The sequence below is a fragment of the Sphingomonas mucosissima genome (assembly GCF_002197665.1).
Classification (GTDB): domain Bacteria; phylum Pseudomonadota; class Alphaproteobacteria; order Sphingomonadales; family Sphingomonadaceae; genus Sphingomonas; species Sphingomonas mucosissima.
In genome coordinates, this window is the sequence record NZ_NBBJ01000003.1 from 110,397 (window position 1) to 165,691 (window position 55,295).

The 55,295-nt window shown below is 66.5% G+C and carries 56 protein-coding genes and 1 pseudogene (2 of these 57 cut by a window edge); 30 read left to right on the forward strand and 27 right to left on the reverse strand.

The annotated features are described in order from the left end of the window. The 3 genes in view from SPMU_RS10295 to SPMU_RS10305 are tightly spaced (each overlapping or abutting the next) and all read left to right on the forward strand, a layout consistent with a single transcriptional unit that may run on beyond the window. Nucleotides 1-242 carry the 3' portion of a BolA family protein gene (locus SPMU_RS10295; RefSeq protein WP_211275764.1) on the forward strand. 49 nt of this gene lie to the left of the window's left edge, so the window shows 242 of its 291 coding nt (coding positions 50-291); its start codon lies beyond the left edge, outside the window; it ends in the stop codon at nucleotides 240-242. Beyond that, nucleotides 239-709 carry an NUDIX hydrolase gene (locus tag SPMU_RS10300; RefSeq protein ID WP_088333804.1) on the forward strand — a complete coding sequence of 157 codons (471 nt, stop codon included), beginning with the start codon at nucleotides 239-241 and terminating at the stop codon, nucleotides 707-709. The genes SPMU_RS10295 and SPMU_RS10300 overlap by 4 nt, the downstream gene beginning before the upstream one ends. Beyond that, entirely contained in the window at nucleotides 699-1,601 is a 903-nt protein-coding gene (locus SPMU_RS10305; RefSeq protein WP_088333805.1) for a pirin family protein, read from the forward strand. The genes SPMU_RS10300 and SPMU_RS10305 overlap by 11 nt, the downstream gene beginning before the upstream one ends. Before the next feature lie 10 nt (nucleotides 1,602-1,611). On the opposite strand, the gene SPMU_RS10310 is transcribed toward SPMU_RS10305, so the two are convergent. Further along, on the reverse strand, nucleotides 1,612-2,778 hold the full coding sequence (locus SPMU_RS10310) for a DUF2332 domain-containing protein (protein ID WP_245833071.1): 1,167 nt from the start codon (nucleotides 2,776-2,778) through the stop codon (nucleotides 1,612-1,614). Between SPMU_RS10310 and hisG the strand changes: the two genes are divergently transcribed. From hisG to SPMU_RS10330, 4 genes are all read left to right on the forward strand, one after another. Continuing rightward, nucleotides 2,759-3,424: an ATP phosphoribosyltransferase gene (gene hisG, locus SPMU_RS10315; RefSeq protein ID WP_088333806.1), complete on the forward strand. Its 666-nt coding sequence runs from the start codon at nucleotides 2,759-2,761 to the stop codon at nucleotides 3,422-3,424. The genes SPMU_RS10310 and hisG overlap by 20 nt on opposite strands. Next, on the forward strand, nucleotides 3,421-4,707 hold the full coding sequence (hisD, locus tag SPMU_RS10320) for a histidinol dehydrogenase (RefSeq protein ID WP_088333807.1): 1,287 nt from the start codon (nucleotides 3,421-3,423) through the stop codon (nucleotides 4,705-4,707). Before hisG ends, hisD begins: the two co-directional genes overlap by 4 nt. 225 nt (nucleotides 4,708-4,932) lie before the next feature. Next, nucleotides 4,933-5,388: a transcription antitermination factor NusB gene (gene nusB, locus SPMU_RS10325; RefSeq protein WP_088333808.1), complete on the forward strand. Its 456-nt coding sequence runs from the start codon at nucleotides 4,933-4,935 to the stop codon at nucleotides 5,386-5,388. A gap of 1 nt (nucleotide 5,389) precedes the next feature. Then, entirely contained in the window at nucleotides 5,390-5,566 is a 177-nt protein-coding gene (locus SPMU_RS10330) for a DUF4169 family protein (RefSeq protein ID WP_088333809.1), read from the forward strand. Between the two features lie 63 nt (nucleotides 5,567-5,629). Here the strand turns inward: SPMU_RS10330 and SPMU_RS10335 are convergent, their stop codons facing one another. Next, a complete protein-coding gene (locus tag SPMU_RS10335) occupies nucleotides 5,630-6,067 on the reverse strand; it encodes an MAPEG family protein (protein WP_088334104.1) in 438 nt (145 codons plus the stop codon). Nucleotides 6,068-6,260: 193 nt separating this feature from the next. Between SPMU_RS10335 and rpmF the strand changes: the two genes are divergently transcribed. From rpmF to SPMU_RS10360, 5 genes are all read left to right on the forward strand, one after another. Further along, nucleotides 6,261-6,440: a 50S ribosomal protein L32 gene (rpmF, locus tag SPMU_RS10340; RefSeq protein ID WP_088333810.1), complete on the forward strand. Its 180-nt coding sequence runs from the start codon at nucleotides 6,261-6,263 to the stop codon at nucleotides 6,438-6,440. A gap of 79 nt (nucleotides 6,441-6,519) precedes the next feature. Beyond that, nucleotides 6,520-7,551, forward strand: a complete 1,032-nt coding sequence (plsX, locus tag SPMU_RS10345) for a phosphate acyltransferase PlsX (RefSeq protein ID WP_088333811.1) — start codon at nucleotides 6,520-6,522, stop codon at nucleotides 7,549-7,551. Next, nucleotides 7,548-8,516, forward strand: coding sequence for a beta-ketoacyl-ACP synthase III (locus SPMU_RS10350; protein ID WP_088333812.1), 969 nt, complete (start codon nucleotides 7,548-7,550; stop codon nucleotides 8,514-8,516). Before plsX ends, SPMU_RS10350 begins: the two co-directional genes overlap by 4 nt. An 85-nt stretch (nucleotides 8,517-8,601) precedes the next feature. Further along, complete coding sequence (locus SPMU_RS10355) at nucleotides 8,602-8,904, forward strand: integration host factor subunit alpha (protein ID WP_088333813.1); 303 nt, start codon at nucleotides 8,602-8,604, stop codon at nucleotides 8,902-8,904. After that, nucleotides 8,901-9,308, forward strand: coding sequence for a MerR family transcriptional regulator (locus SPMU_RS10360; RefSeq protein WP_088333814.1), 408 nt, complete (start codon nucleotides 8,901-8,903; stop codon nucleotides 9,306-9,308). Before SPMU_RS10355 ends, SPMU_RS10360 begins: the two co-directional genes overlap by 4 nt. Nucleotides 9,309-9,328: 20 nt before the next feature. Here SPMU_RS10360 and thiD read toward each other — a convergent pair whose 3' ends face one another. The 5 genes from thiD to SPMU_RS10385 form a co-directional block, all read right to left on the reverse strand. Beyond that, nucleotides 9,329-10,546 carry a bifunctional hydroxymethylpyrimidine kinase/phosphomethylpyrimidine kinase gene (gene thiD / locus SPMU_RS10365; RefSeq protein ID WP_088333815.1) on the reverse strand — a complete coding sequence of 406 codons (1,218 nt, stop codon included), beginning with the start codon at nucleotides 10,544-10,546 and terminating at the stop codon, nucleotides 9,329-9,331. 225 nt (nucleotides 10,547-10,771) lie between these two features. After that, a complete protein-coding gene (locus SPMU_RS10370; RefSeq protein WP_088333816.1) occupies nucleotides 10,772-10,996 on the reverse strand; it encodes a DUF1272 domain-containing protein in 225 nt (74 codons plus the stop codon). 10 nt (nucleotides 10,997-11,006) lie between these two features. Then, nucleotides 11,007-11,450 (reverse strand): acyl-CoA thioesterase, encoded by a 444-nt coding sequence (locus tag SPMU_RS10375; RefSeq protein WP_088333817.1) that lies wholly within the window; start codon nucleotides 11,448-11,450, stop codon nucleotides 11,007-11,009. A gap of 54 nt (nucleotides 11,451-11,504) precedes the next feature. Then, entirely contained in the window at nucleotides 11,505-12,284 is a 780-nt protein-coding gene (locus SPMU_RS10380; RefSeq protein ID WP_088333818.1) for a sulfite exporter TauE/SafE family protein, read from the reverse strand. Nucleotides 12,285-12,312: 28 nt separating this feature from the next. After that, nucleotides 12,313-13,521: an LL-diaminopimelate aminotransferase gene (locus SPMU_RS10385; protein WP_088333819.1), complete on the reverse strand. Its 1,209-nt coding sequence runs from the start codon at nucleotides 13,519-13,521 to the stop codon at nucleotides 12,313-12,315. A gap of 94 nt (nucleotides 13,522-13,615) precedes the next feature. On the opposite strand from SPMU_RS10385, the gene SPMU_RS10390 reads away from it, so the two are divergent. Both SPMU_RS10390 and SPMU_RS10395 read left to right on the forward strand, forming a co-directional pair. Beyond that, the gene (locus SPMU_RS10390; RefSeq protein ID WP_088334105.1) at nucleotides 13,616-15,346 is read left to right on the forward strand and encodes a PHA/PHB synthase family protein; all 1,731 of its coding nucleotides are present in this window, start codon (nucleotides 13,616-13,618) and stop codon (nucleotides 15,344-15,346) included. A gap of 160 nt (nucleotides 15,347-15,506) precedes the next feature. Then, entirely contained in the window at nucleotides 15,507-15,944 is a 438-nt protein-coding gene (locus tag SPMU_RS10395) for a phasin family protein (RefSeq protein WP_088333820.1), read from the forward strand. A gap of 370 nt (nucleotides 15,945-16,314) precedes the next feature. On the opposite strand, the gene pnp is transcribed toward SPMU_RS10395, so the two are convergent. From pnp to SPMU_RS10420, 5 genes are all read right to left on the reverse strand, one after another. Further along, nucleotides 16,315-18,681: a polyribonucleotide nucleotidyltransferase gene (gene pnp, locus SPMU_RS10400; protein WP_088333821.1), complete on the reverse strand. Its 2,367-nt coding sequence runs from the start codon at nucleotides 18,679-18,681 to the stop codon at nucleotides 16,315-16,317. A 159-nt stretch (nucleotides 18,682-18,840) separates the two neighbouring features. Further along, on the reverse strand, nucleotides 18,841-19,110 hold the full coding sequence (rpsO, locus tag SPMU_RS10405; RefSeq protein ID WP_088333822.1) for a 30S ribosomal protein S15: 270 nt from the start codon (nucleotides 19,108-19,110) through the stop codon (nucleotides 18,841-18,843). Between the two features lie 19 nt (nucleotides 19,111-19,129). Next, on the reverse strand, nucleotides 19,130-20,029 hold the full coding sequence (gene truB / locus SPMU_RS10410) for a tRNA pseudouridine(55) synthase TruB (RefSeq protein WP_088333823.1): 900 nt from the start codon (nucleotides 20,027-20,029) through the stop codon (nucleotides 19,130-19,132). Between the two features lie 10 nt (nucleotides 20,030-20,039). Beyond that, on the reverse strand, nucleotides 20,040-20,726 hold the full coding sequence (locus SPMU_RS10415; protein WP_088333824.1) for a site-2 protease family protein: 687 nt from the start codon (nucleotides 20,724-20,726) through the stop codon (nucleotides 20,040-20,042). Between the two features lie 527 nt (nucleotides 20,727-21,253). Further along, nucleotides 21,254-21,844, reverse strand: coding sequence for a thymidine kinase (locus tag SPMU_RS10420; RefSeq protein ID WP_088333825.1), 591 nt, complete (start codon nucleotides 21,842-21,844; stop codon nucleotides 21,254-21,256). Between the two features lie 106 nt (nucleotides 21,845-21,950). Here SPMU_RS10420 and SPMU_RS10425 point away from each other — a divergent pair, with 106 nt between their 5' ends. Together SPMU_RS10425 and SPMU_RS10430 are read left to right on the forward strand one after the other, a co-directional pair. Further along, nucleotides 21,951-22,388 (forward strand): hypothetical protein, encoded by a 438-nt coding sequence (locus tag SPMU_RS10425; protein WP_088333826.1) that lies wholly within the window; start codon nucleotides 21,951-21,953, stop codon nucleotides 22,386-22,388. A gap of 74 nt (nucleotides 22,389-22,462) precedes the next feature. Then, a complete protein-coding gene (locus tag SPMU_RS10430; RefSeq protein WP_088333827.1) occupies nucleotides 22,463-22,927 on the forward strand; it encodes a DUF4126 family protein in 465 nt (154 codons plus the stop codon). Between the two features lie 119 nt (nucleotides 22,928-23,046). Here the strand turns inward: SPMU_RS10430 and rbfA are convergent, their stop codons facing one another. The 3 genes from rbfA to SPMU_RS10445 all read right to left on the reverse strand — a co-directional run bounded on the left by rbfA (nucleotide 23,047) and on the right by SPMU_RS10445 (nucleotide 27,381). Next, nucleotides 23,047-23,439 carry a 30S ribosome-binding factor RbfA gene (gene rbfA, locus SPMU_RS10435; RefSeq protein ID WP_088334106.1) on the reverse strand — a complete coding sequence of 131 codons (393 nt, stop codon included), beginning with the start codon at nucleotides 23,437-23,439 and terminating at the stop codon, nucleotides 23,047-23,049. Between the two features lie 331 nt (nucleotides 23,440-23,770). Next, the gene (gene infB, locus SPMU_RS10440; RefSeq protein WP_088333828.1) at nucleotides 23,771-26,638 is read right to left on the reverse strand and encodes a translation initiation factor IF-2; all 2,868 of its coding nucleotides are present in this window, start codon (nucleotides 26,636-26,638) and stop codon (nucleotides 23,771-23,773) included. After that, the gene (locus SPMU_RS10445) at nucleotides 26,635-27,381 is read right to left on the reverse strand and encodes a DUF448 domain-containing protein (protein WP_088333829.1); all 747 of its coding nucleotides are present in this window, start codon (nucleotides 27,379-27,381) and stop codon (nucleotides 26,635-26,637) included. The genes infB and SPMU_RS10445 overlap by 4 nt, the downstream gene beginning before the upstream one ends. A gap of 167 nt (nucleotides 27,382-27,548) precedes the next feature. Here SPMU_RS10445 and SPMU_RS10450 point away from each other — a divergent pair, with 167 nt between their 5' ends. Beyond that, nucleotides 27,549-27,854 (forward strand): GIY-YIG nuclease family protein, encoded by a 306-nt coding sequence (locus tag SPMU_RS10450; protein ID WP_088334107.1) that lies wholly within the window; start codon nucleotides 27,549-27,551, stop codon nucleotides 27,852-27,854. Between the two features lie 181 nt (nucleotides 27,855-28,035). On the opposite strand, the gene SPMU_RS10455 is transcribed toward SPMU_RS10450, so the two are convergent. From SPMU_RS10455 to rimP, 3 genes are read right to left on the reverse strand one after another with little or no spacing between them, the layout of a single operon-like run. Further along, entirely contained in the window at nucleotides 28,036-28,275 is a 240-nt protein-coding gene (locus SPMU_RS10455) for a tautomerase family protein (RefSeq protein WP_088333830.1), read from the reverse strand. Continuing rightward, complete coding sequence (nusA, locus tag SPMU_RS10460) at nucleotides 28,275-29,888, reverse strand: transcription termination factor NusA (protein WP_088333831.1); 1,614 nt, start codon at nucleotides 29,886-29,888, stop codon at nucleotides 28,275-28,277. The genes SPMU_RS10455 and nusA overlap by 1 nt, the downstream gene beginning before the upstream one ends. Then, nucleotides 29,888-30,439, reverse strand: coding sequence for a ribosome maturation protein RimP (gene rimP, locus SPMU_RS10465; protein WP_088333832.1), 552 nt, complete (start codon nucleotides 30,437-30,439; stop codon nucleotides 29,888-29,890). Before rimP ends, nusA begins: the two co-directional genes overlap by 1 nt. A 261-nt stretch (nucleotides 30,440-30,700) precedes the next feature. On the opposite strand from rimP, the gene SPMU_RS16685 reads away from it, so the two are divergent. Next, nucleotides 30,701-30,844 (forward strand): lmo0937 family membrane protein, encoded by a 144-nt coding sequence (locus SPMU_RS16685; protein ID WP_140418448.1) that lies wholly within the window; start codon nucleotides 30,701-30,703, stop codon nucleotides 30,842-30,844. Between the two features lie 28 nt (nucleotides 30,845-30,872). Here the strand turns inward: SPMU_RS16685 and SPMU_RS10470 are convergent, their stop codons facing one another. From SPMU_RS10470 to SPMU_RS10485, 4 genes are all read right to left on the reverse strand, one after another. After that, nucleotides 30,873-31,271, reverse strand: a complete 399-nt coding sequence (locus SPMU_RS10470; protein WP_088333833.1) for an SRPBCC family protein — start codon at nucleotides 31,269-31,271, stop codon at nucleotides 30,873-30,875. Between the two features lie 13 nt (nucleotides 31,272-31,284). Further along, nucleotides 31,285-32,604, reverse strand: coding sequence for a dihydrolipoamide acetyltransferase family protein (locus SPMU_RS10475; protein WP_088333834.1), 1,320 nt, complete (start codon nucleotides 32,602-32,604; stop codon nucleotides 31,285-31,287). 104 nt (nucleotides 32,605-32,708) lie between these two features. After that, on the reverse strand, nucleotides 32,709-33,713 hold the full coding sequence (locus SPMU_RS10480; RefSeq protein ID WP_088334108.1) for an alpha-ketoacid dehydrogenase subunit beta: 1,005 nt from the start codon (nucleotides 33,711-33,713) through the stop codon (nucleotides 32,709-32,711). A gap of 217 nt (nucleotides 33,714-33,930) precedes the next feature. Beyond that, a complete protein-coding gene (locus SPMU_RS10485; protein ID WP_211275765.1) occupies nucleotides 33,931-35,214 on the reverse strand; it encodes a 3-methyl-2-oxobutanoate dehydrogenase (2-methylpropanoyl-transferring) subunit alpha in 1,284 nt (427 codons plus the stop codon). 266 nt (nucleotides 35,215-35,480) lie between these two features. Between SPMU_RS10485 and SPMU_RS10490 the strand changes: the two genes are divergently transcribed. From SPMU_RS10490 to SPMU_RS10510, 6 genes and pseudogenes are all read left to right on the forward strand, one after another. Further along, the gene (locus SPMU_RS10490; RefSeq protein WP_211275766.1) at nucleotides 35,481-36,233 is read left to right on the forward strand and encodes an ImuA family protein; all 753 of its coding nucleotides are present in this window, start codon (nucleotides 35,481-35,483) and stop codon (nucleotides 36,231-36,233) included. Next, nucleotides 36,145-38,577, forward strand: coding sequence for a Y-family DNA polymerase (locus SPMU_RS17240; protein ID WP_245833082.1), 2,433 nt, complete (start codon nucleotides 36,145-36,147; stop codon nucleotides 38,575-38,577). Before SPMU_RS10490 ends, SPMU_RS17240 begins: the two co-directional genes overlap by 89 nt. A 15-nt stretch (nucleotides 38,578-38,592) precedes the next feature. After that, complete coding sequence (locus SPMU_RS10500) at nucleotides 38,593-41,967, forward strand: error-prone DNA polymerase (RefSeq protein ID WP_088333837.1); 3,375 nt, start codon at nucleotides 38,593-38,595, stop codon at nucleotides 41,965-41,967. 713 nt (nucleotides 41,968-42,680) lie between these two features. Further along, a pseudogene (locus SPMU_RS17545) lies at nucleotides 42,681-43,085 on the forward strand (cytochrome P450); the annotation flags it as partial. 128 nt (nucleotides 43,086-43,213) lie between these two features. Then, on the forward strand, nucleotides 43,214-43,348 hold the full coding sequence (locus SPMU_RS17550; protein ID WP_425442171.1) for a hypothetical protein: 135 nt from the start codon (nucleotides 43,214-43,216) through the stop codon (nucleotides 43,346-43,348). Then, nucleotides 43,345-44,214, forward strand: a complete 870-nt coding sequence (locus tag SPMU_RS10510) for a PaaI family thioesterase (protein WP_088333838.1) — start codon at nucleotides 43,345-43,347, stop codon at nucleotides 44,212-44,214. The genes SPMU_RS17550 and SPMU_RS10510 overlap by 4 nt, the downstream gene beginning before the upstream one ends. Nucleotides 44,215-44,252: 38 nt before the next feature. On the opposite strand, the gene SPMU_RS10515 is transcribed toward SPMU_RS10510, so the two are convergent. Both SPMU_RS10515 and SPMU_RS10520 read right to left on the reverse strand, forming a co-directional pair. Next, entirely contained in the window at nucleotides 44,253-45,257 is a 1,005-nt protein-coding gene (locus tag SPMU_RS10515) for a fumarylacetoacetate hydrolase family protein (RefSeq protein WP_088333839.1), read from the reverse strand. A gap of 61 nt (nucleotides 45,258-45,318) precedes the next feature. Then, entirely contained in the window at nucleotides 45,319-46,791 is a 1,473-nt protein-coding gene (locus tag SPMU_RS10520) for an energy transducer TonB (protein ID WP_211275768.1), read from the reverse strand. On the opposite strand from SPMU_RS10520, the gene SPMU_RS17090 reads away from it, so the two are divergent. Together SPMU_RS17090 and SPMU_RS10525 are read left to right on the forward strand one after the other, a co-directional pair. Continuing rightward, nucleotides 46,780-47,742 (forward strand): TlpA family protein disulfide reductase, encoded by a 963-nt coding sequence (locus tag SPMU_RS17090; protein WP_211275769.1) that lies wholly within the window; start codon nucleotides 46,780-46,782, stop codon nucleotides 47,740-47,742. The two genes, SPMU_RS10520 and SPMU_RS17090, sit on opposite strands and share 12 nt — an antisense overlap. 91 nt (nucleotides 47,743-47,833) lie before the next feature. Continuing rightward, nucleotides 47,834-48,988: an acyl-CoA dehydrogenase family protein gene (locus SPMU_RS10525; RefSeq protein ID WP_088333841.1), complete on the forward strand. Its 1,155-nt coding sequence runs from the start codon at nucleotides 47,834-47,836 to the stop codon at nucleotides 48,986-48,988. 114 nt (nucleotides 48,989-49,102) lie between these two features. On the opposite strand, the gene SPMU_RS10530 is transcribed toward SPMU_RS10525, so the two are convergent. Next, complete coding sequence (locus SPMU_RS10530) at nucleotides 49,103-50,638, reverse strand: methyl-accepting chemotaxis protein (RefSeq protein ID WP_140418450.1); 1,536 nt, start codon at nucleotides 50,636-50,638, stop codon at nucleotides 49,103-49,105. After that, nucleotides 50,638-51,045, reverse strand: a complete 408-nt coding sequence (locus SPMU_RS10535; RefSeq protein ID WP_088333843.1) for a hypothetical protein — start codon at nucleotides 51,043-51,045, stop codon at nucleotides 50,638-50,640. Before SPMU_RS10535 ends, SPMU_RS10530 begins: the two co-directional genes overlap by 1 nt. Nucleotides 51,046-51,200: 155 nt before the next feature. On the opposite strand from SPMU_RS10535, the gene SPMU_RS10540 reads away from it, so the two are divergent. Both SPMU_RS10540 and SPMU_RS10545 read left to right on the forward strand, forming a co-directional pair. Then, on the forward strand, nucleotides 51,201-52,595 hold the full coding sequence (locus tag SPMU_RS10540) for a DEAD/DEAH box helicase (RefSeq protein WP_088333844.1): 1,395 nt from the start codon (nucleotides 51,201-51,203) through the stop codon (nucleotides 52,593-52,595). A gap of 74 nt (nucleotides 52,596-52,669) precedes the next feature. Further along, nucleotides 52,670-52,930 (forward strand): hypothetical protein, encoded by a 261-nt coding sequence (locus tag SPMU_RS10545; protein ID WP_088333845.1) that lies wholly within the window; start codon nucleotides 52,670-52,672, stop codon nucleotides 52,928-52,930. Nucleotides 52,931-52,985: 55 nt separating this feature from the next. On the opposite strand, the gene SPMU_RS10550 is transcribed toward SPMU_RS10545, so the two are convergent. After that, on the reverse strand, nucleotides 52,986-53,651 hold the full coding sequence (locus SPMU_RS10550; protein WP_088333846.1) for a nitroreductase: 666 nt from the start codon (nucleotides 53,649-53,651) through the stop codon (nucleotides 52,986-52,988). A gap of 81 nt (nucleotides 53,652-53,732) precedes the next feature. Here SPMU_RS10550 and SPMU_RS10555 point away from each other — a divergent pair, with 81 nt between their 5' ends. Both SPMU_RS10555 and SPMU_RS10560 read left to right on the forward strand, forming a co-directional pair. Next, nucleotides 53,733-54,938 carry an acetyl-CoA C-acetyltransferase gene (locus SPMU_RS10555; protein WP_088333847.1) on the forward strand — a complete coding sequence of 402 codons (1,206 nt, stop codon included), beginning with the start codon at nucleotides 53,733-53,735 and terminating at the stop codon, nucleotides 54,936-54,938. A gap of 160 nt (nucleotides 54,939-55,098) precedes the next feature. Next, nucleotides 55,099-55,295 carry the 5' portion of an SDR family NAD(P)-dependent oxidoreductase gene (locus tag SPMU_RS10560; protein WP_088333848.1) on the forward strand. Its footprint extends 586 nt past the window's final position, so only the first 197 of its 783 coding nucleotides appear in the window; it begins with the start codon at nucleotides 55,099-55,101; the stop codon falls past the right edge of the window.

Consider the following 55,295-nt stretch of genomic DNA (forward strand, 5'->3'; position numbering starts at 1 on the left):
TCACCGCAGCGCTCGACCCGACGCACCTCGAGGTGATCAACGAAAGCGCGCTGCACCGCGGCCATGCCGGCGACGATGGATCGGGCGAATCGCACTTTCGCGTCGTGGTGGAAAGTGCAGCCTTTACAGGGCTTAACCGTGTCGCGCGACAGCGATTGGTGAATGGGGCGCTGGCCGAGCTGCTGCGCGATCACGTCCATGCGCTGGCGATGAAGACGCTGGCGCCGGGCGAGCCGCGATGACCGGTGCGCCGGCCGGCCGGATCGCCCGCGCGGCGCGGCCGGCGGCACGCATCCTGCTGGTCGATCGGGCGGGCCAGGTTCTCCTGTTCCGCTTCACCCCCGGCGATGATCGCCCGCCCTTCTGGTGCACACCCGGCGGGGCAGTCGATCCTGGCGAAAGCTATGCCGAGGCGGCCCGCCGCGAGCTGTTCGAGGAAACCGGCATCCGAGCCGATCCCGGCCCCGAAGTGGCGCAGCGGCATGTCGAGTTCCTCACCATCGAACGGGTCGAGGTGACGGCGGACGAGCGCTGGTTCCGCGTCGATGTGGAGGCGAACGAGGTAGACCCCGCTGGCCATACCGAGCTGGAGCGGCGGGTGATGACTGAGTGGCGCTGGTTTCGCCGGGACGAGATCGCGCAATGGCCCGAAACCATCTATCCCGACGATCTACTCGCGATGCTGGAGGCGACCGACCATGACGCGTGACGACCTGATCGAACAAACGCTGCTGCCGGCGACGCATGACATCGGCGGCTTCAAGGTACACCGCACCCTGCCGCACCGCGAACGCACATTGGTGGGGCCATTTCTGTTCTTTGACCAGATGGGGCCGGCGCACCTGCCGCCCGGCGAAGGGATCGACGTGCGCCCGCATCCGCACATCAATCTTTCCACGGTCACTTACCTCTTCGACGGCGCGCTGGGGCATCGCGATTCGCTGGGCACCGAGATCGTCATTCGCCCCGGCGCGGTGAACCTGATGACGGCAGGCCACGGCATCGTTCATTCGGAGCGCTCGCCCGCAGAAGTCCGCCCGGAAGGGCCGCCGTTATCGGGCATCCAGACCTGGCTTGCGCTGCCCGACGGGCGCGAGGAGATCGACCCGGCGTTCGAGCATGTCGCCGCCGGCGACCTGCCGGTGATCAGCGATGGCGGCATCACCGCGCGCGTGATCATGGGCAGCCTGTGGGGCCGCACTGCGCCCACCACGACGCATGCCGGTACGATCTATGCCGACATCGTGCTGGCGCCGAGCACCAGCGTGCCGATCGACGCAGAGGCGGACGAGCGGGCCGTCTACCTGGTCGAGGGCGACGCGACGCTTGAGGGCGTGCCGTTGGAGCCGCAACGGCTGTACGTGCTTCGGCCCGGCATCGCTGCAACGCTGCGGTCGAGCGGCGGTGCGCGGGCGATGCTGGCCGGCGGTGATGCGTTCACGACGCCGCGGCACGTCTGGTGGAATTTCGTCAGCTCCTCGCGCGAGCGCATCCAGGAAGCGAAGCGGGCGTGGATGGCCCGCGAGTTCCCGGTCGTGCCCGGCGACGAGATCGAATGGATCCCCATCCCCGGTCAGCCCAAGACGGTCAGCTATCCCTGAAACGCGCGGCTCAATCCCGCTCGTACGGGCCGCGCCGCATCACATAGTCGCGCGTTTCATAGGGTGGCGGCAGCGCCTCCACCCATGCGCCATGCGCGTGGGTGAGCGCCACCAGCTCCATCGGCCGCTCGCCCGGCCAGCTCTGCACGCGGACCTCGTGGCGGTGAAGATCGCGGTTGGGCTCCATCATCACCCAGGCGAGCCGCCGTTCGGGCGTGGCGCGCGCGCCTGCCGCGTCCACTGCCTCGCGGATGCGCGCTTGCGAGGCGGGCGGCAGATATTGCCACACCACCGAGTGCATGAGCACGCGCGTGGTGCCGGCGTCCTGCGGCTCCGCCAGTTTGGCTTCCACCCAATCGGCCGCGTCGCCCTGCACCAGTGACACGCCACGATCGCGGATAATGGCGATCCCGCGCTCGATTCGCTCGAGGCGCTCGGCGGCGTCCACCCAGACATAAGCGGCCAGCCGCTCCGCTTCGACGGGATCAGCCACGTCGACCGGCGCGATGTCGACACCCTGAACGGAGCGGATCGCGACGGCGGCATCGGGCGGCGGCGGACCGCGCCACTCGGGCGCGATGAGGACGGGCGAGTCGAACGGCCCGCGACGCAATCCACCGAGATCGAATGCGTAGCGGTCGATCAGCAGGTTGAGCCCGGCGCTCGAACCGATCTCCAGCAGATCCATCGCCGGGCCGAACCGCTCGGCCACCTGGAGCAGCCCGGTCATCAGCCCCGCCGATCGCCCCGCCTCATTCGTCTGCGGCGGCCCGTCGAGCCACGGCAGCAGCGCGGCGTCATGCAAGCGCACCACCGATCGCAGGCTATCGATCACATCAGCGGGGTCGCTCACCGTGCCGGTGAACACCCGATCCAGCGCCCGATCGACGCCGCGCCGATGGACCGCATGCAGCCCGCCGACCAGCCGAAGCACTACGGCGTCCGCCACCGGTTCACCGCGCCAGTCGAGCACCCGCCGTCCCGTGGCGCTCTCCAGATCCAGCGCGTCGGCAAGCGCGGTGCAGACCCGCGCGGTGATCGGTGCGGCCATCGCGGCGCAATAGCCCGCCTGGATGCGGAACGACTCGCGATTCTCTGCTTCGCTGCCCATGAGCACGTGTTGCGCCTGTTCGGAGCGGTGCGTAAAGCCCGCCGCCATGGCCGAACCGCTCGTCATTGCCGTACCCAAGGGGCGGATCCTCGCCGAAGTGCAGCCGCTGCTCGCCGCCGCTGGCGTCGTGCCCGAAGCCGCGTTCTTCGATGAGGACAGCCGCGCGCTCCGCTTTGCCACGCAGGACCCCGCAATTGCGCTGATCCGCGTGCGCGCCTTCGATGTCGCGACCTTCGTGGCGCATGGCGCGGCGCAGCTCGGGATCGTCGGCTCCGACGTGCTCGGCGAGTTCGCTTACCCCGAGCTTTATGCCCCGGTGGACCTCAACATCGGCCATTGCCGCCTCTCCGTAGCCGAGCCGAAAGAACTGGCGGAGCACGACGATCCGCGCGGCTGGAGCCATGTGCGCGTCGCCACCAAATACCCGCATCTCACCGCGCAGCATTTTGCGAGCCGCGGCGTGCAGGCGGAGTGCATCAAGCTGAACGGCGCGATGGAACTGGCACCCATGCTTGGCCTGGCGCCGCGCATCGTGGACCTGGTGTCCTCTGGCCGCACCCTCAAGGAGAATGGCCTGGTCGAGGTCGAGACAATCGTCGAAGTCTCTTCGCGGCTGATCGTCAATCGCGCGGCGATGAAGATGCGCGCCGGGCTGGTGGTGCCCTTGGTGGAGGCATTCCGCCGCGCCTTGAATGAGGCGCAGGCGGCATGATCCGGCTTTCCACCGCCGACGCCTCGTTCGCGCGCGACTTCGCCGCCCTGGTCGATGCGCGCCGCGAATCGGACGCTGATGTGACCCGCGATGTGTCGAACATCCTGCGCAGCGTGCGCGATGAGGGCGATGCGGCGCTCAAGGCCTTTACCCAGAAGCTCGACGGCCACGATCTGGACGAGAGCGGTTGGCACGTCCCGCTGGCAGACTGCGCGGCTGCATTCGACGCACTCGACCGGTTTCTGCGCGAGGCGCTGGAGCTCGCGGCAACGCGCATCCGCGCCTATCACGAGAAACAGCGGCCGGCGGACACCGCGTTCACCGATGAGGCCGGCGTGCGGCTCGGCGCGCGGTGGCGGCCGGTGGATGCGGCGGGCATCTATGTGCCCGGCGGCCGTGCGGCCTACCCGTCCACGCTGCTGATGAACGCCATCCCTGCGAAGGTCGCAGGGGTGGAGCGGCTGGTGGTCGTCACGCCGACGCCAAAAGGGGACATCAACCCGCTCGTCCTCGCAGCCGCGCATCTTGCCGGCGCGGACGAGGTTTGGCGCGTCGGCGGTGCGCAGGCGATCGGTGCGCTCGCGTGGGGCACCGATCGGATCGCGCGCGTCGATGTTGTCACCGGGCCCGGCAATGCCTGGGTCGCGGAGGCCAAGCGCCAAGTTTATGGCGTCGTCGGCATCGACATGGTCGCCGGGCCGAGCGAGATCGTGGTGGTCGCCGATGGGCAGAACGATCCCGACTGGATCGCCGCCGACCTGCTCAGCCAGGCCGAGCATGACGTGACGACCCAGTCGATCCTGTTCACCGATTCCCCCGACTTCGCCGATGCCGTGGTGGCGGCAGTCGAGCGGCAGCTGGTCGACCTGCCAACCGGCGAGACCGCGCGGATCGCGTGGGAGCGCAGCGGCGCGATCGTGATCGTGCGCGATCTGGCGGAGGCGATGCCGCTGGTCGACGCGCTGGCGCCCGAGCATGTCGAGATCGCCGTTGATGATCCGCAGCCGCTCTTCGACATGCTGCGCCATGCCGGATCCGCCTTCCTCGGCCGGCACACGCCAGAAGCGATCGGGGACTATGTCGCCGGCCCGAATCACGTGCTCCCCACAGGCCGCCGCGCGCGATTCGCCAGCGGACTGGGCGTTACCGACTTCATGAAGCGCACCAGCTTCCTGCAGCTCGACGCCGACTCGCTGGCCAAGTTGGGCCCGGCAACGGTAGCGCTGGCCGAGGCGGAGGGTTTGCCGGCCCACGCGCAATCGGTGGCGCTGCGGCTGCGGTAGAGTTCGCGCTCGTACGAGCCGTTGCCCCATCCTCATCGTCATCCTGGCCTTGCGCCGGATCCACGAGGCCGCAGACGCTGAGGTCCGAAGGGCGAGCGACAGCGCCCGCAGATGGTTGGATCGCGGCGCAAGGCCGGAATGACGCGGCTCTCTTAAGTCGAGCTAGGCACACGCGCGTGTCGAAGGACTGGCCGATTCGCGCCCATCGGCGTAAGGGCCGCCGCCATGTCCCGTACCGCTGCCCGTACCAAGGCCCGCGCCGCCGCGCGCCTCGCCGCCACCCAGGCGCTTTACCAGCATGAGATGGAGGGCACCGCGATGCCCGCGCTCCTGCACGAATTCCACCACCACCGGATCGGCGCCACCATCGAGGGCGCCGAATATGCCGAGGCGGACGTCGCCTTCTTCGACGATATCGTCACCGGCGCGCACGCGCGGATCGGCGAGATCGACAAGCTGATCCAGGGCAAGCTCGCGGCCGGCTGGACGCTGGAGCGCCTCGACAAGCCGATGAAGGCCATCCTGCGCGCTGGCACCTACGAACTGCTGTCGCGCGTGGACGTGCCGAAGGGCGCGGTGATCAGCGAATATGTCGACGTCGCCCACGCCTTTTACGAGCGGCGCGAGGCCGGCTTCGTCAATGGCCTGCTTGACGGGATCGCGCGCGAGGTCCGCCCCTGACGTGGGCGAGGTGATCAACCTCCGCCGAGCGCGCAAGGCGCGCGTCCGCGCTGACGCTCAGGAAAAAGCGGCGGCGAATCGGATCACGTTCGGCCGCACCAAGGCCGAACGTGAAGCTGCCGCGGCCGACACCGCACGGCAGGAACGCCTTCTGGACGGGGCGAAGCGCGAGGACTGACCCGCGGCGCGCTGCGGCGTGCCACAATGACGCCCTCCGCAGCCGCCCCCCCACAAAACTTGCTCAGCCGCGAGGCGTCTCCACGTGCGCGAGCGTGATCGTGCCGCCCCCATCCATTCCCACCACGATCGCCAGCGCCCAGCCCGCCAGGATCAGCGTCACGATCCAGGTCGCCACCGCCCCGCCAGCGCGAAACGCATTGGGCGCCGCCCGACCCATGCCGAGCGGATGGGCGATTCGCGCCACGACGAACACCGCGCCGATGATCCACAGCGCCACGAGCGGACCACGGGCGAGCTCGATCAGCGCCATCAGAATCAGCACGATGGGGGCATATTCGATGAAATTGGCGTGCGCGCGCATACCAGCCGCCAGCGCAGGGTCGCCGCCATCCCCCACCATCACTTTGCCCTGCACGCGCCTACGCACCAGCCGGACAGCGAGCCAGATGTTGATCACGGCACAGGCCGCAGCGATCACGAGTGTGACAGGCAGCACCATCATTTCCTCCCCATTTCGTTGAATTGAAGCGTGCCAGCCCGCCGCGCGGCTTGCAACGCCCGCGCGATCCGCTATAGGCGCGGGTCTTCGCGATGCGCCCGGCTGCCCGGCGCGACCGGTGATATGCCGGTCTGCGCCGATCGTCGTCGGGCCAATCGTATTTGTTTAGAACAATATTGATCAAGGTGCCGCGATGGCCGTCCCCAAGCGAAAGACTTCCCCCTCCCGCCGTGGCATGCGCCGCGCACATGACGCATTGTCGGTTGAGGCGTTCCAGGAATGCCCGAACTGCGGCGAGCTGCGTCGTCCCCACAACCTGTGCACGTCCTGCGGCCACTATAACGGCCGTGAGGTCATCTCGGTCGAGGGCTGATGCCGTCTGCGGTGGGCCGCACATGCGCGCCCGCTGCTGATTCGGTTATGCTGATCTAGAGTACGGAGATCGTTCCGCCATGGCCGACAGTTCCTGGATCGCCGTCGATGCGATGGGCGGTGACGAGGGGCTGGCGGTCATGCTCGCGGGCGTTGCGCGTGCGCGCCATCAGTTCGAGGGGATGAAATTCCTTCTCGTCGGTGATGAAGCGGCGATTCGTGACGGGCTGAAACGCCATCCCAATCTCAGCCAGAACGCCGAGATCGTCCACGCGCCCGATGTTATCTCGGGCGACGAAAAGGCGGGCCAGGCGCTGCGCCGCGCCAAGACGACTTCGATGGGCGTCGCGATCGATTTCGTGAAGCAGGGCCGCGCTGCCGCCGCCGTTTCCGCGGGCAATACCGGCGCGCTGATGGCGATGGCGAAGCTTGCGCTGCGCACCATGCCTGGCATCGATCGGCCGGCACTGGCCGCGCTTCTTCCGACGCTGGGCGAAAACGATCTCGTGATGCTCGATCTTGGTGCCAACACCGAGGTGGAGACCAAGAACCTTGTTCAGTTCGCGGTCATGGGCGCGGCTTATGCTCGTGTCACCATGGATCTCGACAGCCCGCGTGTGGCGCTGCTCAACATCGGCAGCGAGGATCAGAAGGGCACGGAGGAAATCCGTGACGCCGCTGCCGCGCTGCGCAATGCTCCGCACCTGCCGATGACCTTTACCGGCTTCGTCGAAGGTGATCGGCTGTCGCGCGGCGAGCATGACGTGATCGTGTGCGACGGATTCTCGGGCAACATTGCGCTGAAGACCGCAGAGGGCACCGCGCGCTTTGTGGCGGATCTGCTGAAGCGCGCCTTCAAGAGCTCTGTCCGCTCCAAGATCGGTTTCCTGATCTCGCGCCCGGCAACCCAGTTGCTGCGCGATCGGCTGGACCCCAACAATCACAATGGCGCCGTCTTCCTGGGCCTCAACGGCCTGGTGCTGAAGAGCCATGGCGGTGCGAACGAACTCGGCGTGGCCAATGCGATCAACGTTGCGGCAAAGATGGTGCGGGCCGATCTGACCCGCCGCATCGCCGAGGACCTCCGGCATTTCGAGGGACAAGCGGCATGATTCGCAGCGTCATCACCGGCACGGGATCGGCGCTGCCGGCGCGCCGCGTGTCGAACGCCGAAATGACCGAAATGGTCGACACCACCGACGAGTGGATCGTCGAGCGTACCGGCATCCGCTTCCGCCATATCGCGGGGCCGGAAGAGACCACCGCGACGCTCGCGCGCGATGCCGCAACCTCTGCCCTGGCGAGCGCCGGCGTCGATGCGCAGGGGGTCGACCTCATCGTCCTGGCCACTGCGACGCCGGACCAGACCTTCCCATCGAGCGCCACCAAGGTGCAGGCGATGCTGGGCATCGACGATTGCGTCGCTTTCGACATCGCCGCCGTCTGCTCGGGCTTCCTTTATGCCGTGCAGGTCGCCGACAGCATGCTGCGCGCCGGCGCGCATCGCCGCGCGTTGGTGATCGGCGCCGAAACATTCAGCCGCATCCTCGACTGGGAAGACCGCACCACCTGCGTCCTGTTCGGGGATGGCGCCGGCGCGATCGTGCTCGAAGCGCAGGAGAGCGAAGAGGCGGACGGCCGCGGCATCCTCGCCAGCCGCCTCCATGCCGATGGCCGGCACAACGACCTACTCTATGTCGATGGTGGTCCCTCCACCACCGGCACCGTGGGCAAGCTGCGCATGAAGGGCCGCGAGGTGTTCCGTCACGCCGTGGTCAATCTCGCCGCGGTGATGGAGGAGTCGCTCGTGGTTGCGGGGCTTACCGCCGATCAGGTCGACTGGGTCGTGCCGCACCAGGCGAACGCCCGCATCCTCGATGCCACCGCGCGCAAGCTTGGCCTGCCGGCGGAGAAGGTGGTGATCACCGTTGATCAGCACGCCAACACATCAGCCGCCTCCGTGCCGCTCGCGCTGGATGCGGCGGTACGCGATGGGCGTATCCAGGCGGGTCAGATCGTTGTCCTGGAAGCAATGGGCGGCGGTTTCACCTGGGGCGCCGCCGTCGTCCGGTTCTGAGACGCGGCGAGCCCCCACATCCATCTTCCGATTTGCGCACTTTGATGATAACCTCACGCAATAAGCGGCGGGGAGTTTTAAACACATGAGTGATGCTGGCACGTTGACCAGGGCCGATCTGGCGGAATCTTTGCATCGCCAGGTGGGGCTGTCGCGCGCTGATTCCGCTCGGCTGGTCGAGCAGATCCTGGAATCGCTCTGTGGCGCGTTGGCGCGCGGCGAGAATGTGAAGATCTCTGGCTTCGGCACCTTTGTCCTGCGCGACAAGGGCGAGCGGGTCGGCCGCAATCCGAAGACCGGGGTGGAAGTGCCGATCGCGCCGCGGCGCGTGCTTACATTCCGGGCCAGCCAGATGATGCGCGATCGCATCGTCAACGCGAGCGCGTGAGCGTCAACGAAAAGTCTGAGGGTGCCTTTCGCACCATTGGGGAGGTGGCGACCGCGACCGGCGTCGCCCCCCATGTGCTGCGCTATTGGGAAACCCGCTTTCCGGAGCTGCGCCCGGTCACGCGCGCAGGAAACCGGCGCTATTATCGCCCGTCCGACATTGCGCTGATCGAGCGGATCCAGCGCCTGCTGGGGACCGAAGGCTATACGGTAAAGGGTGTTCAGAAGCTGCTGGCCGCGGAAGCGCGCGGCGGCAAAGCCCCGCCCCCGCCTCCCGCGGCGCCCGCCGTGCCCCAAGCGGAGGCAGCGGAGACCCCGGTGGCACCCGCCGGCACGGATAACGCCTCGACAGAAACGCTTCGCGCCATCCGCGATCGGCTGCAGCGGGCGCTGGACTCGGGCTGATCCCGCCGCGCTCGGCGGTTTCAGCTAATCCGCCACGGCGGGAAGCGTCGGTTCTCTCCTGCAACATACAGGCATAGCGTGTTGCCTGCAGGATCGGTCAGCCGCGCCTCGTGCCAGCCCCACGGCTGAAGCTGCGGATCGGCGACAGCGATCCCGTGCGCACGCGCTGAAGCGACTGCCGCATCGAGATCAGTCACCTCGAGGAAAATGATCGGCTGCCCCCGTATCTCCGCTGCCGCTTCGACAGACAGGGTCGTCCCGCCCGCACTTTCGAAGCGGGCATAGCGGCCCGCGCTCTCCACGATCATGGTTAGGCCGAGCGCATTGTAGAAGGCGACGCTCGCCACATGATCGGTGGCCGGCAAGGTCACCTGGTTGATCATCGCGCCGCCCAGGTCACAATCCAGCCGCACCCGCTGATGCCCCATCGGGCCATGCCCGGCGCCAAGTCCCGGCGCCTCGCGCAGTGCAATCCGGACGAACCGCCGCGCCCGTGCGATCGCATCGGGTAGCGGCAGGTCACGCCCTAGCCCCTCGGCCACGGCGCTGGCCAAGGTGCAGCCGGTGCCGTGCGTGTGCGGCGAGTCGATGCGCGGATCGGTCCACACCATATCGGTGCCGTCGGGCAGGACCAGATTGTCCGCTAGGAGATCGCCAGCCTCTCCTTGGGGTAGCAGGACCTGTCCGGTCGCCTCAGGCAACAGGTGTCCGCCCTTCGCCAACACCGCCGCGCCAGTGGACTGGGTGAGATCATGACCGGCAAGCAGCGCCTCGCGTTCCGTTTCAACCGGCCTGCCAGTCAGCACGGCCAGTTCCGGCGCATTCGGGGTGATGAGCATCGCGACGCGCATCAGCCGACCGAATGCCTCGATGGTCGCCGGATCGGCCAGCACCGATCCGGAGGTTGCGATCATCACCGGATCGAACACGATCGGCATGCCCACGCGGCCGAGCGGCTCCAGCACGTCGGCTACCGCATGCGCAGTTTCCGCCGAGCCGATCATGCCGATCTTCACCGCGTCGACGCCGAGATCGTCGATGCACGATCGCATCTGCTGGACGACGATGTCGGTCGGGACCGGGTGGACGGCCTGCACGCCCAGCGTGTTCTGCGCGGTGATCGCCGTCACCGCGGTCATGGCGTGGCCACCGAGCATGGTGACGGTCTTGATATCGGCCTGGATGCCGGCGCCGCCGCCAGAATCCGAGCCTGCGATGATCAGGATGCGCGGTGTCATGGGCGATTGCAAAAAACGAATGTTGAGGAAGTTGAGGCTGTCGCAGGTTTTTCTCCAACAGCCTCAACATTCGTCGGACTGGCGGGCGCGCGGGTGGAAAGACGGCAAGCAAGCATCGGGCGATTACATCATGATCGGGCGGCGTAGGACAGGGATCATTGCGTGAACCGGCGCGCGAGGGTGCCGACAAGCCCCCGCCCCCCGTGTGGAATGGCGCTGAGACGATCAGGCGGTGAAGTGGCGCTTCGTCGAGGCGGGGTTCTTCTTCAGCGCCGCGCCCGTTCGCGCCGGTCGATCGAGTAGCTCGCCGCCGCAATTGGGGCAGCGCTCGTCCAAGGCATCGGCGCAATCCGCGCAAAAGGTGCATTCAAACGAACAGATGAACGCGCCGCCCTCGTCGGCCGGCAAGTCTGCGCCGCAGCGTTCGCAATCAGGGCGCATCTCAAGCATGGCGGCGCCTTTACGCCACGCGGTCCGGCTGCGCCACCATCAGCGCCTCCAGGAATGCGCGCACTTCGCCCTCTATCGGCACCGGGCGGCCGGTGGGCAGATGGACGTTCACGCTCACCATCTCGATCACGTTGCACAATTCGCCATGCTGGTTGGCGATCTCGAACCGCTTGGTGATGCTGGACGAGCCGATGCGCTCGATCCGCACCGACGTGTCCACCGTATCGCCGAGCATGAGCGGCTTCAGATAATCCACATTCGCCCGGCGAACGTGAAATTCCATCTCGCGCCAGGTATCACCCAGCGCATCGGCAATGCCCGTCCAGTCCCAGAATTCCGTCACCGCCACATCGGCATATTCGAGATAGCGCGAATTGAAGACGACGCGCTGGCCGTCGATCTCCGCGTAACGCACCTTGAACGCGGTGGAAAAGGCAAAGCCGGGGCGGGGCATGGGATCAGTCCTGAACAATGATGGCCGCCGGAAACCGGCGTAGGCGGCAAGCCCCTAGAGGATCAGCTTGAAGCCGACCACCGCCAGCGTCGCCGCCAGGATCGGCGTCAGCACCCGATCAGTCACGCGCGAGGCGATGAGGCTGCCGATCACGATACCCGGGATCGATCCCGCCAGGAGCGACAGGAGCAGCATCACGTCAACCGAGCCGAGCCACCAATGGCCCATGCCGGCGATCAGCGTCAGCGGCACGGCATGCGCAATGTCCGATCCCACCAGGCGGCTGACCGGCGCGGTCGGATACAGCAGCAGCAGCGCCGTCATTCCCAGCGCGCCCGCACCGACCGACGTCAGCGAGACCAGCACGCCCAGCACCACGCCGAGCGCCACCGTCAGCAGCCGAAGCGTGCGCGGCGCCATGCCGCGAAACCGTGGCCCGATCGCTGCGACGATCCGTGCGCGAAAGAACGTCGCTGCCGCCGTCGCGACCAGCGCCAAACCCAGCACGAAGGCGATGGTGGCGCCGCTGTCCTTGCCCCGCTCCACACTTTGGCTGAGCAGCAACAGCGTCAGTGCCGCCGCCGGCAGGCTGCCCGCGGCGAGGCGGCGGACGATCTGCCAATCCACGGTACCGCGCAGGCCATGCACCGCGCTGCCCACCGTCTTGGTGGCGGAGGCGTAGATCAGGTCGGTGCCCACCGCCGTCGCCGGGTGAAAGCCGAACGCCAACACCAGCAGCGGCGTCATCAGCGATCCGCCACCAACGCCGGTCAATCCAACGAGCACGCCCACCAGCAGGCCGGCGAGCGAGTAGAGCGGATCATAGCCGATCATGCGCGCTCCGGCAGCGGTGACGCAGGGGTCAACCGGCGTTCCGAGCCGGCACGTTCACGCCCATGCTGGCGAGATATTTCTTCACGTTGCGCGCGGCCTGGCGCAGCCGCTGCTCGTTTTCGACCATGGCGATGCGCACAAAGCCCTCGCCATTCTCGCCGTAACCCACGCCCGGCGCCACCGCGACCTTGGCATGGGTGAGCAATTGCTTGGAGAATTCCAGGCTGCCCATATGCGCGAGAGCCGGGGGTAGCGGCGCCCAGGCGAACATCGACGCGCGCGGGCTCGGGATGTCCCAGCCGGCGCGCGCGAAGCTTTCCACCATCACGTCGCGTCGCTTGTGATAGAGCTTGCGGTTCTGCTCCACGATGTCCTGCGGGCCATTCAACGCGGCGCAGGCCGCGGCCTGGATCGGGGTAAAGGCGCCGTAATCGAGATACGATTTCACCCGTGTCATGGCGGCAATCAGCGTCTTGTTGCCCACCGCGAAGCCGATCCGCCAGCCGGCCATGGAATAGGTCTTGCTCAGCGAGGTGAACTCGACCGCCACATCCTTGGCGCCCTTCACCTGCATGATCGAAGGGGTCGGACTGCCGTCGTAATATAGCTCCGAATAAGCGAGGTCGGAGATGATCCAAACCTTGTTCTCGCGTGCCCAGGCGACCAGCCGCTCGTAAAAGGCGAGATCGACCGCCTCGGCTGTCGGATTCGACGGGTAATTGACGACCAGGATGCTCGGCCGCGGCACGGTGAAGTTCATCGCCCGCTCGAGGCTTTCGAAATAATGCTCGTCCGGCGTCGTCGGCACCGCGCGGATCGTCGCGCCGGCGATGATGAAGCCAAAGGTGTGGATCGGGTAGCTGGGGTTCGGCGCCAGGATCACGTCACCCGGTGCGGTGATCGCGGTGGCAAGGCTGGCCAGCCCCTCCTTGGAACCCATCGTGACAACGACTTCGGTTTCGGGATCGACGTCCACGCCGAAGCGGCGGCCGTAATAATTTGCCTGCGCGCGACGCAGGCCGGGGATGCCCTTTGACGCCGAATAACCGTGAGCGTCCGGCTTTTGCGCCACCTCCACCAGCTTCGCGATCACATGCGGCGGCGGCGGCAGATCGGGATTTCCCATGCCGAGGTCGATGATATCCTCACCCGCCGCGCGCGCCTGAGCCCGCATCGCATTCACTTCAGCGATCACATAGGGCGGCAGACGCTTGATGCGGTAGAATTCGTCGGACATGCGAACCTCGGTTGCGGAAGGCCTGGCATAGACCCTGCGCCGCCGCAGCGAAAGCAGTCGAGGACTATCGCCGGCGTATAGCAACGCTATGGTGATGCGCGGAGAGGATCAGATGACCGACCAGCCCCCGCCGCCGAGCCTCGCCGACCTCCAGCATTGGACATGGGTGATCGGGCGTGCACAGCAGATGATGCTGGAGCAAGGGCTGGCGATGATCGAGTCGCCGCCGTCGGGCGAGTCGGCGGCCAAGGATGGGCCGGCGAATAAGACCGGTGATTTCTGGTCGGAAAGCCTGTCGCTCTGGCAGCAGTTCCTCGGCACCGGCACCGCGCCTGCGCCGCAAGCTGGCGGCGGGCGGATCGACAAGCGCTTCGCCGCCGCCGCCTGGCACCAGAACCCGCTGTTCGCGTGGATGAGGCGATCCTACGAACTGCTTGCCGATCACCTGCTGCGCAGCGTCGACACGATGGAGGGCCTGGGCGAGGAGCAGCGGGCACAGCTTCGGTTCGCCATGCGCGGCTTCGTTGATGCGATCAGCCCCGCCAACTTCCCGTTCACCAATCCCGAAGTGATCCAGCGCACGCTGGAAACGCGCGGCGAAAATCTGCTGAAGGGGCTGCAGCACATGCTGGCCGACATCAGCCGCGGCCAAATGACGCACACGCCGTCGGGCGCGTTCGAGATCGGCCGCAACCTTGCCACCACGCCGGGCAAGGTGATCCACCGCACGGACCTGTTCGAACTGATCCATTACGCGCCGACCACGCCCGAGGTGCTGGCCACCCCGCTGGTGATCTTTCCGCCCTGGATCAACCGTTTCTACATCCTGGATCTGACGCCGGAGAAAAGCTTCATCCGCTGGTGCCTGGATCAGGGGATCAGCGTGTTCATGGTTTCCTGGAAGTCGGCCGACGCGAGCATGAAGGATGTGGTCTGGGCCGATTACATCACGGCACAGATCGAGGCGGTGGACCTGATCCGCGGCCTGCTGGACGTGCCCTCGGTTCACGCCATCGGCTATTGCGTTGCGGGCACCACGCTGGCGGCGACGCTGGCGCTGCTCGCCGCGCGCGGGGAGGCCGACAAGGTGGCGAGCGCCACCTTCTTCACCGCCCAGGTCGATTTCCGCAGCGCCGGCGACCTGAAGAGCTTCATCAGCGACGAACAATTGCAGCTGCTCGCCGCGATCTCGCCCGAGGGGTACCTCGACGGGCGCTACATGGCCGCGACGTTCAATCTGTTGCGCGGGCGCGACTTGATCTGGAACTATGTCACCAACAATTACCTGCTCGGCAGTGACTATGTCCCGTTCGACCTGCTGCACTGGAACGGCGACACCACCAACCTGCCGGCGCGGTGGCACCAGAGCTATTTGAGCGACCTGTACCGCGACAATCTGCTCGTTTCCCCCGGCGCGCTTTCGATCGGGGGCACGCCGCTGGATCTGGGCAAGGTCGCTACTCCCAGCTTCGTTCAGGCCGGCCGCGAGGATCATATCGCGCCCGCCGAGAGCGTTTGGGAAATTACCCGCCACTTCCGCGGGCCGGTGGAATTCGTGCTCGCAGGCTCGGGCCATATCGCTGGCGTCGTAAACCCGCCTTCGGCCGGAAAATACCAATACTGGACCAACGATGCCCCCGTCGCGTCTCTGGACGAATTCATCGCCGGGGCGCGCGAAACCAAGGGCAGCTGGTGGCCGCACTGGCTCGGCTGGCTGCGGGGCCACGGAGACACCACCGTCGCCGCGCAGGGCGCGCGTATTCCGGGACAAGGCACACGCCCTGCGCTGGAGGACGCGCCGGGCAGCTACGTGCGGGGACGCTAAGCGTTCATGTTGCACCGCACAATGTTATTGAACAATGACTTGGACTGTATTATTTTGCGGCGCAGCATAACGTAACAAGGCGGCCGGCATCTTCCTGCACGAGACCGCCAATTGTGAGTGTCCCGCCCTCGGGGCGCTCCGCCGCGCGAAGGAACGGACGATGGTTGAAGCTTTCCACACGATGACCGAACAGACGAAGACGATGTTCGCGCAGGCGAACGAGCGCGCCAAGGCGCAGATGGAGCAGGGCGCCAAGGCGTTCGAGGACATGAACGCGTTCCAGAAGGCCAACCTCGAAGCCGTGGTCGAATCCTCCAAGATCGCCGCCAAGGGCTTCGAGCAGATCGGCCAGAACGCCACCAGCTACCTCAAGACCTCCTATGAAAGCGCAACCGGCGCGTTCCGCTCGCTGAGCAGCGTCACCTCGCCCGCCGAGCTGTTCCAGCTCCAGAGCAACTTCGTGCGCGCTTCGTTCGATGCGTTCGTTGCGGAGGCCTCGCGCTCGACCCAGACGGCGCTGAAGCTGGCCGGCGAGATCGCCCAGCCGATCTCCAACCGCGTCGCCGTCACGGTGGAAAAGGCGAAAACCGCCGCCTGAGACGTCCTCGTCTTTGAGTGACCCGTCACCCCGGACTTGATCCGGGGTCTCGCTTCTGTCCGCGACGGCGGAGAGGACGCTGGACCCCGGCTCAGGGCCGGGGTTTCGTGCATTTGGGGGCACGCCGCCTCCCCTCCCGCTCGCGCCGAGCCTCGAAGGGGTGGCGTCGTGCAGCACGGTGAACGGAGATCGTGCACCCGAATGCCGCTCGTCCCGCGCATCGTCGAGGGAGAAGCCCCGGGCGCCTCCGCCTGAGGCCCGTGCATCGGCTACACGCGACACGAATGAGCCTAGTCGTCTCCCTAAACGAAGAAGGGCCCCGGCATCGCTGCCAGGGCCCTTCTCATGTCACCCGAAGGCGAGCGCGCGCTTAGTCGCGGTCGCGGTCGTTGGTCAGGAACGCCGGGGCGAACTCGGGCGCAGGGCCGTCATCATTGCCGCCGCCGTTGCCGCCTTCCGAACGCTCGCGGCGCGGGCCGCGATCACGGCGCGGGCCGCTGCGATCACCACCACGGTCGCCGCCGCGATCACCGCCACGGCCACCACGATCACCGCCGCCTTCGCGACGCGGACCACGGTCGCCACGGTCACCACGCGGCTCGCGCGGTTCGCGTGCCGGACGGGTGTCCTCCAGCTCGGCGCCGGTTTCCTGGTCGACGACGCGCATCGACAGGCGAACCTTGCCGCGCGGATCGATCTCGAGGACCTTGACCTTCACTTCCTGGCCTTCGGACACGACGTCACCGGGCTTCTCGACGCGCTCGTTCTTCATCTCGGAGACGTGGACGAGACCGTCCTTGCCACCCATGAAGTTCACGAATGCACCGAAGTCAACGATGTTGACGACCTTGCCGGTGTAGATCTTGCCGACCTCGGCCTCTTCCACGATGCCCTTGATCCAGGCGATCGCCGCCTCGATCTGGCTGTGGTCGGAAGAGCTGATCTTCACCACGCCCTCGTCGTCGATGTCGACCTTGGCGCCGGTGGTGGCGACGATCTCCCGGATCACCTTGCCGCCCGTGCCGATGATGTCGCGGATCTTGGACTTGTCGACCTGCAGCGTTTCGATGCGGGGCGCATGCGCCGACAGCTCGCCGCGGGTCTCGCCCAGCGCCTTGTTCATCTCGCCCAGGATGTGCGCACGGCCTTCCTTGGCCTGGTGCAGCGCGGCTTCGAAGATCTCCTTGGTGATGCCGGCGATCTTGATGTCCATCTGCATCGTGGTGATGCCTTCGGACGTGCCCGCCACCTTGAAGTCCATGTCGCCCAGATGATCCTCGTCACCCAGGATGTCGGACAGGATCGCGAAATCCTTGCCTTCCAGGATCAGGCCCATGGCGATGCCCGACACCGGGCGCGTGATCGGCACGCCCGCGTCCATCAGCGCCAGCGACCCACCGCACACCGACGCCATCGACGACGAGCCGTTGGACTCGGTGATGTCGCTGGTCAGACGGATGGTGTAGGGGAAGTCTTCCTTGCTGGGCAGCACCGGGTGCAGCGCACGCCATGCCAGCTTGCCATGGCCGACTTCGCGGCGGCCCGGCGCACCGAAGCGGCCCACTTCACCGACCGAATAGGGCGGGAAGTTATAGTGCAGCATGAAATGCTGGTACGACAGACCGTTCAGGCCGTCGATCATCTGCTCCGCATCGCGGGTACCAAGCGTCGCGGTTGCGATCGTCTGGGTCTCGCCGCGCGTGAACAGCGCCGAGCCGTGGGCGCGCGGCAGGAAGTGCGTTTCCGCTTCGATCGGGCGGATCTGCGTGGTGGAGCGGCCGTCGATGCGCTTGCCGTCCTTCAGGATCGCCTGACGGACGATGTTCGCCTCGAGCTTCTTCACCAGCTTCAGCGTGCCGAGATACTGGGCGGGATCGCTTTCCTTCAGGTCCGCGAATGCCTCGCGGGCCTTGGCGCGGGCCTCGTTCAGCGCGTTCTGGCGCTGCTGCTTGTCGGTCAGCTTGTAGGCGGCGGCGATGTCCTTGCCGATCGCCTTGTCGAGCTTCTTGAGCGTGGCCGACTTGTCGTCGACCGGCGCCAGATCCCACGGATCCTTGGCGGCCTGCTCGGCGAGCTTCACGATCGCCTTCACGATGTCACGGCAGGCATCGTGCGCGAACAGCACGGCGCCCAGCATGATCTCTTCCGACAGCTCCTTGGCTTCGGATTCGACCATCATGACCGCGTCGTAGGTCGCGGCCACGACCAGATCGAGCTCACCCTCTTCGACCTGCTTGTCGGTCGGGTTCAGGATATACTCGCCGTCGATATAGCCGACGCGTGCGGCGCCGATCGGGCCCATGAACGGCACGCCCGAGATGGTGAGCGCGGCGGACGCGGCGATCATCGAGAGGATGTCCGGCTCGTTCTCGCCGTCATAGCTCAGCACCTGAGCGATGGCGTTGATCTCGTTGTAGAAGCCTTCGGGGAACAGCGGGCGGATCGGGCGATCGATGAGACGCGAAACCAGCGTCTCCTTTTCGGTCGCGCCACGCTCACGCTTGAAGAAGCCACCCGGGATACGACCGGCGGCGGAGAACTTTTCCTGATAGTGGACGGTGAGCGGGAAGAAATCCTGCCCTTCCTTGACCGTCTTGGCAGCGGTGACGGCGCACAGCACCACCGTTTCGCCGAGCGTCGCGATAACCGCGCCGTCAGCCTGGCGGGCGACCTTGCCCGTTTCGAGCGTCAGGGTCTTTCCGCCCCACTCGATGCTTACCGTTTTCTTGTCGAACATGTCGTTTCCTTCACTCCGGCCGCCCTATGCAGCCGGGGCCTGCTTGAGCCAGTCTTGGCTCGTGCCGGTCGGGCCTTATTGCCCCTGCGGCGTTGCACGCTCGCGTCACGCGCGAGGCGTATATGCAAGAAGGGCGCCGCAAGGGCGCCCTTCCCGTGATTACTTGCGAAGACCGAGCTTCGCGATGAGGGCGAGGTAGCGATCCCCGTCCTTCTTGCGGAGATAGTCGAGAAGCGAGCGACGCTTGTTGACCATCATCAGCAGGCCGCGACGCGAATGGTTGTCCTTGGCGTGGCCCTTGAAGTGCTCGGTCAGGTTGCGGATCCGCTCGGTCAGGATCGCGACCTGGACTTCCGGCGAACCGGTGTCGCCTTCGGCGCGGGCGTGATCCTTGATGACTTCCTGGCGGCGTTCTGCGGTGATCGTCACGTGTTTTCCTTCGACATCGTCATAAGTTGAAGCCGCGGACGACACGACCCTCGCGGGCCTGGACCTCGATCAGCGCCACCGGCACATCGTGCAGGCAGGCGAAATACTGGCCATCGTCGGCAACAATCCCGGCCAGAACGCGCCCCTGGCGGAGCGCCCCTGCCTGGTCGGGCGTGAGGGATAGAGCCGGGATGTCGTCCAGCCCCGCCCTCAACGGCAGGAGTAAGTGTTCAAGGGTGCGCGCCATAGCGGCTTCGCCCAAATTGTCCAGCGATATCGCGTGGTGAAGGCCGAACGGACCTGCCTTCGTCCTCCTGAGATAGGTGACATGGCCGACGGTTCCAAGGGCGGCGGCGATGTCGCGGGCGAGCGAGCGGATATAGGTACCCTTGGAGACATGGGCGGTGAGCGCGATGTCCGCGACCGCATCCTCTCCCGCGCCCGCCTCATCCGCCATTGTGAGCGAAAACACCGTCACGTTGCGGGTCTTGAGCACCACCTCTTCGCCCGCGCGCGCCAGATCATAGGCACGCTGCCCGTCCACCTTCAGCGCGGAGAAGGCGGGGGGCATCTGCTCGATCGGCCCGGTGAAATCCGCCAGCACCGCCGCCACGTCGGCGCGCGTCGGGCGCACCTCGCTGGTCGCGATCACCTTGCCCTCTGCATCCAGCGTATCGGTCTGCTCGCCGAAGCGAACCGTGAAATCATACACCTTGTCGCTGTCGAGCATCCGCCCGGCGAGCTTCGTCGCCTCGCCGAGCGCGATCGGCAGCACGCCCGACGCCAGCGGATCGAGCGTGCCGCCATGACCCACCTTCGCCTTGCCATACCCGCCCTGGCGCAGCGCCCGCTTCACCGCGCTCACGCCCTGCGTCGATCCAAGCCCGAGCGGCTTGTCGAGGATCAACCATCCATGCATTGCGTGGTCCTCAGGCAAACAGCTGCGCAAAGGCGAGATACTGGCGGATCAGCCAGTTCGCGGGCGGGCCGACGACCTTCGCGACGATGCTGGCGCTCGGCCAGATCATCGGCACCACCACCAGCAGCACGATGATCAGCGGGAAACCGAAGCGCGCCAGCTTCGCCCATTGCGCCGCCAGCGGGCGCGGCAGCACCCCTTCGACCACATGCCCGCCATCGAACGGCGGCAGCGGGAGGAGGTTGAAGACGGCCAGGAAGATGTTGATCAGCAGGAAGTTGACGAGGTTCGCCAGCACGAAGCCGGCCACACCCTCCGGCGGCGCCTCTATCTGACCGAACGTGACGCCGATCGCCACTGCTGCCACTGCCGCCAGCGCGAAGTTCATCCCCGGCCCGGCCAGCGCCACCGCCACCATGCCCCAGCGCGGATTGCGCAGCCGCCGGTGATCGACCGGCACCGGCTTCGCCCAGCCGAACACCGGCGCCTTGGCGAGCGCGAGGCCCAGCGGCAGGATGACGGTGCCGACCGGATCGACATGCCGCAGCGGGTTGAACGACAGCCGGTTGAGCTGCGCCGCGGTCGGATCGCCCAGCGCACGCGCCATCAGGCCGTGCGCCACCTCGTGAAACACGATCGCGATGATCAGCGGGATGATCCACACCGCCGCGGCGTAGATGGGATTGTCGGGTGTCATGATGCTCGCGAGATAGGGGGGCGGAGGGAGGAGCGCCAGCGGCCGTGATTGGCACGCCTCATCCGTTGGCCGCCCCGAGCTTGTAGAACGACGTGCCCCACACGACGGCAATGCTTGCCAGGTGCTTCAACCGGCTCAGCACATACGAGGAGTGCGGTGCCGACCTCCAAGCCACCCACCACCGTCATGCAGGACTTGTCCCGGCATCCAGCGTGCCGCGCCCTTTCACGCCGCTGAGTGCGCGAGCCAGTGGACCCCGGCACAAGGCCGGGATGACGAGGTGCGTGCAACCCTACCCCTGTTCGTCCCGAGGCACTCGAGGGACACGCGTGCGGCAACGGCGGACGGGATGCACCTTCCCCACCCGTCATCCCGGACTTGGTCCGGGATCCATCCCACCGCCCACGCTGTCGCACGCTGCTATAAGTGCATCCTGTGCGGCATCATGGTGTCCGGAACAACGAAGCGCATGGCAAGACGCCACGCCCGACCCTTAACCCCCGCGCAGCCGACCGCTGGCTCCGCGATCAGGCCGCCCCACCTCCCGAAAGCGCTGCCGCGAAATGCCGCCGGCAGAGCGCAACGTAGCGATCGTTGCCGCCGATCTCCGTCTGCGCGCCGGCCGCCACTGGCCGCCCATCGGCATCGACGCGCAGGTTCATCGTCGCCTTGCGCCCACATTCGCACACCGACTTTATCTCGATCAGCGCGTCCGCCAGCGCCAGCAGCCGCGCTGATCCATCGAACAAAGCGCCCTGGAAATCGGTGCGCAAGCCATAGGCCAGCACCGGGATCCCGTCCTCGTCCGCCAACCGCGCCAGCTGATCGACCTGCGCGGCGGTGAGGAACTGCGCCTCGTCCACCAGCACGCACGCCACCGTCTCCTCGACGTGGCGATCGAGCACGCAGGCGGCGATGTTGGTGCTGGCGTCGAACATCGTCGCGGCCGCGGAAAGGCCGATGCGCGAGGTGATCGTGCCCGCGGCAAAGCGATCGTCGATCGCGGCGGTGAACAGCATCGTCGTCATGCCGCGCTCGCGGTAATTGAAATCGGCCTGCAACAGGTTGGTCGATTTCCCCGCGTTCATGCTGGCATAATAGAAATAAAGCTTGGCCATCCGCTCTTATCGGCGAACTGCGAAGCCTGCGCCAGCGCCGGATGGCCCCTTGACGGCTCCCTGCCCTCTCCGTTTACCATAAACGAGACCTTGGGGGACATCACTGATGCGAATTGCGTTTCTGGCGGCCACGGCTGCCATGCTTGCGGCGCCCGCCGCTACGGCCGAACCGCTGGCCCTCTCCCTCACTTGCCCCGGCAATGGCGACGGGCGCGAGATGGTGCGCAACATCGGCAAGAAAGAAAAGAACGATCCCACTTATGTGTCGCGGCGCATCCCCGTCGCAGGAACGGCGCAGGTAAAGATCAATGGCGCCGAAGGACAGATCCTGTTGCCGCGCGCCTATGTCATCGATGGCGACTGGCGCAACATCCGCAAGATGATGGTCACTGACACCGCCATCGAGGGCCGGGTGCAGATCGCGCTGATCACCAGCGCCGCGCTCAGCATCGATCGCACATCGGGCACGCTGACTCTCACCAGCGATAGCGGCACGTTCGTGGCGCGGTGCACCGCTGCCGACGTGGCGAACCGGGCGTTCTGACGGGCAGCCTCGCCCAGCACAGGGATACGAAGCGTCGGCCGACCATTGTTCGCGTGAACTTCGGGAGACTAACGATGCTGCGTTCCTATCTGATCGGACTGGCGGCCGGGCAGCGCGGCATCGTGCCGCTGGCGGCGCTGGCGGCGGCCGGCCGACGCGGTGCGCTGCCCGACGACATGCCGCTCGCGAGATTGTTCGGGAACCCGCTGATCGCCTGGGGCGCCGTAGCCCTGAGCGCAGCGGAAATGGCGGGCGACAAGCAAAAGACCGCGCCCGATCGGATTGTGCCGATCGGCCTCGCGGTGCGCAGCGTCACCTCGGCCTATGCCGGCGCCGCGCTCGCGTCCAAGGGGCAGCGGGTCACCGGCGCCGCCGTCGCGCTGGGCACCGCGCTTGCAACGTCATGGGTCGGCTGGAAGCTGCGTTGTGCGTCGATGGAGCGCTACGGGCAGACGGCGACAGGCTTCGTCGAGGACGCAATGGTGCTGGCAACCGGCCTCGCGGCCGTCGACCCGCGCCTCACAGAGCGCACTGCCTAAGGAGCCCGGCGCACCGCCTGACCAGCAACCGTCGTGCCGGCATCAACGGTGCCGCGTGCCGCCACATCGGCATGACACGCAATAGTGGAGCCGGCACGCAAGCCGGCACCACATGGCGATTACGCCTCGCCGTCGCCCAGATCGCGCGCCACCGTCGGCGAGCGCAGCAATTGATCAATATGGCTGCCCTCGTCGAAGCTCTCGTCACCCAGGAACTTGAGCTTGGCGGCATATTTCATCTTCACCCGCCGCGCGACCTCGCGCTGGAGGAAAGCGGTGTTGGTGCGCAGCGCCTTCAGCACCTTTTCCTCGTCCTTGCCCAGCAGCGGCTTCACGAAGACGGTGGCGTGGCGCAGGTCCGGCGACATACGCACTTCGGTGATGCTCACCAGGTGCGTCGTCAGCACGTCATCATGCACGTCGCCGCGTTGCAGGATCTCGGACAGAATATGGCGCACCTGTTCGCCAACGCGCAGGGTGCGGACGGATTTTTCGGGTGCGTCGCCAGTCATCTTGAACCAATATCCGCGGTGAAGTATATCGAACAGGTCACGATTGTTGATGGGCTGATGCAATCAGCTTCCTGAGCCCGAGCGCTGGAACGCTCGGGCTCAAATCGTTTTTGGAGCCCGGCGCTGGAACACCGGGCCCCTCACTGGCCTTAGCGGCGACCCAGCTCGATAAGCTTGATCACCAATCCGACGAACGCGACGACAAGCATCGCGACGCCGATAACCAGAGTCACAATTGTTTCAGTTGCTATGCAAATCACCTCCCATCAGGCCGCGAGATGCGACCTGATGGGTAGCGTAGCGCATCATTCGAGCGCCCGGTAGCGCAGCCTTACAGCGTACGTTCGCGCAGCTCGACCTCGAACGTTTCGAGGAAGTCGCCGGCACGGATGTCGGTGAAGTTCTGCGTGAACGTCACACCGCATTCGAGACCCGCGCGAACCTCGGGAACGTCGTCCTTGAAGCGCCGCAGCGAGGCGATTTCGCCCTGGTAGATAATGACGTCGTTGCGCGTGATGCGCGCCTTGAGCGCCTTGCGAATGACACCCTCGACCACCAGCAGACCAGCGGCCTTGCCGTGCTTGCCGGCCGAGAAGACGTCGCGGATTTCCGCACGGCCGACCACCGTCTCGAACGCTTCCGGACCAAGCTCGCCCGCCATACCGGCGCGGATCTCGTCGATCAGGTCATAGATGACGTCGTAATATTTGAACGCCACCCGATGACGATCGGCGATCTCGCGTGCCTTGGCATTCGGACGCACGTGGAAGCCGATGATCGGCGCGCCCGAAGCCGCTGCCGCATTCACGTCGCTTTCCGTGATGCCGCCCACGCCCGAGTGCAGGATGCGTGCGCGGATATCGTCGGTCGAGATCTTGTTGATCGCGGCGACGATCGCCTCAACGGTGCCCTGCGTATCGGCCTTGACCACCAGCGGATATTCGATCGCCTTGTTCGCCGCCAATGCGGAGAACATGCTCTCGAGGCTCGCCGGCGCCGAGGTCGTGCGCTTCTGCGTCAGCACGCCCTGGCGATATTCCGCCACTTCGCGGGCGCGCGCTTCGCTCTCGACCACCTGCAGCTGGTCACCAGCCGACGGCGTGCCCGAAATGCCGAGCACCTCGACCGGCATCGACGGCCCGGCTTCCTTGAGCTGGCGTCCCTTGTCGTCGACCAGCGCGCGCACCTTGCCGCTTTCCGCGCCGACAACGAACACGTCGCCGACCTTCAGCGTGCCGCGCGTGACGAGCACCGTCGCAACCGGGCCACGGCCCTTGTCCAGCTTCGCCTCGATCACCGTGCCTTCGGCATCGCGATCGGGGTTCGCCTTCAGGTCCATCAGCTCGGCCTGCAGCTGGATCTTCTCGATCAGCTCCTCAAGGCCGGTCTTCTTCAGCGCGGAGACTTCGACGTCCTGCGTCTCGCCGCCCATCGCCTCGACCTGGATGTCATGCTCCAGCAAGCGCTCGCGCACCTTCTGGGCATTGGCATCGTGCTTGTCGATCTTGTTGATCGCCACGATCATCGGCTTGCCAGCGGCCTTGGTGTGATTGATCGCCTCGATCGTCTGCGGCATCAGCCCGTCGTCCGCGGCAACCACCAGCACCACGATGTCGGTGACATCGGCGCCGCGCGCACGCATGGCGGTGAACGCCTCGTGGCCCGGCGTGTCAAGGAAGGTGATCTTCGACTTGTCCTTCAGCGTCACCTGATAGGCGCCGATATGCTGCGTGATGCCACCGGCCTCGCCGCGCACCACGTCGGTGCCGCGCAGCGCGTCGAGCAGGCTGGTCTTGCCGTGATCGACGTGGCCCATGATCGTCACCACCGGCGGACGGGGGCGCAGATCGGCATCGGCATCGGGCGCGGTGTCGAGCACCAGATCGATGTCGCTGTCGCTGACGCGCACCACATTGTGGCCGAATTCGGTGACGAGCAGCTCTGCGGTATCCTGGTCGATCGTCTGCGTCATGGTGACGGGCGAGCCCATCTTGAACAGCGCCTTCACGAGGTCAGCGCCGCGCTCCGCCATGCGGTTCGCCAGCTCCTGAACGGTGATCGCTTCCGGCACCTGCACGTCGCGGACCTGCTTGGCCTGCGGCTCGCGCGGGCCGGTCCAGCCACGCTTTTCCTTTTCGCGCGCACGCTTCAGCGCGGCGAGCGAGCGGGCACGGGCACCGTCCTCGTTCAGCGCGCGCGTCACGGTCAGCTTGCCGCCGCGACGCTCGTCGCCCTTGCGATCGCGCTGCTGCGGACGCGCCGGTGCGGCGGCGTTGCGCGGCGTGGCCTGGCCAGACGGCAGGCTGCGCTGCTGCGGCGAGCCGGAGGAGGCAGCCGCTGTGGGCGCCGGTGCTGCGGCAGGAGCGGGCTTCGGCTCCGGCTTGGGCTGCGGCTTGGGAATCTCCGGCCGGGCAACCGGCGAGAAGCGGCGCGGCGCCGGCAGCGACGGGTCGCGCGCCAGCTCAACGGCCGGGCGCACCGGCGGCACAGCGCGCGGCGCCGGCGTGGGAGCGGGCGGCGGCGGGGCAGCAACTGGAGCAGCAGGCTCAGCGGCTGCCGGCGCAGGCTCGGCCGCGGCAGGCGCTGCTGCCGCCGGTGCCTCGGGCGCGGGCTCCGGCGCAGGCGCAGGCGCCGACACAACCGGACGGAACATGATCGGCGCGCCGGTGCGCACCGTCAGCGGCTCTTCAACCGGTGTCGGATCCGCAACCGGGGCGGCGGGCGCTGCCACGGGCTCGGGCGCCGGGGCGGGTTCGGGGGCGACGGGCTCGGCAGCCGCAGCCACCGCGCGCTCCTCGGCACGGCGCTTCTCGTCCTCGGCGGCACGGGCGCGCTCGGCCTCCTCGCGGCGACGCAGATCCTCCAGCGCCTGCATGCGCTGTTCCTCGGCTTCGCGGGCCAGGCGGGCGACGCGCTCCTGCGGCGTCTCGTTCGACGGCGCGCGCGCGGGCGCCGGCGGCGGCGCCTGGTGCTGCACCGGTGCGGCTGGTGCGGGCGCCTCGGCGGCCGCCGGTGCGGCAGCCTGCTCGGGCGCGTCGCCAGGCTTGCGGAACGTGCGCGCCTTCTTTGTTTCCACGATCACCGTATTGGAGCGGCCGTGGCTGAAGCTCTGCTTCACCTTGCCGGTCTCGACCGTGCGCCTGACACCCAATGGTGCGCGCATGCCAAGTTTCGGCTTATCGTTGTCGGTCTCGCTCACTCAAATTCCTCGTGTGTCGTCACGGCCGGTTCGTGCCCGGAAAGATCGGGCGCCGATGCGCCTTGCGCGGCCGTTGCGCAAGGTGCGGCAATCAGGTCGTCCATCAAAGCTTGGCCTTGAGGGGCTCCTACAGGGTCGGGGCCGATAAAGCGCCGCCAGCGGTCGAGTGCTTCGCCCAACCTGCCGGCCGCCATGCGGTCGGTGACGCCGATATGTACCACGTTTTCGCGGCCCAGCGCCATCGACAATATGGGGCGTGGTATTGGCAGAACCAAGCCCCCCAGATCAGAACCTTCACGGTCGGATCCGACACGCCACGCCTGGGCCAGCTTGCGCCGCCCATCTTCGGCCGCATCGGCCGCATGATAGAGCGCGTGCAGCTTGCCCGAGCGCGCCGCGTCCGCGATCCGGTCCGATCCGGTGAGCAGCATTCCGCTGCGCGATTCCAGCCCCAGCCGGTCAAGCGCATGGCGCTCCAGCGCGGACGCGATCAGCTGCGGCAGATCGTCGGGGATGGTGAAATCCCCGGTCTTGAAGGCCCGCGCCAGCCCGCCGCGCAGCTTGCCCTTGGCCTGCGCCTTGGCCAGCTCGGCCGCATCAACGCCGATCCACGCCCCGCGCCCAGGCGCCTTGGCGCGCACATCGGGCAGCACACGCCCGTCAGGCGCCAGCACAAGTCGCACAAGGCCGTCCCGCGGCGCTTCTTCGCGCGAAAGGATGCAGGTGCGGGTCGGATCGCTCATGCGCGCGCCTCCAGTTCACCGTCACATCGGCGGCCAGTCTCCACGTCACCCCGGCCTTGCGCCGGGGTCCAACGCTCCGCACAAACTGCCGCATGGGGGACAGGCAGCCGTGCCTCTTCGTCATGCCGGCCTTGTGCCGGCATCCAGCCAGCGGCAGTCTCAACAGCATGAGGGAGCGCCAACCGTGCGTCTACATCCTGGCGAGCGGTAGGTACGGCACCTTGTATGTCGGCGTGACCTCGAACCTCGCCAGCCGGCTGATGCAGCATCGTGACGGCACCGTCGCCGGCTTCACGAGCCGTTACGGCGTTCTTCGACTCGTCTGGTATGATGTTGCTGACACAATGGAGTCCGCGATCACCGTCGAGAAACGCATCAAAAAGTGGCCCCGCGACTACAAGTTCAACCTGATCGAACGCGAGAACCCCTTCTGGGAAGATCTGGCGACCAGCCTCGGCCTGCCGCCGCTCTAGGCCGCCCCCCGTCATGCCGGCCAGGTGCCGGCATCCCGGTATCCGCATCTTCAGCGGCCGGTGAGTCCGCGGACGGCTGGATGCCGGCACAAGGCCGGCATGACGACGGAGACGTGACTCACCAACCCCTGACACACAGTCGGAGCGACCAACGTCAAGCTGCCTGGGCGAACCTAGCGAATCATTGCGAGGAACCCGCATGCGCGTCTCCCTCGCTTGCCGGCACCTTCGGTGCGTCCCGATCAACGATCAGCACGCCGCCGGCGCCGTAATTCTCTGTTGAAACCTCTTCGATCACGATTTGCACCGCGGCCGGGTTCTTGCCCAGCCGCGTGACGAGCGAGGCCGTGACATCGGCCACGATCCCCGCCTTCTGCTCCTTGGTCGCGGAGCCCGCCATCCTGATCGATACGAACGGCATCAGGCTTCCGATTCCTCCTCGGCAGCGGCAGGTGCCGCTTCCTCGTCGGCGAACCAATGCGCGCGCGCCGCCATGATGATCTCGTTGCCCTGCTCCTCGGTCAGGCCATATTGGCCCAGCACGCCACCCTTGTGCTCGGGGCGCTTGGGCGCGTCCTCGTTGCGGCGGCGCGGCTCGGCACGCTTCTTCTCGATCAGTTCGTCCGTGGCGAGGTCCGCGATGTCGTCCAGCGTCTTGAGACCGGCCTTGCCCAGCGTCACCAGCATCTCTTCCGTCAGGTGCGGCAGCTCGGCCACCGCATCCTCGACGCCCAGCGCCTGGCGCGCTTCGCGATTGGCCTGTTCGCGGCGCTCGATCGCCTCGGCGGCGCGGCTCTGCAGTTCCTGCGCGAGATCCTCGTCGAAGCCTTCGATCGCGGCGAGTTCGTCGAGCTCGACATAGGCCACTTCCTCCAGCTCGGTGAAGCCTTCGGCGACCAGCAGCTGCGCGAGCGTCTCGTCGACGTCGAGCTCGTTCTGGAACGTCTCGGTGCGGGTGACGAATTCCTGCTGACGCTTCTCCGACGAGTCGGTCTCCGTCATGATGTCGATCGCCTTGGCGGTCAGCTGCGAGGCAAGACGCACGTTCTGCCCGCGGCGGCCGATAGCAAGCGACAGCATGTCGTCCGGCACGACGACTTCGATCCGCTCCTCTTCCTCGTCGATGATCACGCGGCTGACGTTGGCCGGCTGCAGCGCGTTGACGACGAAGGTCGCGATATCCGGCGACCAGGGAATGATGTCGATCTTCTCGCCCTGCATCTCCTGCACGACGGCCTGCACGCGGCTGCCCTTCATGCCGACGCACGCGCCAACGGGGTCGATCGAGGAATCGTGCGAAATAACGCCGATCTTCGCGCGGCTGCCCGGGTCGCGGGCGGCGGCCTTGATCTCGATGATGCCGTCGTAAATCTCGGGCACTTCCTGCGCGAACAGCTTCTTCATGAAGTCGGGGTGCGCACGGGAAAGGAAGATCTGCGGCCCGCGGTTCTCGCGCACCACCTTGAGGATCAGGCTGCGGATACGGTCGTTCACGCGCACCACTTCGCGCGGGATCTGCGCGTCGCGGCGGATCACGCCCTCGGCACGGCCGAGGTCGACGACGATGTGGCCGAATTCGACGCGCTTGACGACGCCGGTGATGATCTCACCCGCGCGGTCCTTGAACTCCTCATACTGGCGCTCGCGCTCGGCATCGCGGACCTTCTGGAAGATCGTCTGCTTGGCGGCCTGCGCCTGGATGCGGCCGAATTCGATCGGCGGCAGCGGATCGACCAGGAAGTCGCCAACGCTGGCGCCCGCCTGAAGCTTCTGCGCGCCCTTCACGTCGACCTGCTTGTAGATGTCGTCGACCTGCTCGACAACTTCCACCACACGCCACAGGCGAAGGTCGCCGTTGTTCGGGTCCAGCTTCGCGCGGATGTCCATTTCCTGGCCATAGCGCGTGCGCGCCGCACGCTGGATCGCGTCTTCCATCGCCTCGATGACGATCGCCTTGTCGATCATCTTCTCGCTGGCGACGCTGTTGGCGATCGCGATCAGTTCCGCGCGGTTCGCGGTGACGCCGGTAGCCATTACTCGGTTTCCTCTGCTTCGATTTCTTCTTCTTCCGCACCCTCGACCGAGAGCGGGACGGTTGCAGCGATCAATTTGTCGGTCAGCACCAGCTTGGCGTCGACGATGCGTCCAAAGGGCACATTGGCGACCGTGCCGGTGCGGTTGCGGATGGCGATTTCCTCGCCTTCCACGCCGGCGATCTCGCCACGGAACTGCTTCTGCCCGTCGAGCGGCGCGTCCAGCGTCAGCTTCGCCTCATGCCCGGTCCAGTCGGTGTAGTCGGAGAGGCGCGTCAGCGGACGGTCGATCCCGGGGCTCGACACCTCGAGTCGGTACGCGCCCTCGATCGGGTCACGCCCCTCTTCCTCCAGCTTGTCGAGCACGTCCGAAATGCGGCGCGACAGGTCGGCGCAATCGTCGATCGTCAGCTGCCGCGTATCCGGCCGCTCGGCCATCACCTGCAGCGTGCGCTCGTCACCCTTGCCGAACAGCGCGACACGCACGAGGTCGAAGCCGAGCGCCTCGGCCTCGGTATCGATCAACTGGGTCAGCGCGGTAATATCCGCCATCGGGGCTCCACATACACACAGGTTTTTGCCGCCGCGGAGCCCTGCCCCGCGACCCCTTGCATCTGGCGATGTAAGAGAAAGCACGGTTGATATAGAACGAAGCCCGGCGAGACACAATCCCCGCCGCGGCGCCCGCGGATCGAAAGCAGCCGCCCCACCGCCAAGGCGCGCGTCGCAGCCAAAATCCCGTAAAGATTGTCACGCGTCGGAACGGCGCGTCCCCGGTCTCGTTCTCTTCACGTAACAGAAAGGGACAAGACGATGTTGTGGACGATTGCAGTTATCCTGGTGATTCTCTGGTTGCTGGGGTTCAGCCTCAACGTCGCGGGCGGCCTGATCCACATCCTGCTGGTGATCGCGCTGATCGTCGGGCTGGTGCAGCTGTTCACCGGCCGCCGGGTCTAGCAGGAGCGTAGCCGGCGCGGCTGCTCGGTCAGCCGCGCTCGGCCAGCGCCTTCAGCGTCGCCAGGTCCTTGCGGACCCAGCGGCGATCGCGCGCAAACATCTCGTCATCCATGTCCGGCTGGCGAAACAGCGTCAGCTGCACCTCCGCGCCTTCGCCGTTGGCGATGATGCGCAGCGGCACGTGCACCGGCGCGCCGCCGTCCGGGATCACGCGATGATCCATCACGCCAAGATCGTTATGGCCTGTGAAAAAGACGCGGATTGCGCCATCCGGCCCCTCGCCTACCCACGAGTCGCCATCCGGCCGAAGCGCCATGTCGCTCAGCCCCGAGGCCCAGCGCGGGAAGGCCTCCGGGCGCCAGAACGCCTCGTAGACTTCCCGCCACGGCCGCGCGATCGTGACCGACAGGACGATCGCCGGAAGCATCACCCCCCCCACATCAATCAGCGAACAGCAGCACAGGCGTCTCCAGCAGCTTCTTCACCGCCTGGACGTAGCTTGCCGCATCCCAGCCATCGACCACGCGGTGGTCGCAGCTGATCGACAGATTCATCAGCTTCGCGCGCACGATGTCGTCGCCCCGGAAAACGGGCCGCTCGACGATCTTGTTCGGCCCGATGATCGCCACTTCGGGCCGGTTGATCACCGGCGTCGTTGCGATCCCGCCGAGCGGCCCCAGCGAGGTGACGGTGATCGTGCCGCCGCCCAGCTCCTCCGGCTTCAGCTTCTGCGTCCGCGCGGCTTCCGCCAGCCGCCCGATCTCGGCCGCGAGCTGCCAGACATTCTTGTCCTGCGCGTCGCGGATCACCGGCACGGTCAGGCCAGCGTCGGTCTGCGCCGCCATGCCCAGATGCACCCGGCCCGACCGCGTCACCACGCCCGCCTCATCGTCATAGCGCGCGTTGAGCATCGGGAAGTCAGGAAGCGTGCGGCAGATCGCGACGATCAGGAACGGCAGCATGGTCAGCTTCGGCCGCCCGCCGCGGTTCTCGTTCAAATCGCCGCGCATCTCTTCCAGCGCCGTCACGTCGATCTCGTCGACATAGGTGAAATGCGGGATGTTGCGCTTCGATGCGGCCATGTTCTCGGCAATACGGCGACGCATCCCGATCACCTTCACCTGCTCGTCCGGCCGCGCCCGGCTTGCATGCGGCGCGTGATAGCCCTGCCCACCGGCATAGCGCAGATACGCATCGAGGTCGGCGTGGCGGATACGATCGCCCTCCGACACCTTCACCTGCGAAAGGTCGACCCCCAGGTCCTTCGCCCGCGCGCGCACCGCAGGGGAGGCAAGGACGGGAGCCGCGGCCGAAGCGCCCTCATCGGCAGCCGGGGTAGCGGCCGGGGCAGGCGCGGGTGCAACCGGCGCAGGTGCGGGCGCGGCAGGCGCCGGCGCTTCCACCACCTCCTCGACACCCGGATTCTCCGCCTCGAACGCCTCGACCTCGTCCGCGCCGCCCAGCTTCTGCGCGACATCCGCGGCCGCGCCGACTTGCGGCTCCGCCGCAGCCTCGTCGCCGTCGGTCTCGATCACCACCAGCATCGCGCCGATCGCGATCTGGTCGCCAACCTCACCCGCCAGCTCGACCACGGTGCCGGAAACCGGCGATTCCATTTCCACCGTCGCCTTGTCGGTCATCATGTCGGCGATATTCTGGTCTTCCTCGACCCGGTCGCCGACCTGGACGTGCCAGCCGACGATCTCCGCCTCGGCAATGCCTTCGCCGATGTCCGGCAGCTTGAAGGTAAAACGCGCCATAGCCTGATCCAAATCCGTTCGTGTCGAGCGAAGTCGAGACACCGTCTCGAGAAACCCCGCCCCTCGACTTCGCTCGGGACGGACGGGGCGGGCGGGACTGGGTGTCAGTCCTTCATGATCTTCTTCAGCGCCATGCTGATCCGCACGGGGCCGGGGAAATAGGCCCATTCCAGGCTGTGCGGATAGGGCGTGTCAAAGCCGGTCACGCGCTCCACCGGCGCCTCCAGGTGATAGAAGCACCGCTCCTGCACCAATGCCGAAAGCTCCGCGCCAAAGCCGCCGGTGCGCGTCGCCTCATGCACGATCAGGCAGCGCCCGGTCTTCTTCACGCTCTCCTCGATGGTCTCGATGTCGAGCGGCACCAGGCTGCGCAGATCGATGATCTCGGCGTCGATGCCAGTATCCTCGACCACTTGCGCGCACACATGCACCATCGTGCCATAAGCGAGCATCGTCACCGCCTGGCCCTCACGCACCACCGCGGCCTTGCCGAGCGGGATCTTGTAATAGCCGGTCGGCACCTCGCCGCCGGGATGCTTCGACCAGTTCGCCGCCGGGCGATCCCAATGGCCGTTGAACGGGCCGTTGTAGATGCGCTTGGGCTCGAAGAAGATCGTCGGATCATTGTCCTCGATCGCCGAGATGAGCAGCCCCTTGGCGTCGTACGGCGTCGACGGGATCACCGTCTTCAGGCCCGAGACATGGGTGAAGATGCCCTCGGGGCTTTGCGAGTGCGTCTGCCCGCCAAAGATGCCGCCGCCAAAGGGCGAGCGCACGGTGATCGGCGCGGTGAACTCCCCGCCCGAGCGATAGCGCAGCCGCGCCGCTTCGCTGACGAGCTGGTCGAGCGCGGGATAGATGTAATCGGCGAACTGGATCTCGGGCACCGGACGCAGGCCATAGGCGCCCATGCCGATCGACACGCCGATGATCCCGATCTCGGTGATCGGCGTGTCAAACACGCGCGTCTTGCCGTATTTCGCCTGCAGGCCGGCCGTGGCGCGGAACACGCCGCCGAAATAGCCCACGTCCTCGCCCATCACCACGACGCCAGCGTCGCGTTCCATCATCACGTCCATGGCGGAATTGATCGCCTGGATCATGTTCATGCGCGCGGTGGTGTCGGTGGTGGTCTCCGCCTCGGCCGGCATCACCGTTGCATCGTCTGTTCCGGTCACGTCGCTCACCAAACCCACTCCGTCATCCCCGCGAAGGCGGGAATCCATTGCCGCTTAGGCTGCGGCTCCATCGATGCGTTGCGTATCTGGATCCCCCCGGAGGGAATAGCGATGCTGGCAAAACCGCTTCGGCTTCGGTCCACACGCATCACTTCCGATCCCACGGCCGGCCGCTCTCGGTTTCCTCCGCCACCATCTGCGCCTGCTGCTCGCGCAAATGCCACGGCATCTCCTCGAACACCCCGTCGAACAGGGTATCGAGCGGCTGGTGCAGGCCATGGCCCAGAATGCCGTTCTTCTCGGCTTCCTTTTGCGCGGCCTTCACCTCGTCGGCGACTTCCTTGTCCATCGCCGCCTGCCGCTCCTCGTCCCATTCGCCGATGGTGATGAGGTGGTCCTTCAGCCGGCGGATCGGATCACCCAGCGGCCACGCCGTCGGCTCGCCCGCGCTGCGATATTGCGACGGATCGTCCGACGTGGAGTGCCCTTCGGCACGATAGGTGAAATGCTCGATCAGCGTCGGCCCGGCATTGGTCCGCGCACGCTCCGCCGCCCATTGCGTGGCGGCATAGACGGCCAGCGCGTCATTGCCGTCGACGCGAAGGCCCGCGATGCCATAGCCCACGGCGCGCGCGGCAAAGGTCGTCGCCTCGGCGCCGGCAAAGCCCGAGAAGCTCGAAATCGCCCACTGATTGTTCACGACGTTGAAGATCACCGGCGCGCGATAAACGGTGGCAAAGGTCAAGGCGGAGTGGAAGTCGCCTTCCGCCGTCGATCCCTCGCCGCACCAGGTGGCGGCGATGCGCGTGTCGCCCTTCGATGCCGATGCCATCGCCCAGCCTACGGCCTGCGGATATTGCGTCGTCAGGTTGCCCGAGATCGAGAAGAAGCTGAAGCGCTTTTCCGAATACATGATCGGCAGCTGCTTGCCCTGCAGCTTGTCGCCCCGGTTCGAATAGATCTGGTTCATCATGTCGACCAGCGGGCAACCGCGCGCGATCAGCAGGCCCTGCTGGCGATATGACGGGAAGCACATGTCGTCGGCGTCCAGCGCATAGGCCTGCGGCACGGCCACCGCCTCCTCGCCCAGCGACTTCATGTAGAAGCTCGTCTTGCCCTGCCGCTGCGCGCGGAACATGCGCTCGTCGAATGCGCGCACCATTGCCATGTGGCGCAGCATGCGGCGCAGCGTGTCGGGCGACAGCTTGGGATCCCACGGGCCGACCGCGCGATTGTCCTCATCGAGCACGCGCACCATGGTATAAACAAGGTCGGTGAAACCGCGCGCGTCATCGGCCGTGTCGGGTCGGCGCGCTGCGCCGGCGGCGGGGATTTCAACGTCCGCGAAATCGACGGTGTCGCCGGGGCGGAACTTGGGCTCGGGCACATGCAGCGCGAGCGGGGGCAAATTGCTGCGGGCGGCGTCCGCCATGATCTCTCCGGTTTACAAACGCGTCAGCAAAACGCTGGGACGCGTCTTCCCCACCTTGTTATAAAATTTCAAGCGGCCGCGCTAGTGATGGTTGCACATGAGACGATCTGGGGGTGCTGGCCGGCGCGGTCTTGAACGCGGCCGATTGTCGCCGCCAGTGATCTGTTCACCTCCGGAGAGCGGCCAACGCTCATTGCGAGTCGGCCAGTTGACTCCATCGTTAATCGGAACAAAAAGGGAACGACTGTTTTAATCGAGTCGTGCCTGTGTCCTCTCCTGCCATCATTGCCGAGCTTCGCGAAACGCTCCGCGCCATTGAAGGCGATGGCTATCGGCGGCGTGAAACCCTGCCGTTCGGCATTGCGCAAGTCGATTCGCGGCTGGCCGATGGCGGGCTGCGGCTGGACGGGCTGCATGAGGTGGCGGCCGGCGGCGCGGACATGAGCAACGACGCTGCCGCCACCCTCTTCATGGCCGGGATCGCCGCCCGCGCCTGGGGCCCGATCCTATGGGTCGTGCGTCGGCGCGATCTGTTCGCCCCCGGCCTCTACCAGGCGGGCCTCTCCCCCGAACGCGTCCTGTATGCCGAGGCGCGCGACGATGCCGAACTACTCGCGCTGATGGAAGAAGGGCTGCGCCATCGCGGCCTTGGCGCCGTGATCGGCGAGGTGAAACGCGCCGGCATGGCCGCCACCCGCCGCTTGCAACTCGCCGCCGAAGGGGGCCGCACGATCGCGCTCCTGATGCGCCGCCATGCCCGCGAGGGCGCCGATCCGCTGGGCGCGCCCTCGGCGGCGCTTACCCGCTGGCGCGTTGCTGCGGCACCGTCCGTTCCCTTGCGCAGCGGCGGCATGGGCCGTCCGCGCTGGTCCGTCTCGCTGGTGCGGCAACGCAGCGGCGAACCTTTCGACACCTTGCTGGAGGCCTGCGATGACACGGGTCGTCTCGCTCTACCTGCCGCACTGGGCGATCGATCGCGTGCGCCGGGCAGAGCGTCGCCGCGCACCGCCGCGGCCTGAAGCCGGCACCCCGCTCGATCTCGCGCCGCTCGCCGCGGCGGTGGCCGAGGAGCAGGTGCTGCAATGCGACGCGCCGAAGAACACCGGCTGGCGCCCCGGCGCCCGCTGGGCGCGCTCGGACGCGGCTGCGCCTGCCGATACGTCTCCGCTCAACAAGCCCTCCCTCGACAAGCCCTGGTCGCAATCGACGCGCGCTGACGTGGCGCGCCGGATCGAGGCCATGCCCGCGCACCAGCGCCCGCCGATGCGCGAAATGGGCCGCCGCAGCGAGGCTGCCGACCATCCCTTTCGCGCGATGCCGCCAGATGAAGGCGCGCCCCCCGTGCCCACGACATTACCCGTACGCCCCGATCCGGAGGACGTGCCCAACACCCGCTGGCGCGGCTTCGACGGCCTTGATCCCGATGCCGACGATCGCGCCGCCGCCGCGCTGGCGCGGTGGAACGCCCCCGCGGCAGCGCGTCAGCGGCAGGCGCTCAGCACCGGCATTCCGGCGGTTCGCTACCCCGGCGAAGGGCCGCGTCCGGACAAGCATGCCCGCTGCGGCTCCAACGATGCCGGGGCGCAAGTGCCGGGCGTCGCCGCCTTTTTCGACACCGGTCGCACGCTTGGCGGCATGGTGGCACGGGTATGCGAACCAGCCACCCCCGCCTCCGTCCGCCCTGAGCCTGCCGAGGGACGTGTCCCGAGAACAGCGCTCGCGTCACGCACTTCGACACGCTCGGCGCGAACGGAACAAGGAAGCATTCCCTCCCCGTTCGTATCTAGCGAAGTCGGACCACAGGGCGCACGCTCTGCACGTCGCCACCCATCCCTCACCTGTGCTCATGACGAAGAGATGGCGAAGGCCCCGCCTCTCATCACCGTCCACAAGGTCGGCAGCCGCATCGAGATCGCCGCCGCTTCGCCCGAAGCACGGGCGCTGGGCCTCACGCCTGGCATGGCGCTGACTCAGGCGCGCGCCGCCGTCCCCGATTGCGACGTGCGTGATGCTGATGCAGCGGGCGATCTCGCTGACCTGCAACGCCTCGCCACCGCGCTCGCCCGGCGCTGGTGCCCGGTGGTCGCGCTGTCCGGCAATGACGGCCTGTTCCTCGAGATCAGCGGCACCGCGCACCTCCACGGCGGCGAAGCAGCGATGGCACACCGCCTCCTCCGCCTGCTCGCCCGGCTCGGCATCACGGCGCAGCTGGCGATCGCCGACACCACCGGCGCCGCCTGGGCATTTGCGCGCCAGGCCGCGCCCGCCGCGATCATCCCGCCCGGCGCGCATGGCGCCGCACTCCAGCCCTTGTCAGTCGCCGCGTTGCGCCTCGACGAGGCCGCACGCGAATTGCTCGCCCGGCTTGGCGTCGATACGATTGGCGAACTCATGGCGATGCCCCGCGCGCCGCTCGTCCGCCGCTTCGGCAAGGTAATCGCGCAGCGCCTCGACCAGGCGACCGGCGCCCTGCCCGAACCGCTCGATCCGATCATCCCGATGCAGCCGATCGCCGTCACCCGCCGCTTCGCCGAGCCGATCGCCACCGCCGATGCGATCGGGCATTGGCTCGCCGGCCTCGTCGACGATCTGGCGGATGCGCTGGCCAAGGCAGGGGTCGGCGCCCGCGCGCTCGCCTTTGTCGCCGCGCGTGTCGATTCCACCGATCAGGTGATCCGGATCGGCCTTGCCCGCGCCAGCCGCGAGCCTTCGCATCTGCTGCGCCTCATCACTCGCCGGATTGAGGAGATCGACGTCGGCTATGGCCTCGACGCGCTGACGCTGCATCTCGTCCGCGCCGATCCGCTCGGCCCCGAGACGCTGGGCGCCGCGCTTGCGGAACAGCAGGCGCCCGATCTCGCGCCGCTGGTCGATACGCTCGCCAATCGCATCGGGCCTGCGCGATTGTGGCGCCAGCAGCCGATCGAAAGCGACGTCCCCGAACGCTCGGTCGCCCCCCTGCCCCCGCTCGATCCTCCCGCGACGGCGGCCGCGCGCCTGAAACGCGATGACGTGCGCCAACTCGATACCCGCGCACCCGACCATCCCTGGCACCCGCGCTGGCCGCGCCCCACCCGGCTGCTGCGCCGCCCCGAACCGATCGACCACGTCATAGCCGAGATGCCGGACCATGCGCCGAAGCGCTTCAGCTGGCGCGGCCAGCGGCATGTCGTGCTTCACGCCGATGGCCCAGAGCGGATCACCGGCGAATGGTGGCGCCGCCGGGGCGAGCGCGACGCGGTGCGCGATTATTTCCGGGTCGAGGACGAACAGGGCCACCGTTTCTGGCTTTTCCGCCGCGGGGACGGCCTGCGCGCCGAAACGGGCGATCTCAGCTGGTACATCCATGGCACCTTTGCGTGATCCGCACGGTGCCGCGTGACATACAGCGAGCTTCAGGTGACCACGCATTTCTCGTTCCTGCGCGGCGCCTCCTCGTGCGAGGAATTGTTCTCCACCGCCGCGCTGATGGGAATGCCGGCGCTCGGCATCACCGATCGCAACTCGGTCGCCGGCGTGGTCCGCGCGCTCTACGCTACCGAACAGGTGCGCAAGGATCAGGGGCTGGAGATCCGCGCCATCCCCGGCTGCCGGCTCGATCTCGTCACGGGAGAATCTTTGCTCGTCTGGCCGGAGGATCGCGCCGCTTGGAGCCGGCTCACCCGTCTCCTCACGCTCGGCAAATCGCGTGCGGACGCGCAGCGCGGTGAAAAGGGCCAATGCTTCCTTTATTGGGAGGACGTCGCCGCTTACGCCGAGGGTCTGGTCGCCGCACTAGTGCCGGGGCGCAGCGGCACGGCGGCGACTGCGCTTGCCGCCACCGCCGACATCTTCGGCACCCGCGGCCATATATGCCTCACACCGTGGCGCCGACCGGGCGAGCGCCGCCGCTGGCACGAGACTGCGCAGGCTGCCGAGGCGCATGGCCTCACCCCGCTCGCCACCGGCGACGTGCTCTATCACACGCCCGATCGCCGGATGCTGCAGGACGTCGTCACTGCGATTCGCGAGAAATGCACGATCGACGAGCTCGGTTTCCGGCGCGAACGCCACGCTGATCGCCATCTCCAGCCCCCAGAAGAGATGACGCGCCGCTTCGCCGAGCACCCACAGGCGCTCGCAGCAGTCGAGGCGATCGTCCAACGCTGCACCTTCTCGCTGCGCGATCTCGATTACCAATATCCCGATGAGATCATCATGTCCGGCCGCAGCGCGCAGGAGGCGCTGGAACGCCTGTCCCGCAACGCATTGGCCAATCGCTTCGATGGCCCCCCGCCTGAGGCCTATACCAAGCAGCTCGAGCACGAACTCTCGCTCGTCGCGAAGATGGGCTATGCGCCGTACTTCCTCACGGTGAATTCGATCGTCAGCTATGCGCGCTCGATCGACATCCTGTGCCAGGGCCGTGGCAGCGCCGCCAACTCGGTGATCTGCTTCGTGCTGGGCATCACCTCGATCGATCCGATCAAGCACCAATTGCTCTTCGAGCGCTTCGTCTCGGAGGAACGCCGCGAGCCGCCCGATATCGACATCGATTTCGAGCATGAGCGGCGTGAGGAAGTGATCCAGTGGATCTACGAAACTTATGGCCGCGATCATGCCGCGCTGACCGCGGTGGTCAGCCGCTTCCGCACCCGCGGCGCGATCCGCGAAGTGGGCAAGGTGCTCGGCCTGCCTGAGGACATGACATCTGCATTGGCCGGCCAGGTGTGGGGCTGGTCGAACGAAGGCGTGCCCGACAGCCATGTGGAAGCGCTCAATCTCGACGCGGGCGAACCGCGCCTTGCCCTTGCGCTGGAACTCGCGCGCGATCTGATCGGCACGCCGCGGCACCTGTCGCAGCACCCCGGCGGCTTCGTGCTGACGCGCGATCCCCTCCACGATCTCGTGCCGATCGAACCCGCCGCCATGGTCGACCGCCATGTCATCGAATGGGAAAAGGAGGATATCGAACATCTCGGCTTCATGAAGGTCGACATCCTCGGGCTCGGCATGCTCGGCTGCATGCGCCGCGCGTTCGATCTCCTCGCCGAGCACAAAGGTCTGTCGCTGACGATGGCAAGCGATGCGCTGCAGGACGACGACAAGCCGACATTTAAGATGATTCAGCAGGCGGACACACTGGGCGTGTTCCAGATCGAAAGCCGCGCGCAGATGAGCATGCTGCCGCGCATGAGGCCGACCGAATTCTACGATCTCGCCATTCAGGTCGCGATCGTGCGCCCCGGCCCGATCCAGGGCGACATGGTGCATCCATACCTCAAGCGCCGCGCGCTATCCAAGGCGGACCAGGCGAAGATCGAATACCCCAGCCCCAAGCTGAAGCATGTGCTCGAAAAGACACTCGGCGTGCCGCTCTTCCAGGAACAGGCGATGCAGGTCGCGATCCTCGGCGCCGGCTTCACCCCGGGCGAGGCGGACCTGCTGCGCCGCGCGATGGCAACGTTCAAGATGACCGGCGGCGTCGGCGAGTTCCGCGACAAGCTGATCTCCGGCATGCGCGCCAACGGCATCGCACTCGATTTCGCCGAACGATTGGTGAAGCAGATCGAGGGGTTCGGCAGCTATGGCTTTCCCGAAAGCCATGCGGCCAGCTTCGCCAAGATCGCCTATGCCTCATCCTGGATGAAATGCCATCATCCCGACGTATTCTGCGCGGCCTTGCTCAACGCCCAGCCGATGGGCTTTTACGCCCCGGCGCAGATCGTCCGGGACGCTCGCGCGCATGGCGTCGAGATCCTGCCGGTGTGTGTGCTGACGAGCGAGTGGGACACGACGCTGCTTAAGCCACAGCCTTCTTCTCCTTCTTCCCTCCGGGGGCACGGGCATTCAGAAGTCCCAAACACCGGCACCGCCGCTTCGCCCGACACTGCCCCGCTTCCCACCAGCGAGGCGAGGGAGACCCGTCACCCCCTTCGCCTCGGCTTGCGCATCGTGCATGGTCTATCCGCCGCTGACGCCGGCAAGATCCTCGCTGCCCGCGCCCTCCGCCCCTTTACCTCGGTTGAGGACGTGTGGCGCCGCTCGGGCGTGCCGCTCGCTGCGCTGGAGAAACTCGCCAAGGCCGATGCTTTTGCCGGCATGGGGCTCGACCGGCGGCAAGCATTATGGGCGATCCGCGGCCTGGGCGACACGCCGCTCCCGCTGCTCGCCGCAATCGAAACAAAGGAAGATCCGGTCCACCTGCGCGCGCTCACCGCCGGGCGCGAAGTGGTGGAGGATTATCGCGCCACTCAGCTCACGCTGCGCCAGCACCCGCTCACCTTTCTGCGCGATCGCTTGTACCAGCGTCGCTGCGTGCGCTGTGAAGAGCTCAAGACCATCAAGGAAGGCACGCTGGTCGATGTCGCCGGCATCATCCTCGTTCGCCAGCGGCCCGGCAGCGCGAAGGGCGTCCTGTTCATCACCATCGAGGACGAAACCGGCGTCGCCAACGGCATCCTGTGGCCCGACCGTTTCGAGGCGCAGCGCCGCACGGTGATGTCCTCCGCGATGGTCAGCATCCGCGGCCGCGTGCAGAAGGAAGGCATCGTGATCCACGTCGTTGCGGATCTCGTCACGGACCTCACCTGGATGCTGCGCGAGGTGGGCGAGATCGACCTGCCTTCCCTTGTGGCGCGCGGCGACGGCGCGACCCACCCCGGTGCACCCGATCGCGGCGACGCCGGCTGGAAGAACAAAGGGCGCACCGACTATCATTATCGGGACAGGCCGGAAGATGTGATTCCCATCCGCAGCCACGACTTCCATTGATCTTGCTGAAACACTCGGCTTAGGTTTCGCGTGAGCCGGCGCTGACCGGCAGCATGGAGAGGAAACACCGCATGGCCACCGCCGCCCTTAGCAAAGAGCCCCAGATCGGCCTGACCCCGCACGTCCCTTCACCAAGCGACAAGGCCGCTTTCGATGCCGCCATCGTCGATCCCGACAGCTATGCGCATGAGGAACGCTACCACGCGATCTTCAAATACCTGCGCGCGGAAGCGCCCGTCTATTGGTGCGAGCCGGAGGGCTATCGCCCGTTCTGGACCGTTTCGCGCCACGCCGACATCCGCCGTGTCGAGTTCGACAACGAAACCTTCCTCAACGATCCGCGCCTGACGCTTGCCACCATTGCCGACGAGGAGCGCATCATGGCGCTGACGGGCGGCAACAAGCTGACGCGCAACCTCGTCAGCATGGACAATCCCGATCACAAGCACTTCCGTGGGATGACGCAGAATTACTTCTCGCCCAAGCACATGAAGCAGCTAGAGGAGGACATTCACACCCTCGCCCGCGACAGCGTCGACCATATGGCGGCGCTCGGCGACAGGTGCGATTTCGCCGCCGAAGTCGCGATCTGGTTCCCCTTGCGCGTCATCATGCTCACGCTCGGCGTGCCGCGCGAGGACGAGCAGTTCCTGATGAAGATCACTCAGGAAGTGTTCGGCGCGCAGGATTTCGATCACATGCGACCCGAGGAAATGGGCGGGCTGTTCGCAACCATCGCCGAGTTCAACGCCTGGTGCGATCGCATTACTGCCGACCGCAAGGCGAACCCGCGCGAGGACGTTTCCACCATCATCGCCAATGCCACGCTCACCGATGGCTCGCCAATGGGGAACATGGAGGCGATGAGCTATTACCTCATCATCGCTGCTGCCGGGCATGACACCACCAGTTCTTCCTCTTCCGCCGGTCTGCTTGAGCTGATCCGCAACCCCGCCGAAATGCAGAAGCTGCGCAACGATCCCTCGCTGTTGCCGAATGCCGTGGAGGAAATGATCCGCTGGGCCAGCCCGGTGAAGCACTTCTTCCGCACCGCCGCGGTGGATACGGAGGTTGCCGGCGTGCCGATCAAGGCGGGTGATGGCCTTGTCATGGCTTACCCTTCCGCCAATCGCGACGCGGCCGTATTCGACGATCCCTTCGCCTTCCGGGTTGACCGCGCCAATGTGCGGCAGCACCTGGCATTCGATATGGCCCGCATCTGTGCCTGGGCCAGCACCTCGCCAAATTGGAGATGCGTATCCTGTTTGAAGAACTGCTCGCCCGCTTCGACGATTTCGAGCTCGCCGGTGACCCCTCCTGGACCCGCGCCAGCTTCGTCAGCGGCATGAAACACCTGCCGATCCGGTACCGCGCCAAGTGAGCCGACACGATCCGGAAAAACTCTATCCCGGCTTCCCGGGCACCGAGCCGAGCGAACATATCCGCACCATTCCGGCGTGCGCGGCGCTTGGCATGCGGCAGCGCGCCACGATCGGTGAACCGGTCTCGACCTCGCTCGATGCCGCCCTGCCTGCGGCATGCGATGCGGAAGGACGGGTCTCGCGCGGAGCGGCTCTGGTGCTGGCGGACCAAGCCACCGCCGGCGGCGTGTTCACCACGCTAATGCGGCCGACGCCGATGATGACGCTGGACCTGCGCGTCGACTGGTTCGGCCCGCTGCCCGCTTCGCCGATCAGTTGCACGATCGACGAGGTAACGCGTGAGGGCGATCTGGCGCTGGCCCGCGGGCGGATCGTTTCAGAGGGAAAATCGGTCGGTGCGGCGGTGGCGCGTTACCTCATCGGATCGATGCCAGGCGGCACGCCAGGCCGCATGGACGGCCGGGACGAAATACTGCCGCCCTCCCCGGCCGCAAGCTTCGCTGATTACCTGAGCGCCGACGCGACGGCGGACGGTATGACGATGCAGCCTCGGCCGGAGCATGTCGGCGCACCGCTCCCCGCCTATCACGGCGGCGTCATCGCCGGGCTGCTCGAACAGGCCGGCGTTGCAGCAATCGATCCCGCCTTTCGCCCGCTCGATATCGAGATCCGCTTCCTGGCGCCCGCGCTCGCCACGTTGCCGCTCGTCGCCCGCGTGGTGCCGCGACGCACTGGCCGCCGCGCCATCACGCTCGATATCGACGCGCACCAGGGGGATCCGAACCGTCCCGTCGCGATCGCTCGCATGCTCGCCATCACCGACCCCGCTGGCGATCCCGTCCGATACGATCTGCCACGCGGATAGGAACACCGGCGGGTCCTCACCGCCCGGCGTCCGACTATTCAGCCGCCGACGGTCTGCTCGATCACCCCGAAGATCGGGTGGTGGCGATCATCCTCGGCCCAGATGCGTACGGTGTCGCCCTTCTTCAGGAACGGCGTCACCGGCTTGCCGCCCGCGATCGTCTCGATCGTGCGGACTTCGGCGATGCAGGAGTAGCCGACACCGCCCTCGGCGATCGGCTTGCCCGGTCCGCCATCGGCGTCGCGGTTTGATACCGTGCCCGAACCGACGATCGTGCCCGCACCCAGCGCGCGCGTCCTCGCTGCATGCGCCACCAGCGTGCCGAAGTCGAAGGTCATGTCCTCGCCCGCGTCGGCGCGGCCGAACGGCTGGCCGTTAAGGTCGACCATCAGCTTGCGATGCAGCTTGCCGTCCTGCCACCAGTCGCCCAGCGCATCGGGCGTTACGAACACCGGCGAGAACGCCGATGCCGGCTTTGACTGGAAGAAGCCAAAGCCCTTGGCGAGTTCGCCCGGGATCAGGTTGCGCAGCGACACGTCGTTGGTGAGGCCGACCAGCCGGATGGCCGCCATCGCCTCCTCACGGCTCGCACCCATCGGCACGTCGCCGGTTACGACCACCACCTCGGCCTCAAGGTCGCACCCCCAGCTTTCGTCGGCGAGCGGGATGGGATCGCGCGGCGCCAGGAAGCCGTCCGATCCGCCCTGGTACATCAGCGGATCGTGCCAGAACGTCTCTGGCATCTCCGCGCCGCGCGCCTGCCGCACCAACGCGACGTGGTTCACATAGGCCGAGCCATCCGCCCACTGATAGGCACGCGGCAAGGGAGAGGCAGCGTCGCGCTCGTGGAAGCGCTCACGCGGGATCACCTCATGATCAAGATCGGTGGCGAGGTTCTGCAGGTCCGGCTGAAGCCGGTCCCAATCATCCAGCGCCGCCTGCAGCGTCGGCGCGATATGCGACGCATCGGCGCACCACGCGAGATCGGTCGATACCACGACAAGCTTGCCGTCACGGCCATGCTTCAGGCTCGCAAGTTTCATCCGTTACCTCTCTTTCCCCACCGGCATAGGCCCGCGCGGCGGCTGAAGTCGAGGGCCTCGATCAGGGCATGCTGAATACGATCGCGCGTTGCTGCCCTGAACATGCGAGCGCGCCTTCCGGGCGATAGCTGCTGGTGAAACGCGCGCCGCGCACCACCCCCATTGCGGCATCGTTGAAGATAAAGGGCGGATAGGCTGCAACGGCACGCTGCGTCGCCGTGCGTCCATCGGCGGTGACATCGAACTCTGCCCGCACCCAGCCTTCGAAGCCGAACTGAAACGCCGCATCGGGATAGTCCGAACTGCCGCCCCCCGCCCGGGTCAATGCGGGCGTGAGCCCGAACAAGGAGCATTGCTCCGCCGTCAGCCCGGTTTGCTGAAACGCCGCCTGCGCCCCTGCATAATCCCGCGCCTGCGCCAGGACGTCGGCTTTGCTCAGCAGCGCGGCGATCTTCAACGGGTGGTTTGCAGGGAATGGCGCGGCAATCACCGGTTCAAGCAACGCGAGTGCGTCTGCCGGCGGCTTGGCCTTGTAGCGCGGAGCGGCAATGGCCAGCCGCAGCGTCGCGGCGGAGATCGGATCGGCCGCGACGCGCGGGTCGGCCAACGTCTGGCGCAACGCCGCGCGATATTTGGCGCCATCATAGTTCTTCATGTCGTAACCGCTCAGCAGCACTTGGGCCGCTGGTGGTGCACCGACTTCTGCGGCGCGCGCCAATGCGCGTGCGCTCATGGCCTCGCGCTCCTTCCGTTCTGCTAGCGGGCTCAGCGCGACTGCCATCATGCCGCGCAGCCCGGCAATACCTGCTTCATCCGCAGCAGTGCGTTGCAACGGCAAAGCGCGCGCTTCGGGCATGTCCGCCCAAGCGGGCCGACCAAGGCCGCGGCTGTCGAACCACGTGTTCATCACCTCCTGTGACGGAGTGAATATCGACGGCGCCTCCGGCGCGCGGAGGCAGCGCAGTTCGATTCGCGTTGAAGCGCGGAAGATCAGCGGGATCGCCTTCGCATCCTCCGGCTTCCACGACCAATCGCGCACCGCCTCTGTGAAGGCGATTGCGCTGGCCCGGCCGCCAGTGGTGAAGATGGGGGTGACGTCCGACACGTGGCCATCGGTGTCGAGCGTGAACTCGACGATTGCGACATCCTCGGGCTTCACACCGGCGGCAGGATTGCAGGCGGGCGGCTCCATGTCGACCGCGCGCGAGAAGGGCTGGTCCTTCATTCGACCCGCACCGGTGTAGACGAGATATCGGCGGGCCGCTTCGACATCCTTGTTGCGCAGCGCGGCAATGGCGAGATCGGAGCGTGTGGCAATGTCATCCAGCGACACCTTCAGGCCCAGCCCGCCTTGTTTGGCCAGGCTGTCACGCAGCACGGCATACGCTTCCTTGTCTCGCCCCTCGTTCAGCAGGACGCGCGCGTAGATCGTCTGCACGCGCGCGACATCACGCTTGCTGAGCCCCGGTGTGGTGGTAACGATCGTCCGCGCCTCTTCGGCATGGCGCAGCGCGCGGCCGTCGTGATCGAACATCAGCGTTTGCGCCATCAGGAGCAGCGGCAGGATGCGCTGCGTGCCTTCCGAGCCATCGAGCGCGCGCTGATACTCGGCGACGGCAGCGTCGTAATCCGATCGCCGGACGGCGGCCTGCCCAAGCATAATGTTGGCTTCGCGCACATCGTCGGCGAAGCTGGCACCGCGCGCCTGCAATTGCGGCAAGCCCCGCTTGATCGCAGTTTCGCCCTCCGCATCGCGCCCGACCGTCACAAGGCAGCGCCCCTTGCGAACGTCGATCGCGGCGGCAACGAGCGCATTGCGCCGGGCGGCGCCGGATCGCTCGATCGCTTCAAAGCCGGCGATCGCTTCCTCGCATCGTCCTGGACGCGCCGCCGCCTGGCTCGCCGCATCGAAGCGTTGTTGCAGGCTGGCCGCCCCGGGCGGCGCTGGTGCGGCGGCTTGACCGGCCGCCAGCAACGCAAGCAGATACAGCATCTTATAATCCCCCTGTTGCGGCAGAAAAACCATGATTTCCATTTCGAGTCGAGACGTGAGGTGAGACGCTGGCTCGCGACCATCGCAGCCGTGATGGCGTGCGGGTTTTCACCGGCTGCAGCCCAAGCAGGACCAGCAGGGCCGTATCCACCAAATACGGTGCTGCTGCTGGTGGCGAGCTGGTGTGCGCCCTGTCACGCAGAGCTGGCGCAGCTCGAAGCGATCTCTAAGGCGGCCTCGCCCTTCGCTGTTCGCGTCATGCTGGTCGACGATAGCCGGCACAGTCGCCGCATGGTCGCCGCTATACCACCGCAACGCCAGTGGGCGCCCGATCCCAGCGCTATGACGGCAGCGCGCAAAGACCTCCTCGCCCGCACACCGGGCCTGCCCTATGCCGTTGCCATTGGCGCTGGCGGGCAGCCGTGCGCAGATCACCGGGGCGGGATCGATCCGCAGCGGGTCAAATCACTGGTCGCGCAATGCCATCGATAAGGATGGTCACCCGGCCATAACAAAAGTTACTTGACCCTTTCCGCCTCCGTCGCGACAATCGCGCATCAGTTCTCCGGAGAGGTTTCTTTTCATGTCGCTCGACCAGATCGCGGGCCGTTTCGCTTACAACGAAGATCACGAGGCGTTTCGTCAGACCGTCCGCAGCTTCCTGGCAAAGGAAGGCGTGCCATATGCCGATCAGTGGGAGAAGGATCGCCTTGTTCCCAAGAGCTTCTGGCAGAAGGCCGGCGAAGTCGGCATGCTTTGCCCGACGGTGCCGGAGGAATATGGCGGCCTTGGGCTCGATTTCGGGTACAACGCGATCGTCGACGAGGAAATGGCCTATTCGGGCGTGCCCGCCGGCTTTTCGCTCCAGTCGGATATCGTCGCCGGCTACATGGAGCATTACGGCTCCGAAGAGCAGAAGAAGGAATGGCTGCCCAAGATGGTCTCGGGCGACGTGATCACCGCGATCGCGATGACCGAACCAGGCACGGGCAGCGACCTTCAATCGATCCGCACCACCGCGAAGAAGGACGGCAATCACTACGTCATCAACGGGTCGAAGACGTATATCACCAACGGCCAGAACACCGATCTGACGCTGGTCGTCGCGAAGACCGATCCCGATGCCCAGCCCGCCTACAAGGGCATGTCGATCATCCTGGTGGAAAGCGATCGCGAGGGCTTCAGCAAGGGCCGCAAGCTCGACAAGATCGGCCAGGACGCCGCCGACACCTCCGAGCTGTTTTTTGAAGACGTGCGCGTGCCGATCACCAACTGCCTTGGTGAAGAAGGCATGGGCTTCATCTACCTGATGAGCCAGCTACCGCAGGAGCGCCTGTCGATCGCCGTCTCAACCCACGCCTCGGCACAAAAGGCGTTCGACGACACCGTTGCGTTCGTGAAGGAGCGCAAGGCGTTCAAGGGCACGGTGTTCGACTTCCAGAACACCAAGTTTGTCCTCGCCGACCTTAAAGCGAAGCTGCAGATCGGCTGGGCGCACCTGGACTGGGCGATCGCGCGCCATCTGAAGGGCGAACTGACCAATGAGGAAGGCGCTGCGGCCAAGCTGTGGCATACCGACCTTCAGTGGGAAGTCATGGACAAATGCCTCCAGCTGCACGGCGGCGCCGGCTACATGAACGAATATCCGATCGCCAAGATGTGGCGCGGCGCACGGGTCAGCCGGATCTACGGCGGCACGAACGAGATCATGAAGGAAGTGATCAGCCGCAAGCTGTAAACACGTGGGTGCGCCAGCGCCCGCACCCGTCAATCAGCAGAAGGCGGATGCGACCCATCCGCCTTCTTCGCATTCAAGGCGCTTCCGCCACCAGGGGCGTGCACCTTATGTTCGTCAGGCAGCCTTGCTGCCGCCGCGCAGCTGATCCACGAAGCCATCGGTGCTGCGCCGCAGGCTGCGGGCATGGTCGGACAGCGTTCCTGCGGCAGCGCGCACTTGGCTCGCCAGCGTATTCGTCTCGTTCGCTACCGTCGCCACGCGCGCAATCCGCTGCTCGATCATGTCGACCCCGCGTGCGGCCTCATGCGCCGTGCGCTCGATGTCGGCCGCAACCTCGCGTTGCCCCGCCACGGCGCCCTTGATGTCGGACGCAGCGTGCGCGACGCGCGAGGCCGCGTCCGCGGCACCGACGATGTTCGCCTCCGTCGCGCGCACCGCATCGCGGACGCTTTCGATCAGCGCCACGATCTTGTCGCTGGCCCGCGCGGTCCCGCCTGCAAGCTGCTTCACCTCTCCCGCGACCACCGCAAAGCCGCGCCCGGCATCGCCGGCCCGTGCCGCCTCGATCGAGGCGTTGAGCGCGAGCAGGTTCGTACGGGTCGAGATCTCGTGAATCTCTCCGACGAGCCCGCCGATATCCCCCGCGCGTTCCGCCAAGTCCTGCACCTTGCCTTTGCCGGCGTCGGCATCGCGCTGCACGGTGCCGGTAAGCGTCGCCTGTGCGCTGGCGCTTTCCGCAATGTCGCCGATCGAATCGGTCAGCCGCCGAACCGCTTCGGCGACGCCCTGCGTTGCCCCCGCTGCCTGAGCGGCGCCCGCAGCGACCTCGCTGGACTGCCGCCCGGCGTCGGACGCGATCCGGGTCAGCGTTGCTGCCGATCCCTCCAGCGCCGATGCAGCGCTTTCAATCGCGATCGCGACGCTCGAAACGGAAGCCTCAAAATCGTCGGCCAGCGCCATCAAGGCCTCGCGCTGTTCGCTCGCTAGGCGCGCTTCCGCCCGCACCCGACGCTCCCGCTCGTCCGCCGATCGCTGCTCTGCCTCTTTCACCGCAGCCAGCGACACCAACGCGTTTTCGCGCTCCGCCTGCGCAATCGCCGCCAGCCGCTCACTATCGGCGCGCGCTTCGTCCTGCGCCACGATCAGGCGCCGGAGCCGCACGCTAAGGTAGGTCAAGGCAGCGCATTGCGCGGCCACCGCGAGCCCGTGGAACAGGACGCGCGAGATCGCACCGCCGTTTTCGAACACCCAGGCGGGTAACACACAGGATAGCAACAGATGGTGTAAGAGGATCAGCAGCGATGCCAGCAGCAGCGGGCGCCAATCGCACATCACCGCAAGCGTCGAGAGCGCGACGAAGAAGTACATGTGCGCGTCCATCTGCCACGCGTTGTCGGCGAGCAGGTAGACGTAGATCGCAGGTAGCACCGCGGCGAGGATCGCGAAGCTCATTCGCGTGGCGAGCGAATGCGGCGCACGCAGCGCCAGGAACAACGGAACGATATTGGCGAAGGCCGCTGCCGTGACGGCGGGCACCGTGTTGGCCAGCTCGAACATGATGCCGCATACGAACATGGTCGGGACGCACAGGCACCCAGCGATCGCCAGTACCCGAACCGCGCGCTCATGCAAGACGTCAAGTGACGACATCAGCGCTGGCCCCAACATAACGATTTGGGTGATGCGATTGTCAGCACACCCACCCGGAGAAGGGGCCAGAACAATGCGGCGCGATCTCCCCGCACGATCAGCGCGTCGCCGGGGCCACGAGCGAGCAGCAACGCGTCGCTGCGGCGAACAAGGCGTGCAACCGGCGCCCCGCTGACGAGCGGCATCAGCAGCATCTCGCCGCGCGCCGGTGGTGCGAACGCTAGAAGGCCTAGGCTCGCCGCCCCAACGGTAAACTGGGCAGCAAGCAACAATGTCGTTTTAAAGGGAAAGCGGGTCACCGGCGTATCGATAGGCGGTAACAGTTGAGGCACGGTAAAGGGCAGGAAGGGGCTGCTCGCGGCGCAGCGACGGCCGCGCAACTTGACTTTCTCGACCGTTGATAGCATTTAGAACGGCATCGAGACGTTGGCAGCGTGATCGGGCCTTTGGCCCCGGCTCCGTCTCGGTCGATTAACCGGCTTCCCAGATCACGCGGGGGTGTCAATTTCCCCGCTTCTCGCGTGCCTTCAGGTGCGCGGGCCGCTACCATATAGGTATTTTCATGTCTTTCTCTGACCTTGGCCTTGCCGAGCCGCTCGTCCGCGCGCTTGAGACAAAAGGCTATTCCACGCCCACGCCGATCCAGCGTGACGCGATCCCGACGGTGCTGACAGGCCGCGACCTGCTCGGCATTGCGCAGACCGGCACCGGCAAGACGGCCGCATTCGTGCTTCCCTCGATCCAGCGCCTGCTGGGCAGCGAGAAGCGCGTACTGCCGACCCATGCCCGCATGCTCGTGCTGGCCCCGACGCGCGAACTGGCGAACCAGATCGCCGACAATGCGCGGCTCTACGCCAAGAATTCGCGGCTGACCGTCGCTACCGTGTTCGGCGGCACCAGCATCAACAAGAATCGGCAGGATCTGTCGCGCGGCGTCGACATCCTGGTCGCTACCCCCGGTCGCCTGCTCGACCTGGTCGAACAGGGTTTCTGCAACCTGACGATGCTCGAGATCCTGGTGCTCGACGAGGCCGACCAGATGATGGACCTCGGCTTCATTCACGCGCTGAAGAAGATCGTTCGCATGGTGCCGCGCCGCCGTCAGACGCTTTTCTTCTCGGCGACCATGCCGACCTCCATTCGCGAACTGGCAAACCAGTTTCTCACCGATCCGCAAACCGTGTCGGTTGTGCCGGCATCGACCACTGCCGAGCGGGTCGAGCAGCAGGTGGTGCTGGTGAACCAGGCCGAGAAGCAGGCGCTGCTGACGATCCTGATTCAGGAGGAAGGCATTGATCGTGCGCTCGTGTTCACCCGCACCAAGCACGGCGCCGATCGCGTTGTGAAGCTGCTGGCAGGCAACGGCATTGCGGCGAACGCAATTCACGGAAACAAGAGCCAGCCGCAGCGCGAGCGTGCACTCGCCGCGTTCAAGAGCGGCGAAGTGCCGATCCTGGTCGCAACCGACATCGCCGCCCGCGGGATCGACATTTCGGGCGTGAGCCACGTGTTCAACTTCGAGCTGCCGAACGTGCCGGAGCAGTATGTTCACCGCATCGGCCGCACGGCCCGCGCGGGGGCAAGCGGCATCGCCATCTCCTTCTGCGCCGATGACGAGCGGCCGTACCTGAAGGATATCGAGAAGCTGACCCGTCAGAAGCTGCCACAGCGCGCGCTGCCGGGTGATTTCATGAAGCGTGGCGAGGCGCTGAAGGCTGCACGGGTAAAGCTGATCGGCAACGATCCGGCCCCGCGCGAGGATCGCCCACGTCAGCAGCGCGGACCGGCGCGGCCGAAGGCGACCCACGCACCCACTGCGACACGCGACTATGCCAACGCCAGCCGTCGTAGCAGCACCAGTGCTGGTGGGGGCGGTCGACCGGCCGGCGGTGGGCGTGGCCGCGGCGGGCGTGGCCGTGGCGGCAGCGGCGGTGCGCGCACGGCAATGCAGGGCTGACCGGCAATCACGCCGCGCCGTGCAACCCGGCGCGACGTGATCGGTTGCTTCTCCACACAAAGGGAGAAGCGATCATGGATATTGCGAATGGCGCGCTGGTGGAACGCATCGCCCGCGTGCTCGCTGGCGAGCGGCTGAGCGCGAACGGCCAGGGGGATCAAGAGTCCGCAGGGCGGGCGGTGAATGCTTCGTGGCAGGATTATCGCCCCGAGGCGCTCGCGGTACTGCACACGCTGCGGGCGCCAAGCGCAGCCATGGCTGCGGCAGGCGATCCGGCGGTGTGGGAGCGCATGGTGCTTGCCGCCATCGCCGAGGCGCAGCCCGACGCCTCTTGAGCACTTTCGCGAGGCCGTTATCCCGCTACGGTGGGATCACGGCCTCGCGGTGAGATCAGGCAAACACCGTTAGCCATTCCTCCTCGGGCGCCCGCGGGCTACGCGTGCGGTTCGCCGGCTCCTCGGGATCCTCATAGCCGATCGCGACGCCGCAGAAGAGCATCCGCTCGGGAGGGGTGCCGAGGAAGGATTCAACGGTGTTGGGATAAACTGCCCAGCATTCCTGCGGGCAGGTGGCCAGCCCCTTTTCGACCGCAAGCAGCATCAGGTTCTGGAGGTACATCCCCAGATCGGACCATTGCGGCGGCCCCATGCGGCGGTCAACGGTGACGAAATAAGCCGAGGGCGCGCCGAAAAACTGGAAGTTGCGCGCAAACCACTGCGCCCGCGCCGCCTTGTCCTCGCGCGGAATACCAAGGTGGCCGTACATGATCTCACCGATCTGGAAGGTGCGCTTCTTCGTCGCCTCGGTCATTTCGCGCGGGTAGATGTCGTAGCCCGGCGTCTCCTTCTCGCGCCGTTCAAGCTTGCCGCGCATGATCGCCTTCAGCTCGTCCATCTTCGCACCGGTGACGATGTCGATGTGCCAGGGCTGAATGTTGCCGCCCGTCGCCGCGCGTGCGGAGCGGAGCGCCAGTTCCTTCAGCACCTCCAGCGGCACCTCCTTGTCGAGGAACCCACGTACCGAGCGCCGCTCGATCACTGCATCAGATACGTTCATTCACCTCTCCACCTCTTGCCGAGCGCGTCAAACCGCGCCACATGACGCACCGGGATAACATCTGTTATGGAGAGTCGGAAGATGGCCGAGGCGTATATCGTCGACGCAGTTCGGACGGCTGGTGGTCGTCGCGGGGGTAAGCTCGCGGGTGTCCATCCAGTTGATCTGGCAGCGAAGGTTCTGGATGCGGTGATCGAGCGCTCGGGAATTCCCGGCGACGCCGTCGACGACGTGGTGATGGGCTGCGTCAGCCAGGGCGGCGAGCAGGCTGGCCAGGTCGGCCGCAACGCGGTGCTCGCGTCGAAGAAGCTCGCTCAGTCGACCCCGGCGGTCACGATCGATCGTCAGTGCGGCTCGTCGCAGCAGGCGATCCAGTTTGCGGCCCAGGCGATCATGTCGGGCACGCAGGACGTGGTGATCGCGGCCGGCGTCGAAAGCATGACGCGCGTGCCGATGGGCTCGACCTATAAGCTGTTCTACGATGCCGGCCTCGGCAAGAACAAATCGCCGGGCCTCGAGGAGAAGTTCCCGGGCATCAACTTCAACCAGTTCGCTGGTGCGGAGATGATCGCCAAGAAGTACGGCTTCACCCGCGAGCAGCTCGACGAGTTCTCGTTGAACTCGCATCGCAAGGCAGTGGCCGCGACGCAGGGTGGCAAGTTCAAGGGCGAGATCGTTCCGGTCGAGATCGAGACGCCCGAGGGCAAGGATCTGCACACCTCCGACGAAGGCATCCGCTACGACGCTTCGGCTGAGGGGATGGCGGGCGTGAAGAAGCTGTCCGAGGAAGGCGTGCTCACCGCCGCTTCGTCCAGCCAGATCTGCGACGGCGCCAGCGCGGTGCTGATCGTCAGCAAGGAAGCGCTGAAGAAGTACAACCTCAAGCCGCTGGCGAAGATCGTCAACCTCACCGTTACTGCCGGCGATCCGGTCGTGATGCTCGAAGAGCCGCTGTTCGCGACCGACAAGGCGCTAAAGAAGGCCGGGCTCTCGATCGACGACATCGACCTTTATGAAGTGAACGAAGCGTTTGCTTCTGTACCGGTCGCATGGCTGGAGCATACCAAGGCCGATCCGAACAAGCTCAACGTCAATGGCGGCGCCATCTCGCTCGGCCACCCGCTGGGCGCGTCGGGCACGAAGCTGATGGCGACGCTGGTGCACGAACTGCGTCGCCGTGGCGGCCGCTACGGTCTGCAGACGATGTGCGAAGGCGGCGGTGTCGCCAACGTGACCATCATCGAGAATTGCGACTGGCAGGGCGACGTCGCGCAAGCGGCAGAGTAATCACAGCCGAGTAGCCACACCCCGCCGTGGACGCCGGCCTCCGTGCCCGGGTCCGCGGTGGGGCTTGGCCTGTCGTTACCGGTAAAGTCGCTGCATAGCGTCAGGATCATGTGTAGATGCCGGAACCAGCCTGGCATGACGAATTGGGGAGGGATTTCCTATGAAGCTCGACAATAATGTTTCCGCGGTCATCACCGGCGGCGCGTCCGGCCTTGGTGCCGCAACTGCCCGCATGCTCGCCGCAAAAGGCGTGAAGGTCGCGATTTTCGACCTTCAGGAAGAAAAGGGCGAGGCGCTTGCCCAGGAACTCGGCGGCGTTTTCTGCAAGGTCAACGTGACGGACGAGGCGTCGGTCGA

Excerpts from the sequence above, each read along its gene's own strand:
- SPMU_RS10305 (WP_088333805.1), top strand. The coding sequence starts at position 699 with ATGACGCGTGACGACCTGATCGAACAAACGCTGCTGCCGGCGACGCAT.
- SPMU_RS10370 (WP_088333816.1), bottom strand. The coding sequence starts at position 10,996 with ATGCTTGAGATGCGCCCTGATTGCGAACGCTGCGGCGCAGACTTGCCG.
- thiD (WP_088333815.1), bottom strand. The coding sequence starts at position 10,546 with ATGACACCGCGCATCCTGATCATCGCAGGCTCGGATTCTGGCGGCGGC.
- SPMU_RS10540 (WP_088333844.1), top strand. The coding sequence starts at position 51,201 with ATGTCTTTCTCTGACCTTGGCCTTGCCGAGCCGCTCGTCCGCGCGCTT.
- SPMU_RS10475 (WP_088333834.1), bottom strand. The coding sequence starts at position 32,604 with ATGGCGCGTTTTACCTTCAAGCTGCCGGACATCGGCGAAGGCATTGCC.
- nusA (WP_088333831.1), bottom strand. The coding sequence starts at position 29,888 with ATGGCTACCGGCGTCACCGCGAACCGCGCGGAACTGATCGCGATCGCC.
- plsX (WP_088333811.1), top strand. The coding sequence starts at position 6,520 with ATGGCCGACAGTTCCTGGATCGCCGTCGATGCGATGGGCGGTGACGAG.
- truB (WP_088333823.1), bottom strand. The coding sequence starts at position 20,029 with ATGCATGGATGGTTGATCCTCGACAAGCCGCTCGGGCTTGGATCGACG.
- SPMU_RS10485 (WP_211275765.1), bottom strand. The coding sequence starts at position 35,214 with ATGGCGGACGCCGCCCGCAGCAATTTGCCCCCGCTCGCGCTGCATGTG.
- SPMU_RS10450 (WP_088334107.1), top strand. The coding sequence starts at position 27,549 with ATGAGGGAGCGCCAACCGTGCGTCTACATCCTGGCGAGCGGTAGGTAC.
- SPMU_RS10480 (WP_088334108.1), bottom strand. The coding sequence starts at position 33,713 with ATGAACATGATCCAGGCGATCAATTCCGCCATGGACGTGATGATGGAA.
- SPMU_RS10550 (WP_088333846.1), bottom strand. The coding sequence starts at position 53,651 with ATGAACGTATCTGATGCAGTGATCGAGCGGCGCTCGGTACGTGGGTTC.
- SPMU_RS10300 (WP_088333804.1), top strand. The coding sequence starts at position 239 with ATGACCGGTGCGCCGGCCGGCCGGATCGCCCGCGCGGCGCGGCCGGCG.
- SPMU_RS10530 (WP_140418450.1), bottom strand. The coding sequence starts at position 50,638 with ATGTCGTCACTTGACGTCTTGCATGAGCGCGCGGTTCGGGTACTGGCG.
- SPMU_RS10515 (WP_088333839.1), bottom strand. The coding sequence starts at position 45,257 with ATGAAACTTGCGAGCCTGAAGCATGGCCGTGACGGCAAGCTTGTCGTG.
- SPMU_RS10395 (WP_088333820.1), top strand. The coding sequence starts at position 15,507 with ATGGTTGAAGCTTTCCACACGATGACCGAACAGACGAAGACGATGTTC.
- SPMU_RS10520 (WP_211275768.1), bottom strand. The coding sequence starts at position 46,791 with ATGTTCGATCACGACGGCCGCGCGCTGCGCCATGCCGAAGAGGCGCGG.
- rbfA (WP_088334106.1), bottom strand. The coding sequence starts at position 23,439 with ATGACTGGCGACGCACCCGAAAAATCCGTCCGCACCCTGCGCGTTGGC.
- SPMU_RS10380 (WP_088333818.1), bottom strand. The coding sequence starts at position 12,284 with ATGATCGGCTATGATCCGCTCTACTCGCTCGCCGGCCTGCTGGTGGGC.
- SPMU_RS10535 (WP_088333843.1), bottom strand. The coding sequence starts at position 51,045 with ATGCTATCAACGGTCGAGAAAGTCAAGTTGCGCGGCCGTCGCTGCGCC.
- SPMU_RS10425 (WP_088333826.1), top strand. The coding sequence starts at position 21,951 with ATGCGAATTGCGTTTCTGGCGGCCACGGCTGCCATGCTTGCGGCGCCC.
- SPMU_RS10310 (WP_245833071.1), bottom strand. The coding sequence starts at position 2,778 with ATGACGAGCGGTTCGGCCATGGCGGCGGGCTTTACGCACCGCTCCGAA.
- SPMU_RS10555 (WP_088333847.1), top strand. The coding sequence starts at position 53,733 with ATGGCCGAGGCGTATATCGTCGACGCAGTTCGGACGGCTGGTGGTCGT.
- SPMU_RS10385 (WP_088333819.1), bottom strand. The coding sequence starts at position 13,521 with ATGTCCGACGAATTCTACCGCATCAAGCGTCTGCCGCCCTATGTGATC.
- SPMU_RS10545 (WP_088333845.1), top strand. The coding sequence starts at position 52,670 with ATGGATATTGCGAATGGCGCGCTGGTGGAACGCATCGCCCGCGTGCTC.
- SPMU_RS10415 (WP_088333824.1), bottom strand. The coding sequence starts at position 20,726 with ATGACACCCGACAATCCCATCTACGCCGCGGCGGTGTGGATCATCCCG.
- SPMU_RS10455 (WP_088333830.1), bottom strand. The coding sequence starts at position 28,275 with ATGCCGTTCGTATCGATCAGGATGGCGGGCTCCGCGACCAAGGAGCAG.
- SPMU_RS10525 (WP_088333841.1), top strand. The coding sequence starts at position 47,834 with ATGTCGCTCGACCAGATCGCGGGCCGTTTCGCTTACAACGAAGATCAC.
- pnp (WP_088333821.1), bottom strand. The coding sequence starts at position 18,681 with ATGTTCGACAAGAAAACGGTAAGCATCGAGTGGGGCGGAAAGACCCTG.
- SPMU_RS16685 (WP_140418448.1), top strand. The coding sequence starts at position 30,701 with ATGTTGTGGACGATTGCAGTTATCCTGGTGATTCTCTGGTTGCTGGGG.
- SPMU_RS10430 (WP_088333827.1), top strand. The coding sequence starts at position 22,463 with ATGCTGCGTTCCTATCTGATCGGACTGGCGGCCGGGCAGCGCGGCATC.
- hisG (WP_088333806.1), top strand. The coding sequence starts at position 2,759 with ATGGCCGAACCGCTCGTCATTGCCGTACCCAAGGGGCGGATCCTCGCC.
- rpmF (WP_088333810.1), top strand. The coding sequence starts at position 6,261 with ATGGCCGTCCCCAAGCGAAAGACTTCCCCCTCCCGCCGTGGCATGCGC.
- SPMU_RS10445 (WP_088333829.1), bottom strand. The coding sequence starts at position 27,381 with ATGAGCGATCCGACCCGCACCTGCATCCTTTCGCGCGAAGAAGCGCCG.
- SPMU_RS10420 (WP_088333825.1), bottom strand. The coding sequence starts at position 21,844 with ATGGCCAAGCTTTATTTCTATTATGCCAGCATGAACGCGGGGAAATCG.
- SPMU_RS10390 (WP_088334105.1), top strand. The coding sequence starts at position 13,616 with ATGCGCGGAGAGGATCAGATGACCGACCAGCCCCCGCCGCCGAGCCTC.
- SPMU_RS10355 (WP_088333813.1), top strand. The coding sequence starts at position 8,602 with ATGAGTGATGCTGGCACGTTGACCAGGGCCGATCTGGCGGAATCTTTG.
- nusB (WP_088333808.1), top strand. The coding sequence starts at position 4,933 with ATGTCCCGTACCGCTGCCCGTACCAAGGCCCGCGCCGCCGCGCGCCTC.
- hisD (WP_088333807.1), top strand. The coding sequence starts at position 3,421 with ATGATCCGGCTTTCCACCGCCGACGCCTCGTTCGCGCGCGACTTCGCC.
- SPMU_RS17240 (WP_245833082.1), top strand. The coding sequence starts at position 36,145 with ATGACACGGGTCGTCTCGCTCTACCTGCCGCACTGGGCGATCGATCGC.
- SPMU_RS10350 (WP_088333812.1), top strand. The coding sequence starts at position 7,548 with ATGATTCGCAGCGTCATCACCGGCACGGGATCGGCGCTGCCGGCGCGC.
- SPMU_RS10375 (WP_088333817.1), bottom strand. The coding sequence starts at position 11,450 with ATGCCCCGCCCCGGCTTTGCCTTTTCCACCGCGTTCAAGGTGCGTTAC.
- rimP (WP_088333832.1), bottom strand. The coding sequence starts at position 30,439 with ATGGCGGATATTACCGCGCTGACCCAGTTGATCGATACCGAGGCCGAG.
- SPMU_RS10335 (WP_088334104.1), bottom strand. The coding sequence starts at position 6,067 with ATGGTGCTGCCTGTCACACTCGTGATCGCTGCGGCCTGTGCCGTGATC.
- SPMU_RS10470 (WP_088333833.1), bottom strand. The coding sequence starts at position 31,271 with ATGCTTCCGGCGATCGTCCTGTCGGTCACGATCGCGCGGCCGTGGCGG.